This is a genomic window from Bacillus sp. S10(2024) (assembly GCF_050473865.1).
Classification (GTDB): Bacteria; Bacillota; Bacilli; order Bacillales; family Bacillaceae_G; genus Bacillus_A.
The window spans coordinates 57,672-115,342 of record NZ_JBFLUR010000002.1; the positions used below are offsets into that span (position 1 = coordinate 57,672).

Sequence of the window (57,671 nt, forward strand, 5' to 3'; positions counted from 1 at the left end):
TAAAATTAGGAGAATGTTATCTTCTTTTTTATATGCATAATGAAAGTAAGAAATTATTTCAAATAAGATGGCAGCAAGATATTTTATTTCGAGTTGGTAAATTATTGGAGTTAATTGTTCTTCAAGGGAAAACATTGCCAGCAATGTTAGAACAATATCCACCACTATACTTATTATGTGATGAAGTAGTTTGTTCATGGAATGAGAAAGGAAAAGTGTTAGGAATGCTGCTGCGAGACCGGGCACAGCGAGAGTTTGAAGTATTAGAAGGAATTAAATTTACACATGCAGAAGAAGAGTGGTCTTATGTTGTTTCAGATGTAAATCAACCAAAATTTCTCGTGTATTCTCATGCAAGAAATCCAGTCATAGCAAAGGAAAATATGGATACACTTATAGAAAAAATTAGACAATATCAAAAGGTGTAGAATTTTTGTTTTAAAAGTGGTATTATGGTATAGTCTGATTTAAGTTATTAGTGACTGGAGGGAAATAAGAATGCGTGTGAATATTACTCTAGCATGTACAGAATGCGGAGATCGTAACTATATCTCTAAGAAAAACAAACGTAACAACGCTGAGCGTCTTGAGCTTAAAAAATATTGCAAGCGTGACAAGAAGTCTACGTTACACCGCGAAACAAAGTAAGCAGTAGGGATATTTTCCTACTGTTTCTTTTGTATATAGGGGGAATTTATGGTGAAAGAAGAGAAAAAAAGATTACGAACAGAAATATTAGAGCGTATGAATGCTTTATCAGAAGAACAGTATACGACTTTATCAGAAAAAATTGCAGATTCCCTATATAAACAACAAGAATGGATTGAGGCGAAAACAATTGGGATTACTCTTTCTATGGAGCGTGAAGTAAATACATATACAATTATTAAAAAAGCATGGGAAGAAGGAAAAGTAATTGTTGTTCCAAAATGTAATCGTGAAACGAGAACAATGACATTTCGTCAAATTACAAGTTTTGAACAATTAGAAACCGTTTATATGAATTTACGAGAGCCCGCTCCGTCTATGACAGAAGAAGTATTAACAGAGGAGATCGATTTACTTGTCGTACCAGGTGTTGCCTTTACAAGAAAAGGCGAGCGTGTAGGATATGGCGGAGGATATTACGATCGTTATCTTGTGAACTATAAAGGGAAAGCGCTATCATTGGTTTTTGATTTTCAAATGGTTGCTCATATCCCAGTTGAACCATTTGATAAAACTGTACATAAAATTATTACAGAAAAAGAAACATTTTCTATTTTATAACCTATATAGATAAATTAGAAATTGACGATTCTTTTTTATGTTTATTATAATAAATTATGTGAACGTTTTCTTATTATGTTTTTATAGTAAGTAGACATTTAGAGGGTGAAAAAATGAAAACTATTTATGATATTCAGCAATTATTAAAGCAATTTGGAACGATTATTTATACAGGAGATCGTGTTGCGGATTTGCAATTAATGGAAGATGAGCTTCGTGAATTATATAAATCACAGCTTATTGAGCCGAAAGAGTATCAGATGGCTTTATTTTTATTGAAGCAAGAAATTCAAAAAGCGACATAAAAACTCTTTCTTTTTAGAGGAGGACAAGAGCGTCTGGTCATGCATCGAAGTGGTCAGGGCCTTTTCCTGCCACATGCGAGGTTTAAAACAAAGGGAGCAAGCGAGTACAGGTGATTGTGTATTCTGCATAGCAGTAATTTATATGTTGAAATTTCTATTGAAGAAATAGAGGGAAGAAGGAGAACAATATGGAAGAGAAATGGTTGGTTGGTGTTGATCTTGGTGGAACAACAACTAAATTAGCATTTATTAATATTTATGGTGAGTTTATACATAAGTGGGAAATCCCAACAAATACAAGTGAACAAGGAAAACATATTACACTTGATATTGCAAAAGCAATTGATAAAAAGTTACAAGAACTAGGTGAACTAAAAAGTAAGTTGGCTGGAATTGGAATGGGTGCTCCGGGGCCTGTTCATGGTGCTTCTGGAATGATTTATGAAGCAGTAAACTTAGGATGGAAAAACTATCCTCTTAAAGATTTATTAGAAGTAGAAACTGGTTTGCCAGTTGTTGTTGATAATGATGCGAATATTGCAGCACTTGGAGAGATGTGGAAGGGTGCTGGAGAAGGATCAAAAGATATAATTTGTATGACGCTTGGGACGGGCGTTGGTGGCGGTGTTATCATAAATGGTGAGGTCGTCCATGGTGTAAGCGGAGCAGGTGGTGAAATTGGTCATATTACAGTTGTAACAGAAAATGGCTTTGCTTGTAACTGTGGGAAATCAGGATGCTTAGAAACTGTTTCTTCTGCAACTGGTATTGTACGGGTTGCGATGCAAAAACTGCAGGAAACGGATGAGGTTAGTGTACTACGTAGGGTGCTAGAACAAGAAGGGCATGTTACATCAAAAGATGTGTTTGAGGCCCTTGCACAAGGTGATGCAATAGCGAAACAAGTAGTTGAAAAGGTTGCCTCATATTTAGGATTAGCAGTCGCAAATTTAGCTAGTACATTAAATCCAGAGAAAATTGTTATTGGCGGTGGTGTATCAAAAGCAGGTGATGCATTGTTACAACCAATTCAACGCTATTTTGAACAATATGCATTTTCACGTGCTTTTAAAAGTACAAAACTAGCAATTGCGACACTTGGTAATGATGCGGGAGTAATTGGCGGTGCATGGCTTGTGAAAAAATATATTTATGAAGCAAAGTAAAATGAAGTTTTCTATTTATAGAAGGTGAGCGGGAAAAGAAAAAGGAAGGGAGCGCCCTTCCTTTTTTTATATGCTAGAAATCATGATGTATGTAGAGATTGTAAACAATTGCTTAATGTGTTGGTGGATAGCCATTGTTCAGTACTGTCATGATTGTAAACCATCCAAAAACAAGTACAGTTGCAATGGAAAAACCTCCAGCAAGAAGGTTCTTGTCTCGCAATGTTTTAAGAGAAGAGTATACAGCTAACAGAGTGACTAACGCAAAAATAATAACAAGACCCATACATATCCCCTCTACTCTCTTGATTTGTTTGATTTTTTATAATATTTTTTCATTTTCATTGTACATGTTTTCAATAGGGTTGTCGAGGTTTCGTTTCTTATGGAAAGAAAATGTTGTATCATAAAGTGAAGCTTCTATCAGTGGAGGGCTTTGTTCAAAGCTCTCACCAATTGAGCGCATACTAGCCCCTTACTTAGATTGTATATATTTAAATTTTGAGGTGGGGTTGCAGTACAAAAGTGAGTGTAATGACTGGAGGAGATTGAGAGTGAATTGGATTCAAATGCCATTAGGGCCACTGCAAACAAATGCATATATTTTAAGTAATGATCAAAAAGAATGTATTATTTTTGACCCGGGCAGTGAGGGAGAAAAACTTGTAAGTTACATAAAACAACAACAATTAAAGCCATTAGCTATTTTATTAACACATGCACATTTCGATCATATTGGTGCAGTTGATGAAGTACGCACTGCGTTTCAAATTCCAGTGTATGTTCATCAAGAAGAAGCGGATTGGTTAGGAGATGCTACTGTTAACGGTTCGCAAATTTTTATGATGAATCGTAGTATTACGGCAAAACCTGCAGATCACATCATTGAGGGAGAAGGAACATTGACAATTGGTTCGTTTACGTTTGATATGTTTGAAACGCCGGGACATTCACCAGGAAGCGTTTCGTACTATTGCAAACAAGCAAACGTTGTAATCTCAGGTGATGTTTTATTTCAAATGAGTATTGGCCGCACTGATTTGCCGGGAGGTAGCTTTCAAGAATTAATCATGAGTATTGAAGAAAAGCTATTTGAACTACCTGATGATACAACTGTGTTATGTGGGCATGGTCCAGACACAACAATTGGCTTTGAAAAAGAAAACAATCCATTTTTACAATAAGGGGAACAGTGATGGAGCACGTTCTAAAGCAAGCGATGGAAAAGGAAGAAGACCGGTCTATTTCTTATAGTACATATATGAGCCTTGCATTATATGATGTAAACAATGGTTATTATATGAAAGAACGTGAAAAAATTGGCAGACAAGGAGACTTTTTTACAAGTAGTAATGTGTCTTCTGTTTACGCAAAAACATTTGCTCATTTTTTTATTCAGCTTGTAAAAGAAGGAGTAGTTGCACCTCATATATGTGAAATTGGTGGTGGAACGGGGAGATTTGCATATGATGTATTGCAAGAGTGGCAAACGATATCGCCTGATACGTTTGTAAACCTGCAGTATTCTCTTATAGAAGTGAGTCCATTTCATAGAAGGTTGCAAAAGCAACAACTTCTTTCTTTTTCAAATGTTTCGCAATATGCATCCTATGATGAATTAGGCGCCGCTTTTACAGGAATTGTTTTTTCAAATGAGTTGTTTGATGCGTTTCCTGTAGAAGTAATTGAGAAGCGGGAAGGTATGTTATATGAAGTACGCGTAAAGTATAACTGTGAAGGTGGACTTATAGAAGTGTTGCGTCCATTAGATAGTGAACATATTGTAAATTATCTGCACAGACATCAAATTGGGCTGTATGAAGGACAACGATTTGAAGTGCCTTTACAAATGAATGTTTATGTAGAACAACTCACAAGTTGGCTGCAAGAAGGTATACTTATAACGGTCGATTACGGCTACACAAATGAAGAATGGATGCACCCAGCTCGTCGTGAAGGAAGTTTGCGAAGTTATTATGAGCATCAACTGATTCGTAATCCTCTTCAACTTCCAGGAGAGATGGATATAACAACTCATATTCATTGGGATGCATTGAAGGCTGCTTGCGAAGAACAAGGTTTACAAACAGTATGGCATACGAAACAAAGAGAATTTTTGCTTGCTGCAGGAATTTTGGAACAACTTGTTGATCATGCAGATCGTAATCCGTTTTCTGATAGTCAAAAGAAAAACCGTGCAATTCGTTCTATGATTTTACAAGGTGGAATGAGTGACGCTTTTGAAGTTGTTATTCAGAAGAAGGGATTGCCACATTTCAATTTAGATCATTATTTGCATATCTTTTCATAAAGTGAAACTTCCGTCAGTGGGGGGGATTGCCCGTTAATGCGGGATAAAATGAGGCGCAGTGTAAAATACTGCGCCTCATTCCATAGGTAAATACGACATTTTGTTTAGGATTATGTAGTATGTATATATTTCACCTCATGATATATATTTATATTAAAAATATGAGATAAAAGATACATAGTACACCTATTGTTTAATTGAATACACCTAACCTAGTAAAACGCGAACTAGTTGAATAATTGTTTCGTTTTCTACTTTGTAGTAAATTTCCAATCCTTTTCTTTCGCTTGAAACAATTTTAGCGCTTTTTAGCTTCGCTAAATGCTGAGAAATTGTAGATTGTGGCATGTTTAAGCCCGTATACATTGTAGAAACGTTACTTGGTCCTCGCTCAATCAATCCTTTTACAATACATAAACGCACTGGATGAGCAAGTACTTTTAATAATTCTGCATTGTTTTCATATAGTTCTATTTCTTGTTGAAATGTTTCTAACATATTTTCTCCACCTCCATGTGTGCTGTTATACCAATACTATACATAACAAAATTTTAAACCAAAGAAAATAGTTTTTGCAAAAAAAATGCTCTAAAGTAAAGAAATTGTAAGAAAAGAGACCGTCATGTAACTAAATTGGATAAATCTAGATATTTTTCCATTAGGATAAAACAGTACTAGCCGACTTTAATAACGAATTTCTAAGTTCTCAACAAAAAAACATTTTCAATTATATTACAATCTTACCATATTTTATTTTTCTTTCAATAATATAAATGAAAAAATTTTTCGATAATTTAAGAGGAATTATATATATCAATCTGGAAATTATTAGGGATAGAAAGAAGGGGTAGTCATGAGAATAGAATTTTTAGGAACAGGTGGTGCGACACCAACTCCAAGACCAGGGAGTTATAGCAAAGTAAGTAAAGAGGCGAGAGAAAAAGGGTTGCCATATAGTAGAATGGGACCGAGTATTTTTATTCACGATCTCAGCCTATTAATTGACACGCCGGAGGAAATACGCTTGCAATTAGAGCGATCTCAAATTTTGAAAGTAGAGGCCGGGATTTACTCTCATTGGCATCCGGATCACACAATGGGACGGAGAATTTGGGAAACGATGGCATTTGAAACGAACAGAGCTTGGAGTACGGCGGTATACGTACCGGAGCAAGTAGCAGAGGATATGAAAACATTTTTAGGACTGTGGGATCATTTGCACTTTATGCAGCAGCAAGGATGGATTGATGTAATTGTATTGCGAGATGGGCAATCTTTTGTGAAAAATAAAATTAAAGTTACACCATTTCGTTTACATGAACAATATATGTATGCATTCTTATTAGAGAAAAAGGAAAAGCGAGTACTTATTGCAATGGATGAATTATATAAGTGGGAGCCGCCTGTTCATTTGGTTGGTAATTTAGATGTAGCTATTTTACCAATGGGCATTGCCGAGTTTAATTGGAAGACGAAAGAGCAAATAAGAGATCGGGCTTTTATTGAACATATACGCGAAGCGACGTTTGAAGATACGCTAGAAGTAGTGAAGCAATTACGAGCAAAACATACAATTATTACGCACATTGAAGAAGTAGAGAACATTGGATATGACGAATTGAAAGAAATTGAAGCTGAATTACGAGTAGAAGGTATGAATATAACGTTTGCTTACGATACGATGAAAATCGATGTGTGAGGTGCAAAGTACATGGCTACATCACAAGGGAATCTCTATGGAAACACCGCTAGATTTTATGATTTAGAAGAGAGACAGGATCATAGAGAGGTATTATTTTATCTTGAAAGAGCTTCTAAATTATCAGGTGATATTTTAGAAATTGCTTGTGGGACAGGAAGAATTACTTTGCCATTAGCTCAAGCTGGCTTTTCGGTATGGGGAATTGATTTATCCGAATATATGTTGCACTTACTTCAAGAAAAGCTACACGCTATGTCTAGTGAAATTCAGAAGAAGATTCATCTTCAGCAAGCAAATATGACGAATTTTACTATGAATAAGCGCTATGATTTCATCTTAATTCCGGGTATTTCATATCAAGCATTGCTCAAAAAAGAGGATCAAATCGAATGTTTGAAAACGGTATATAACCATCTTAAGGCTGATGGAGAATTTATCCTTAATGTATTTCGCCCTTTTAAGCAATTAGATCAAACTTGGGTTCAACCTGAAGCGGTGCAATGGGAGAAGGTAGATCCGCAAACAGGAAGTGCAATTCAAAAGTCTCATATTGCTAAAGCTATTGATGTAGAAAATCAAATTATTTATCCAGAATATATATTTCGGGTTACACATGAGGATGGGACAAAAGAAGAATTAAGAGAACAGTTGTCTCTTCAATATTACTACTACGAACAAATAACGGATATGATTCAGGCTGCTGGATTTACAATCGCTGAGCAATATGGGAATTACGAGGGTGGCTCTATTGAAGATGGGGCAGAGATGATTTTTGTTTGTAAGAAGTAAAAAGGAAAATTTGCTTAAAACCAGCTGAACTCTCATCTTCTATTTCTACTAGAGGTAGTTATGTAAAAAAAGTTCCTTCAGCCTTCTGGAGGAACTTTTTGAATCTATAATTCTTCAATAATTACAGTTTTGATTTTTCAACATGGAAGTCCCTGCTATGCAGAACAAAACAAAACATGACCGCTACTTGCTTGTTCTTTTTTTAACCTTACATGTGGCAGAAAAAGGCCCTGACCGCTTCTATACACGGCCAGATGCTCTCGCCCGCATAAAAAGAAGGAGGGTTTTTATGTTGTTTTTTAAATTTGTATTTATCCCGCTATTCGTGGGCAGTAATACTCCCACCTCAAAATTCGGCGAAAGCATTGTCCAGCTTCATTAGCTAGAATGTTCGGTGGCTTCGCTTCTTCATATGAGGTAAAGAACACCTCTACGTCAGAAGCTCCATTCCCCTCACATTCTGAGTGAGCCGTTTCCGCTTTTCTTAAGAAGTTAGGTGGGAGATAAACTGCTGGCATGCGCTCGATTGGTGAGGGCTAATAATCAGTGGGGGATGAAGAATCCCCCACTGATTAAAGTTTCACTTTATATCATTCTCTAGTTTAACTTTTTTTACGAGGTAACGACTTCTTCTACATACGTAAGCGCATGCTCAAGGTCCGCAATTAAATCGTCTGCGTTTTCTAATCCAACCGATAAGCGCAGCAGTGCATTTGAAATTCCTCGTTTTTCACGTTCTTCTTGTGGCATGGAAGCGTGTGACATTTTTGTTGGATACGAAAGAATCGATTCAACTGCTCCTAAACTAACCGCAAATACCGGAAGTTGAATGTGTGCTAGAAACTGCCTTAGCGCATGTTCAGATTCTAGTGTAAAGGAAAGGACTGCTCCTGCTGATTTTGCTTGATTGTGCTGTGTTTCATATCCGGGATGGGATGGTAACCCTGGATAATAGATATCTTTAATTTTTGGATGATGCTTCAAATAACAGGCAATTTTTTCAGCGTTTCGTGAAGAGTGCTCTAAGCGCACGTGCAATGTTTTTAAACCGCGAAGCACAAGGGAGCAATCTTGTGGTCCTAATATAGCTCCAAAAGAATTTTGTAAAAACCTCACTTTTTTTGCGAGTTCTTCATCTTTTACGACTGCTAATCCTGCGGTAACATCACTATGACCTGCGAGGAATTTTGTTGCGCTATGGAGAACGATATCAGCCCCAAGTTCTAACGGTTTTTGGTAAAGGGGTGTTAAAAATGTATTATCAACAAAAGTGAGCGCACCAATAGATTTTGCAAGTGCACAAACGGCTCTAATATTTGTTACTTTTAATAATGGATTTGATGGTGTCTCAACGTAAAAAACTTTTGTATTGGGTCTAATGCTTTGTTTTACTTCTTCTAAATTTGTCATGTCAACGAATGTGTGTGAAACCCCGTAACGAGAGAGGACTTCCGTTATAATTCGGTATGTGCCACCGTACACATCTTCAGAAATAAGGACATGGTCTCCTTGCGATAAAAGAAGAAAGGCTGTTGAAATAGCAGCCATGCCAGATGAAAAGGCAAATCCTTTGCTTCCGCCTTCTAGTAAAGTGATGAGTTCCTCGAGAGCATCGCGTGTGGGATTTCCAGAACGACTATAATCATATTTTCCAAATGAATCTACATCAAATTGATGAAAGGTAGATGTATTATAAACAGGAACATTGACAGCACCTGTTTGTTTGTCATGCTTAAAACGATTATGAAGTAAAAGTGTATCTAGGGAATAACTCATATTCTCACTCCTTCTTTTACTTGTTTTAAAGTTTGCTGTAAGTCTTGAATTAAATCATCTTGGTTTTCAATTCCTACGGAGAAGCGAAGCAGACGATTACAAACACCTCGTGCAGTGCGAATATCTTTTGGTATATCGGCATGTGTTTGTGTTGCAGGGTATGTAATAAAGCTTTCTACACCGCCAAGACTTTCTGCAAACGTAATAAGAGAAAGTGATTGTAAGAACGGATCAATCCACGCTTCTTCTCGTAGTTTAAAAGAAATCATACCGCCTTTTCCTGGATAATACACATCGGTTATGGCTTCTTCTTCTTGTAAATAGGCAACAATTGCTTTTGCATTCTCTTCATGTTGCCTCATGCGCAGCGCTAATGTTTTCATGCCTCGTATTAAAAGCCAAGAATCAAATGGGCTTAACACGGCTCCAGATGCGTTATGATAGTGCGCGAGTTCTTCACGTAACTTTTCCCCTTTTGCAACAACGAGTCCGCTTAATACATCATTATGACCGCCTAAATACTTTGTAGCGCTATGCAGGACAATATCAGCCCCTATTGTTAATGGTTGTTGTAAATAGGGTGTGTAAAATGTGTTATCAACAATAAGGAGCAAGTCGTGGCGTTTTGCAACGGCAGCAACTGCGGCAATGTCTGTTACTTGCATCAGTGGATTTGTTGGTGTTTCTATGAAAATGGCTTTTGTTTTCGAAGAAATTGCTTTTTTAATTTCTTCTATATGCTGCGTATCTATATATCTACATCGAACATCCCATTTTTGCTCGTGCTCTGTAAATAAACGATATGTTCCGCCGTATAAATCTTCAGATACAATCAGTTCGTCACCAGAGCGGAATAGTGAAAGGACAAGAAGAACAGCGGCCATTCCTGAGCTACAGGCATAGCCTTGTTCGCCATGTTCTAAGTCAGCAATCGCGCGTTCTAATAGAAGGCGCGTTGGGTTTCCGGTTCGGGAATAATCAAACCCCGTTGACGTTCCAATTCCTTCGTGGCGATAAGCGGTGGAAAAGTAAACGGGTGGGTTGACCGCTCCAGTTGTTGTTTCACTACGATTTCCAATTTGGGCAAGCTTTGTTTCGATTGTAGACATAATAGAATTCCTCCTTAGTGCAAAATAAAAAAGCCTTCTAAGAAGAAGGCTTATATACGGCAAATATAGTCTTCTTCTTATCTGTCAAATCATTTCTCAATTTGCTGGAATTAGCACCTTATTAACAAATAAAAAGCTTGTTAATGGTTGCTGAGGCGTCATTGGGCCAGTCCCTCGACCTCTCTCGATAAGAATTCAAAATATGAAGTTTTTGATTATGTTTTTTACTTTACAATAAATTCAGAAAGAATTGCAACTATATTTTGAATAATTTTATTTTTCTTTCTTTTTGTTGACTTTCATAATTTAACATGCTAAATTAGTGAAAAAATTAACAAGGATTGTTAATAAGTGAACGAATGATGTTTGCTTTTTGTAATCATAATCGAATGAAACTCTTATCAAGAGTGGTGGAGGGAAAGGCCCTGTGAAACCCAGCAACCTTCAAATAACATGTTTGAAACGGTGCTAATACCTGCGGAACAAAGTGTTCTGAATGATAAGAGGAGGATAAAACGCTGTCCCCCTCTTCATTGAGAAGAGGGGGCTTTTTATATTGAAAGAAGAGAGGGAGACATGTGAAACTACTAGATTTATTGCAAAGAGGAATTGTGATTGGGGACGGAGCGATGGGAACGTTGCTGTATTCTCATGGTTTACAAAGCTGCTTTGAAGAATTGAATATATCTGAACCAGAGCGAATTATTTCGATTCATAAACAATATGTTGTAGCAGGGGCAGATGTTATTCAAACCAATACATATGGAGCAAATGAAGGGAAACTTCGCATGTACGGTCTTGAGGATCGCGTAAGGAAAATTAATCGGGCTGCTGTAAGACATGCAAAAGCAGCTGTGACAGAAAAGAATGCAATCGTTGGGACCATCGGTGGAATGAAACATATTGGAGCAGTTACAACTACTGATATGGAGCGTGAATTTATGCTCTTAGAGCAAGCGGAGGCCCTGCTAGAAGAAAGTGTTGACGGGTTATTATTAGAAACGTTTTACGATGAATTTGAATTACTTCATGCAGTAAAAGTATTACGTAAGCAAACAAATGTCCCTCTTATTGCGCAGCTTGCCCTTCATGAAGCTGATACAACTCAAAATGGAAATAGTGTAGATGATGTCTTGAAGCGGCTCATAGAGTATGGTGCAAATGTGGTCGGATTAAATTGTCATTTAGGACCGCTTCATATGATTGAATCTTTTAAAATGATAGAAATTCCCCAATATGGTTATTTATCCGCGTATCCAAATGCTGGTCTTCCTAAATATGTAGAAGGTCGTTACGAATACGAAGGAAGCCCGGCTTATTTTGAAGAGATGGCACCGGCATTTATTAAGCAAGGCGTTAGACTGCTTGGAGGCTGTTGCGGAACAACCCCTGCCCATATCGAAGCGATGAAGCGAGCGCTTGAAAATGAGCGTCCTGTAATAGCCAAAGAAGTTGTAAAGAGAGCCGAAGTAATAACAACGCAGCGTGTAAATGCAGTAAATCGAATTACATTAGCAGAAAAAGCGAAAAAGGAAACGACGGTGATTGTTGAGCTAGATCCGCCTAAAACGTTGGATACACAGAGATTTTTTGAAGGAGCAAAGGCGTTGAAGCGGGCCGGAGCAGATGCCATTACGTTAGCAGATAATTCTTTAGCATCGCCTCGCGTATCAAATATGGCAATGGGAGCGTTATTAACAAAGTACGATATCCCTATATTAACTCATTTAACGTGCCGTGATCATAATGTGATTGGGCTGCAGTCTCATTTACTTGGATTAGCAGCGCTCGGTATGGAGGAAGTATTGGCATTAACCGGAGATCCTGCGAGGGTTGGTGATTTTCCTGGTGCAACTTCTGTATACGACCTCTCTTCTATAGAACTCATTAAAATGATTACGGAAATGAACAATGGCCGGTCTATTTTAGGAAAAACAATTGGAGCAGCAACCCGTTTTTCGGTTGGTGGGGCTTTTAATCCGCATGTCAGACATATCGAGGCAGCTGTAAAACGTATGGAGAAAAAAATTGCAGCTGGTGCGGAGTATTTTTTAACACAGCCCGTTTATGATGCAGCGCTCATTCGAAAGTTGTATGAGGCAACGAAGCATATCGAACAACCGATTTTTATTGGTATTATGCCGCTCATAAGTAAACGAAATGCAGACTTTTTACATTTTGAGGTGCCAGGCATTACGCTTCCAGAAGAAGTGAGAAGGCGTATGGATGGACATAAAACATCAGAAGAAGCAGTGATAGAAGGAATTCGTATATCTAAAGAATTAATCGATGTTGCGATGAAGTTATTTAATGGTATTTATTTAATGACACCATTTTTAAAATATGAAGTGACAGAAACGCTCGTTCGATATATTCAAGTAAAGAAAGAGCAGAAAGAAGGAATGAATGCATGAGACAAATCGAGGAAAGATTGCAGCAAGAAATTTTAATATTAGATGGTGCAATGGGAACGATGATTCAGCAAGAAGACCTTTCAGCTGCAGATTTTGGCGGAGAAGAATATGAGGGCTGTAATGAATATTTAGTAAAAACACGGCCGGACGTTATTTTACATATTCATAAAGCGTATATTGAAGCAGGAGCAGATATTATTGAAACGAATACATTTGGTGCAACGAACATTGTACTCAGTGATTATCACCTTTCTCACTTAGATGAGGAATTAAATGAAAGGGCGGCTAAGTTAGCGAAACAAGCTGTCAAAGAGAGCGGAAAAGAAGTGTATGTAGCTGGTGCTATGGGTCCAACGACAAAAGCGATTAGTGTTACGGGGGGCGTTACTTTTGAAGAGCTTATTGAGGCGTATACAAGACAAACACGCGGTTTACTGCGCGGTGGTGTGGATTTATTACTTGTGGAAACAAGTCAGGACATGCGTAATGTAAAAGCAGCCTGTTTAGGAATTGAAAAGGCATTTATTGAGGCAGAGAAAAAAGTTCCGCTTATGATTTCAGGAACAATTGAACCGATGGGAACGACGTTAGCGGGGCAAACAATTGAAGCATTCTACTTATCGATAGAGCATATGAATCCATTATCGGTTGGGCTAAACTGTGCGACAGGACCAGAGTTTATGAGAGAACATATTCGTTCACTTGCAGAGTTATCCGAGTGTTATATCTCTTGTTATCCAAATGCTGGACTTCCAGATGAAGACGGGCATTATCATGAATCTCCGCACTCCCTTGCTCATAAAGTGGAACAGTTTGCAGAAGAAGGCTGGGTGAATATTGTTGGTGGTTGCTGCGGGACAACGCCAGCGCACATTCGTGCGATGAAAGAGGCGCTGTTATCATTTGAGCCCCGTGTGAAACGAGAACGAAAAGGTCATGGGATTAGCGGGCTTGAAGCGCTACAATATGAAGATCCCATGCGCCCGTTATTCGTTGGAGAGCGCACGAATGTAATTGGTTCACGCAAATTCAAACGTCTTGTTGCAGAAGGGAATTTTGAAGAAGCAGCGGAAGTCGCAAGAGCACAAGTAAAGAAAAATGCCCATATTATTGATATTTGCATGGCAGATCCAGACCGGGATGAAATAGAAGATATGGAAAATTTCTTGCAAGCTGTGACGAAAGTATTAAAGGTACCAATTATGATTGATTCGACAGATGAGAAAGTGATGGCGCGAGCTCTTACTTATTTGCAAGGAAAAGGAGTGATTAACTCTATTAACTTAGAAAATGGAGAAGAGCGTTTTGAAAAAGTGATTCCGCTTATTAAACAGTACGGATCGGCTATTGTTGTGGGAACAATTGATGAAGTTGGTATGGCGGTAACGGCTGAGAGGAAGCTTGAAATTGCCAAAAGAAGTTATGAACTCTCAACAATAAAATATGGAGTACGTCCGTCAGATATTATTTTTGACGCACTTGTCTTTCCGGTTGGAACAGGTGATGAAGAATATATCGGTTCAGCTGCAGCGACAATTGAAGGCATTCGGCTCATAAAAGAAGCGATGCCTGAATGTTTAACAATATTAGGTGTAAGTAATATTTCATTTGGTTTACCGCCAGCAGGACGCGAAGTATTAAATTCAGTCTTTTTATATCATGCCACAAAAGCTGGTTTAGATTATGCCATTGTGAATACTGAAAAGCTAGAGCGTTATGCTTCTATTTCTGAACAAGAAAAGGCATTGGCGAATGCTCTTTTGTTTGGAACGACGAAAGAGACTTTGGAGGAATTTACAAATTTTTATCGAAATGTGAAGAAAAAAGAAGTCGTGGTGACTGAAACGTTAACGCTTGATGAGCGGTTATCTCATTATATTGTAGAAGGGACGAAACAAGGATTACATGATGACTTGCAATTTGCACTAGATGAAGGAAGAAAGCCGCTTGACATTATTAACGGACCACTTATGGCTGGCATGGATGAAGTGGGACGTTTATTTAATAATAATGAGCTTATTGTTGCAGAAGTGCTGCAAAGTGCGGAAAGTATGAAAGCAGCCGTTGCGTATTTAGAGCCGTATATGGAGACCGGTGATAGTACGAAGAAAGGGAAAGTACTACTTGCAACAGTAAAAGGTGATGTACATGACATCGGTAAAAATTTAGTGGAAATTATTTTATCCAACAATGGATATGACATTGTAAACCTCGGTATTAATGTGCGATCTGATCGTATTATTCAAGAGGTGAAAGAACAGAAGCCAGATATTATTGGTTTATCAGGATTGCTTGTTAAATCTGCGCAGCAAATGGTAACAACAGCAGAAGACTTAAAAGCGGCAAATATTGACGTTCCGATTGTTGTAGGAGGTGCCGCGCTGACGCGGAAGTTCACAGAAACGCGGATATCTTCTTCATATCAAGGTCTTGTTCTATATGCAAGCGATGCGATGACAGGATTAGATCTTATCAATCGTCTGCAAAACGAAGCGGAACGGGAAAAGATGAGTGAGGAAAAAGCGAAACGTCATTTACATGTTGTTATAGAAGAAGAGAAAAGTCGAGTAGAAGTACCGATTCAAATTGAAAAATTACCGCCAGCACCAGTAATGGCACCGCATTCTACAAAACGTGTCGTTCTGCGTGATATTTCAGTAGCACATCTTGCTCCGTTTTTAAATCGACAAATGTTACTTGGACACCACTTAGGTTTAAAAGGGAATGTGAAAAAGTTGCTGCAAGAAGGAGATAGAAGGGCCCATGAACTGAATGACTTAATCGATGAATTGCTTCGTGAGGAACAATCATGGTTACGTCCGAGCGCTGTATATCAATTCTTTCCAGCGCAAAGTGAAAACCAAGATATTTTAATTTATGATCCAGAAGACCAGGGGCGTGTATTAGAGCATTTTACATTCCCAAGACAAGGAAAAGCACCGTGTCGCACGCTTGGCGATTACTTGCGCCCAGTTGGAGATGAAATGGATTATGTTGCTTTTTTAGCTGTAACGGTTGGAAAAGGTGTCCGTGCTATAGCAGAAAAGTGGAAAGAACAAGGCGATTATTTGCGCAGCCATGCGATTCAGTCACTTGCGCTGGAACTTGCAGAAGGATTAGCTGAAAAAACGCATATGCTCATCCGTGATCGCTGGGGATTTCCAGATTCACCAAATATAACGATGGAAGAGCGGTTCCGAACAAAGTATCAAGGAATTCGCGTTTCTTTTGGTTATCCTGCGTGTCCAGAACTTGCTGATCAAGAAAAGTTATTCCGGTTGCTTCGTCCTGAAGAAATTGGAATTTCCTTAACGGAAGGGTTTATGATGGAGCCAGAGGCTTCTGTAACAGCGATGGTGTTTGCTCATCCAGAAGCGCGTTATTTCAGTGTGTTATAATAAAAAGCAAATCTTTTATTAAAAGGAGACATACTGTGAAGACGATTATATTTACTGGCGGAGGTTCTGCGGGTCACGTTACGCCGAACTTAGCGCTTATACCACATTTTCAAAAGAGTGGTTGGAAGGTGTGTTATATTGGTTCGCATAATGGAATCGAAAAGACAATTATTGAAAAAGAAGAGATTCCTTATTATGGAATAGCGAGTGGGAAGCTTCGTCGTTATTTTGATTTGAAAAATATAAAAGACCCATTTCTTGTTATGAAAGGGGTTATGGATGCGTATTTCCTTATTCGGAAGTTAAAACCGGATGTTATTTTTTCAAAAGGCGGCTTCGTGTCTGTACCGGTTGTAATTGGTGCGTGGCTAAACCGTGTTCCTGTTTTTTTACACGAGTCTGATATGACGCCTGGGCTTGCAAATAAAATTGCTCTTCGCTTTGCTTCAAAAATATTTGTTACGTTTGAAGAAGCGAAAAAACATTTGCCGAAAGAAAAAACAGTATTTACTGGTTCACCTGTGCGAGAAGAGGTATTGCAGGGAAGTAGAAACAAAGGACTGCAATTTTTACGATTCACTGCATCAAAACCAGTTATTACAGTTATGGGAGGCAGCTTAGGAGCGCGACGCATTAATGAAGCAGTACGCGGTGCATTGCCAAACCTCCTGCAAACCTATCAAATTGTTCATTTGTGCGGGAAAGGCAATATTGATGAAAAACTTGAGAATACACCAGGATACAAGCAGTTTGAATATGTTCACGGTGAACTTCCTGATATATTAGCGGCAACTGATATTGTCATTTCTCGTGCAGGATCCAATGCGATTTTTGAGTTTTTAACATTACAAAAGCCAATGTTATTAATTCCTCTTCCGAAATCTTCGAGCCGAGGAGATCAAATTTTAAACGGACAGTCTTTTGAAAAACAGGGATATGGACGTGTGTTATTTGAAGAAGATATAACAGAAGCTTTGCTAATTGAACATGTAGAAGAATTGTATAAAAATCGTTTGCAGTATAAAAGATCGATGCAGCAATATAGCGGACGAGAAGCTTTGCAAACGATTATTGATTATGTAACGAAAGCATGATTTCATAGAAATCATGCTTTTGGGGCTGTTTGGAAAGCTGTTAACACCTTTTTGCTTAATCTAGTTCGCCTATAAACCATATTTCTTTGTCATTGTAATCAGGATGAGTAAAAATTTCCGTATATCCTTTTACTTGTAATTCTTTAGGTATATGTAAACCGAATTCTTTTCCGATATCGCGTTCTTGTGGTAATGAAACCCACTGTGGCCCATCCATGTATCTACCTAGAAAGCCTTCAAAAAATCGTTCTATACCTTGTTTGCTAAATACAATTAAGATATTAGAAGTGTGTAAGTTAGGAAAAGAGACACCAAAATAAATACGATATTCTTTTTCATTCACAGTTTTTAGATGAATTAAATGTTCTACTCGATTGATTGCTTTCTGTAAATAAAATCGTTTAATTGAGTTGGAGTTACGTTTTGCATGCGTATAAGAAGGATTGAAGGGAAGATGAATAGAACAGCAACCTAACTCAGAATGGTCGTTAGCATTTGGTAAAAAGCTTGTATGCATAGTAGTATATTTCAAGAAATTTCGGAATACGCGCCTTAGACCACGAGTTTTCTTTTTTGAGCCACTGTCCCAAATCGATTGTTTCAAAGAAACACCTCATAAGCAATATTTTCTATTTTTCTAGTTAAGTTAAGAAATAGAATGGGGAATGCTAGTTGTTACTATAATAGCAGAAATTGGATAATATCAGAAAAAATTCTCTTAAAAAATGAATAAACTAATAGTATGATGTAGTTAATTGGAAATTAAACTAATTATAGGTATATTTCTATTTAACAGCATGATTAGAGGGGGGAGAAAATGAAACAAGATTTGAACAAAAAAATAGAAGCTCTAGAAACAGCAATTGATACATTGCAGGAGACGCTCTATGAGTTAAAAGCACAGCAAAGGACAATGGACGTAGAAACAGTTCAACAAGTAAAGGAACCTCTTGAGAAGAAACAAGAAGTTAGTATCCCTGTGCAAAATGTACGACAAGAAGAAAGAGTCATTAGCAAAGAAAGTGTGAAGGAGCCGGAGGAAAAACAGGTAGATATATCTGCGTTTAAGCCTGAACCATTTGATATTGTTAAATTTTGTCAAACGTGGCTACCACGTATTTTCGTTGCCATCATGCTTCTTGGGATAATTTGGCTATTTAAAGCGGGAGTAGATGCAGGATTACTTACTCCAGCAATTCGTATTGTATTTGGCGTAGTAGTATCAGTTGTTTTCTATTATGTAGGTGATATACAGATAAAAAAAGAACGTCAAGCGTTAGGTTTAGTATTAGCTGGAGGAAGTATTACAAGCGTTGTTTTAACAACATTCGCTGCGCATTATTTGTATCATTTCTTTCCGGCAAGCACTGCATTTATATTCAACATTGTTTGGATTATACTCGGTATCTATTTATCTAAGCGATATCAATCGGAGTATCTCGCTATATTTGTATCTGTAGGAGCCTTTTTTGTACCGTTCTTATTAAATAGTACAACACCTAATTCGTACATTTTCTTTGGATATGAAACAGTGTTAACGATTAGTTTATTATGGTATGCGTATAAAAATCGCTATCAATATTTATATATGGTATCTTACTCTGTTTCTGTACTTGTAACGTTTGTCTTTTTTGTAATCATGACCGTGTTACTAGGGAATTTACAGGTACAATTAACAATTGTTTATGGATTAATTCATATTTTGCTTTTTTGGCATATGTTTATTGATCGAAGCTTTATTTATCAACCTAGAATGGCTTTGTTTAGTGCTAATGCACTCTTCTTTATTATGGCAATTGTAAAAATTCCAGACTTTACAACATGGGGATTGTTAATTAATACAATTGTACATACTGTAATGTTTGTAGCTGACTATATGAAAAATAAAAAATCAGCATTTGCAGATCTTTTATTTGGTTTTGCGATGGGGTCGTTTAGTTTAGCAGTTTTATATGAATTTAGTTTAGTGAATGGAGCAATTGTATTGATGTTACAAGGTTTTGTAGGTATCGTTACTTCTGCGAAATTAAAACAAGAAATCAAGTTTTATATCGGTGCAGTTATTTATGCAATCAGTATGTTGCAAACGCTTGTTAGTCCATTTGAGACATTCATGTCAGCAGCTTTTGTAGCCCATCTCATTTTAGTTGGAACATTTTATTATGGAATGATAAAAGTGAAACCAATGTTGCAACATTTTGGGAAATATGTGTATTCGATTACGTTATATGGCTTTATGGTACTTGTATTTATTACGATTACTAGAATAGGAGAGGTTCTTTCGACAGACGGAAGTATTATCAGTGTATTTGTCTCTCTTTTATGGATGATATATGCTTTAGTTTCAGTTTGGTTTGGACGTAATAGAGAAATGAATGAAATATTATATGCCGGATTAGTTGTGTTAGTTGTGACAGTGATCAAGTTATTCTTCTTAGATTTACCAGAAGCATCAATGATGATTCGTGCAGTATTATTCTTACTTATTGGTGGGCTAGGGATTGTTATTTCTAGAATGTTTTTCTCGAAAGAAGAAGGTGAGTAGTAAAAAAAGTAATCCATTTAGGGTTGCCTTTTAAGATAGAGATAAAAGTACACTTTATCCCGCATTAACGGGCAGTAAGATCCCCACCCCAAGATTCAGAGATAAGCAAAGAAGATAGGTGGAGGATAACTGCCCGTAAAAGCCCGATTGGGCGGGCTTTCGGTCAGTGGGGGATGAAGAAATCCCCCACTGACGGAAGTTTCACTTTATGTTACAATAGCATAGATTTGACAGACGAATTCTAATTATTGACGCGTGTAAATATGGATGAGATTAGGAGTGACTACATTGGGACTAAGTCTCTGTGAAAATATTGCTCTAGTTGTTTGTTTAGTATTGTATATTGGTAGTATTATAGTTTATATGGGACGGAATTTTTCACAAGAACGAAAATTAGAAAAATCAGAAATTACAGCTGAATTAGATATGTTAAATGATAAAATTGATAAAAAAGTAAAAAAAGAGTCGTAAATGTCCTTTTTCCCTAAGATTTTCCCGCCTATTTTGTATATGAAGGAGAGAGGTAGCGTGAAATTTTACATCGCTTCAACCTTTACAAATAAACACATTGTCCACCTTGTAGCAGATAAACTGAAACAAGCAGGGTGGATTCATACATATGATTGGACAAAAAATGAAAAAGCGACAAATAGATTAGAATTACAAAGTATTGGACAAGCAGAAAAACAAGCTGTACGAGACGCAGACGTTTTTCTGCTTTTATTAGATGGAGGAAAAGGAAGTCATACCGAATTCGGAATGGCGCTTGCTTGGGAAAAGAAAATATTTGTGTATAAAGGAAATAGTCCGTTGGATACAACATTTTATCATTTACCAGAAGTGTGCATCGTTGAAGATAACCTAGATGGATTTATTGAACAAGTGCTAGAGGGGGCAGGGGCATGATTACAATTCATGATTCTATATACGGTGAACATAATATAGATGATGTGCTTGCGGAACTATTGCAATCAAAGGCGGTGCAGCGTTTACAGAAAATCCATCAAGGCGGCGCAAGCTTTCTTGTGAATCCAATGTGGAACGTAACACGCTATGAACATTCTGCCGGTGTTATGCTTCTTGTGAAAATGTTAGGTGGCAGTATAGAAGAACAAATTGCAGCAAAATATATATTTAAAAATAAAGAGTGTATAAAAGGAGCTATAAAACATGCATTTAGAACAAGGATGGAAAACAAATTTCTTAACAATTGTACAGCAAGGTGAATATAAGAAAGGTGCAACTTTAGCACAATTATTATTTGAAGACGGGGAAGAAGTAGAAGAACTTGTCGATGATTATGGATATGAAGAAATTATTAATCGTGAACATGATGAGGAATTAGAAGAGATTTTAGGTGAAGAATTATTTTATGAACTTGAGCGTAATGTCTTTTTATCATCGCAGTCAAAAGAGAAGTTCATCTCTTTTATAAATGGTTTAGGGTTTCAATTATTAGATTACATTGTGCTACTCGAATCAGAATTTCGTGTAGATAGTGCGATGTTTTCATCTGATATAATCAAAAAAATGGAGAAACGTTTTCCAAAGTTTCCTTATGTAGAAGGTAACAAAACAATTTTTGAGATGACATTAGAAGAAGCAATTGAGTTAATAGAAAATGTGTCAGGTCTTCAGATTAAAGAAAATATGAATGTATAAAAAAAGAACGTGCCCAGCACGTTCTTTTTTATAGCATAATTGTATGTTCTGCGTTTTTATCCCGTAAAAGCCCGATTGGTTCAACTAAATGTCAGTGGGGATGAAGAACCCCCGCTGATGGAAGTTTCACTTTATATTGCTTTTCAATAATCGTATTTAAATACTCAACCTTTCGGATGCAAGATTGTATATGCCTCTCGACTTCTTGCAATTCTGTAAGGTGATGCGTTTCAATAGGGTGGATTTGTAAGCTGAACTTTTCAAATTGAGCACTATATGTTATTTCTGCATAACCGCTCATAATATCTGCCCTGTTTTGAAACAAATATTGCTTTGTTTTTTCGCAATAAGCTACATTTTGAAATCTGTATGATTTTAAAGTCTTAATGATTTTTGTAATTGTTACTGTATCCATTGTTTTTCCTCTTTAAGAAGTTCGATTTTATCCCGCTATTCTTGGATAATAAGACCTCCACCTTAAGATTCAAAGAAAATGAAAAAGATAGGTAGGAGATAAACGTCTGTAAAAAACGATGTGTAAAACTAAACGGTAATGAAGCAAGTTGTTACTGTATTAGTATAACATGAGCGCACTGAAGAAAGCGCTAACAATTTGTTTTGAAGAGGAATCTTTATATGTATTTTATGAAATTAAAATAAATGAAAAATAATTGTAATAAAGCAAAAAAGTAGGGACTCTTTTGATCTTTCATCATATACATAGATAAGTAGAGCAAATGAAAGAGGTGAAGATGTTGAACTTTGATATTACAGGACAAAAAGCATATGTAAAAGATGGACCGTATCGAAATCAAATAGGGATTATAAAACGAAATAGTACAGAGAACGGTGCAAAATATGCGATTGTAATTGACGGCATGGATATTGATATTGAATTAAAAGATATTGTTTTAATTGATGTAGATGTTCGGCAATTTCATGATTGGTGTGAAGAGCAAGGGTATTTGTGAAAAATGGATATGTATTGAAAAGAATAAAAAGTCTTTTTAATAAATTGATGTAGTGTTAAATATTTAATTTCCATTTTAACTACTATCTAAAAGTTAGAAAATTTGAACCAAAATAAGAAAACACCCTAAACAATTCAGGGTGTTTTCTTATTTGGTTCAACTAACCATTCGGAGGAAAAAGTACCTCCGAATGGAAGTTTCACTTTATAATGCAATTTCTTCAGTTTTATTATCAACTTCGTTGTACACATGTGTGTCTAACTCTCCAAGCCATTTGCTAGAAATAAGTCCAGCTGTCATAGAACCGCTCACGTTTAAAGCTGTGCGTCCCATATCAATTAATGGTTCAACAGAAATTAATAACGCGACAATTTCAATTGGTAAGTTCATAGTGGAAAGTACGATGAGTGCTGCAAATGTTGCTCCGCCTCCGACACCAGCAACGCCAAATGAACTAATTGCAACAACAGCGATTAACGTTAAGATAAATTGCGGTTGCAATGGATCGATGCCAACAGTTGGCGCTACCATCATGGCAAGCATAGCAGGATAAATACCAGCACATCCATTTTGACCAATTGATACACCAAAGGAAGCAGCGAAGTTTGCAATTCCTTCCGAAACACCGAATTTTTCTTTTTGCGCTTCAATATTTAATGGCATTATACCTGCACTTGAACGTGATGTAAACGCAAATGTTAAAACAGGAAATGCCTTTTTCAAATATTGCACTGGGTTTAAACCAGAAAGGGCAATCAGTAATAAGTGAATAATAAACATAACAATAAGTGCCACATAAGATGCCAAAACAAAATTACCAAGTTTTAAAATCGCTTGCACATCACTTCCAGAAACTGTTTTTGCCATAAGAGCAAGTACACCGTATGGGGTAAGGCGTAAAATTAATGTGACCATACGCATGACCACTGCATATACAGCATCTAGTATATTTTTAAATTGTTCCGCTTGTTCTGGATATTTCTTTTTCACTCCTAAGAAGGCGATCCCAATAAATGCTGCAAAAATGACAACAGAAATGGTTGATGTTGGACGAGCACCTGTTAAATCTAGAAATGGATTTGCAGGAAGTAATTCCAATAATTTTTGCGGGATGGGTGTTTGCTCAATAGAAGTAAGTTTTTCTTGTACTAATTTCAGGCGAGTTGTTTCTGCACTCCCTTGCTGCAAGCCAGTTGCTTGTAAGTCAAAACCAGCACTTGTTGCAATTCCGACTGCAGCAGCAATTCCAGTTGTAAGAAGTAAAATGCCGATAATAAGACCGCTAATTTTGCCAAGATTACTAGTTAATTTTAATTTTGTAAACGCTGAAATAATGGAAACTAAAATAAGTGGCATAACAATCATTTGTAATAACTTAACGTAACCACTTCCGATTAAGTTAAACCAATTATTAGACTGGATAATGACTTCAGAAGTTGGTGTATAAAAAAATTGTAAAATAAGTCCAAATATAATTCCGAGTCCGAGTGCGGTAAATACACGTTTGTTAAAAGAAAGGTGTTTCCGTTGCATATAATACAATACACCGAGTAATAGGAGCATAATCATGACGTTTATGCTAACTAACAATGTACTCATACTGTTTTCCCCCTTCAAATCTGTTACAAATAAATATATTCCAATAAAACCTATAAGTCAACTATGGAATTAGGTTGATATAAAAAAAGATGGCGTGTATGCCATCTTAATGTCCAACTCCTGGTGTAAGAAGGAATGTCGTATAGTATGTAAATCCAATGAAGAAGACTGTTAAATATGCGCCAAATACATAAATGTACATGCGCTCTGTTAATTTTAAATAGCTTAAAAGTACAAAAAATCCTGTTTGTCCTAAAAATAATAGTGCTGCCCCATACATATCCCCTAAGTAAAACATCACGGAAAAAATACCAGTCCAAAAGCCGAGAACGCGAAACATGCGCTCCATCCCATTCCCCTCCCTTTGTATGAACTCAATACTCTCCTTAATTATAATGCACTTTTCTAACTATTGTAAACATTTACAAAATAATAAGAAGCCAGTATAATCTGGCTTCTTATTTTACACATGAAGATGATAATTACAAGACTTACAACCTGTTTCGAACATATTATCATTACGTGCTAATTCCATGTTCGGAAATAGCACTTCAAAGATCCCTTTCATCATATCGACGTGCATGTTACAAACTTCTTTTGGATGATGAATGGCAACTTCTTTAAATGGACAATTGTATACGTCATAGAAAATTTTTGATCCATCGGTGCTTAATTCAAATTCTGGAGATAAGCCCGCTGTTGTTAAAGCTTCTTTGGCAATTTGTACTTTTTGTTCAACCGTTAATTCATTTTCATTAATGTTTAAGCGATTTAGCTGTTGTTCCATTAATTCTTTACCAAACTTTTTACCCGTTGCATAAAGTGCTTTTTCACCAACTTCACCTAAGCTAAGTAATGTATTGCAAGCAATTTGTGCTAACAATTGATAATCGCGAAACGGAAATTGCAGTTGAATGACATCATCTGATAAGACATATAACCGGCTAGGTCTACCGCCTTTACCTGTTTTTTTTGTTTCTGATTTTAACATATTTACATCTTCTAGCTTTGAAAGATGTAAACGCGCAACATTCGGATGAATATCAAATTCGTCAGCAATTTCTTGTACGGTAACCTCCGTGTGTTTTTGAGAAATATATTTATAAATATAATAGCGTGTTGGATCAGAAAGTACGTTTGTAATTTTTAAAGCTTGTTCCATGAGGATCGCCACCTTTATCGGTTTATCTGAGATAACAATATTATAATATAGATAACGTTGTATAACATGTTTTTGGGCAATGATTCATTAATTGTTCATAATTTCACAAACTTTTTAGGTATGTAAAATTAGAAAATATCGCCATGAAAATAGAAACTTCGCTATTTTTCTTTTCATGATGGTCGTGATATATAAAGAGTAAGGAGGCGATAACAGTGAATGCTGTCGAACAATTTGCTGACACAATTATGAAAGAAGCATGTAGGTTGCGGGCATCAGATCTTCATATTGTGCCGCGTCATGAAGATGCAGTTGTACAATTGCGTATTGGAAAAGACTTAGTAACAAAGCATCATACTTCAAAAGAATTTTGTGACCGACTTGTATCACACTTTAAGTTTTTAGCAGCTATGGATATTGGTGAAAGGAGAAAGCCGCAAAATGGTTCATTGCAGATGAAAGTTGATGATGAGGAGGTATATTTACGTCTTTCTACTTTGCCAACTGTGCATCATGAAAGTCTCGTTATTCGGTTGCATTTACAAACTACGGTTCCGAACCTCTCTCATCTCTCATTATTCCCAAATTCCGCAAAAACACTTCTCTCTTTTTTACATCATTCGCATGGATTAATAATTTTTACAGGTCCGACCGGCTCTGGAAAAACGACAACGATGTATGCCCTTTTAGAAGTAGCAAAGAAGGAGCAGACTCGCCGCATTGTGACACTAGAAGATCCAGTTGAGAAGAAAAAGGATGGACTATTACAAATTCAAATTAATGAAAAAGCAGGTATTACGTATGCAACTGGATTAAAAGCGATTTTACGTCATGACCCAGATATTATATTAGTGGGAGAGATCCGAGATGAAGAAACAGCAAAGGTGGCGGTTCGAGCAAGTTTGACGGGACATTTAGTTATGACAACATTGCATACGAATGATGCGAAGAGTGCAGTGCTACGTTTAATGGATTATGGTATTACACTCTTAGAAATTGAACAATCGCTACTAGCGGTAGCGGCGCAGCGACTAGTGGAATTAAAATGTCCATTTTGTAAAGGGAAATGCTCACCGTTATGTAAAAAAATGCGTCACGTACGCCGAGCGAGCATTTATGAATTATTGTACGGTGATGAATTAAAAGAAGTCATTTATGAAGCAAATGGAAAACAAGCAACGTATCAATATACAACGCTTCAAGATGAATTAAGAAAAGGATATGCACTAGGGTTTATTGAAGAAGATGTTTATGTGTAAGAAAGAAAAGTGGCGCTTACATGAACAAGCATTGCTACTTCGAAGGCTTGGCGAACTTTTAGAGAAAGGATATTCTTTATTACATGCATTAGAGTTTTTGCATTTTCACTTAACCCCGCGTAAACAAGTGCAGCTTCAAGATGCTGCTGAAGAATTTAAAAAGGGAAGCAGTTTACATGATGTGTTTGATAAACTTGCATTTCATCCCGATATTTTAAGTTATTTATTTTATGCAGAGCGGCATGGTGATATTGCCTTTGCCTTGCAGCAAGGGAGCTCACTCCTCAGCAGAAAAGATAAACATCAAAAAAATATGATGAAAGTGCTGCGCTATCCATTCGTTCTTTCCTTGTTTTTATTAGGGATTCTCCTTGTATTTAATCTAGTTCTTCTGCCGCAGTTCTCTACTTTATACCGTTCCCTTCGTGGATCATCTACTTCATTTACAGACAGTATTTTAACCGTTATTCAAGCACTTCCGTATGTTATGGGGGGCGTTGTTGTTGTAATTTGTGCTGCAGTTCTTCTATATATGCTGTATGTAAAGAGGTTGCATCCAGTTACGAGAATGGATATTTGTATGAGAGCACCTCTTATACAAATGTTTTTTAAATTAACGAACTCACACTACTTTGCAATCCAATTAAGCGGCCTTTTACAAGGCGGGCTATCTATATTAGAAGCGCTAACCTTAATGAAGGAGCAAAAGCATCATTTGTTTTTTCAATGCGAAGCTCTCAAAATACAGGAGTTATTAACAATAGGGGAGCATCTTGATTCTATTATGATGAATCGTTCCTATTATGAACGGGAGCTTGCTTACATTATTAAACATGGACAAGCAAATGGTAATTTAGCAACTGAACTTGCCGATTATAGTGAAATGACAATAGAAAAAATCGAAGAGAAAATTAATCGTATTTTGTTTGTGATACAGCCCCTTTTATTTGCATGTATTGGAATGGTGGTTGTGCTTATGTATTTAGCGATGATTATGCCGATGTTTCAAATGATGGATTCTATTTAGGAGGCGTGTTCTGTGAAAAATGAAAAAGGATTTACGTTATTAGAAATGTTGCTTGTTATGGTTGTAATCTCTGTGTTACTACTGCTCATTATTCCAAATGTTAAATTACAATAAAGTTGGAAATAAACTAATAAAGTAGGTAAATAAAAGGTAAAGTGAGCAAATAAAAGCCAAAGTAAGTAAATTTTTTATATAAATTCATTCTAAATAATGAACTAGAAAATTTTCATGAAATTCGAGATAAGAAACTAACCTTAGTAAAGTATAAATAGAAATAAAAAAAGCTGTTGTCAGCGTTAAATTGAGCCGTACCCCGAATCATGGACACTAAAAAAGATGGCTCCGGTAGAATACCGAAACCATCTCTTAAGTGCTGTTTTTTTTATGGTCTCTTTATTAAACTGTCCATTTTATAGGGTACAGTTCAAAGAAGGGGCATTTGTTTTTACTTTAAATCTTTATACATGTAATATGTACCGTTCACTTGAATGAAATCGAGCGATAACCAAAACTGGAGTGAATCATTATCTTGGGCATCAAGAAGTATACGTTTGAAATATTGATCAGGTAAGATTGAAACGAATTCATTATAAACCTTTGTTCCGAGTCCAATTTTTGTTGGTTTAACTTCAATAAAATTTATGCGGATGACAGGATCTTCATTTTTTTTGTGATTCAATGAATAATCGTAAGTGTGTCCGATATTATAGAACCATACATCGAATTCTAGAGTGGCATTTTTGCTTTCAATTTTGAACTGCCATTTGTCATCATTACTCGTAGTTGGTTTTAAGTCCATACCTACTTGGAACATGCCTTCAAGTTTTTGCCTAAAGGCATCCATCGTTTTTGTAACGTCAACTTTTATTTCTTTCAATTACATCTGCCTCCCTTTTAATTATCATTAAATCAAATGTGCAGAAAAAAATAAATGAAAAAGGTTGCCATGAATGAAAGTAATATAAGTAAGGGGGGCGAAACTATGAATCGCATGATTCCATATGCAGATATATTACCGTGCATTTCTGAAGATTTGAATAATGAAGTGTGTGAAATACAAGCGATATTAAATGCTACAAATATAGAAGGGGAAACGTATGAGGCAGAATATATTGTCCGTATAAAAGCAGGAATACAAAGGGAGTTTTTGGTGTTAAAAACGATTGATAATTTTGGATTAGCTGGATACGGAAAAGAAATAAGAAAGTTTCCTGTTCAATTTACAGTGCAAGTTGCAGAATATTTGTATACGTGTTTACAAAAATATATTGAGATGCGAAAAAATCATTTGAAATTAGTTCTTTCTGCAAATTTACCGATAGAAGAACCACAATTCTCACATAACCTTCCTTGGGAAATGAGGTGATACCATGTATCAATTTTTATCGTTAGATGAGTTATTTTCATTTTTACCGAATGAAGGAAGTTGTGTAATAGAAGCGGGGTCCATCAAAGAATTAGCATCTGATAAGATTCCTGTTATCTGTTATTTTGTTAATGTAACAATAGCTAACGAATCAAGAATATTTACGATTCATGAAATGGGAGATATGGGAATAGGTGGGGAAATTGCGAATCAAAAGCGATTACCCCATATGCAATTTGCTATTCAAGCTGCCGAATTCTTGTACAAAAGTATTCACTTATATGCCCTTATGAATGAGAAAAATATTCAAATATCATTAAAATTCCGAATGGGAATGCCTGTGACGGGTATGGTATTTCATGAGCGTTGGGATATGTTTTTTGCTGAGGCAAATAAAGGTTACACTTTCGAAAAATAGTAAGACAACACATATTCATAAAGAGCGTTAGAGAATTCTTTTTCCATTAACAAATAACATCCTTGTATTTATATATTTTAAAGTTTGTTCGATGTATAATAAACTAAAATAATACAGCACAAGGAATGATTTGAATGTTTATTTATCAACTTTTAACAGAATATAAAAAGCGGTTTGGATTTAAAAACACTTTTCTCCAAAATATAAAGATGAACAAATGGATCATTCTATACCTTTTAGCCACTATCGCTCTTCCAATTTTCTGCTTTTATTTAGTTTATTTGAATTTTAACTTTGAGACATTGATTGTGTGTGTTGCTATATATATTCTGCTACTTTATATATGGGGAGAAGAATATAAAAAGAAAACATTCAAGTTAAATCCTTCAGAGTCACTTGGATATAATGTTCGCCCGTTTAGAAAAATGTTGCAGGAGGATTTTTCAATTACAACTGATGAACAGTTGTTAAGATTAGATGAAGTTATAAAGAGAAAGATAGCGGCTGAAGAATATAACCGAAAAATTCCTCTTGTGGAGGTTGTAAGACAATTATCTGTTGCAATTCCAGTTACAGGATTACTGTCTTATGCATTTTTTGAAATAAGGGAGGGGAAGGAGCAACATGCACAGGCATTGATAGCGGTTTATATAGTATGTATTGGTTTTGTTTGGATGTTAGGAGTGTTTTTTAAACAAGTTAGAGAATTTGGTTCTAGTTCGTATTTACATGATATTTCACTTCTTATTCAACTTGCTTTGTTAGAAGGATCCATACAGGAAAATCTTAAGAAGGAAAAGATAAGTGTAACTCATAAGAAAACAGTATTACGTTCTAGAAAACGTAAAAAACAGTAGTTTATGATAAAAAGGTGTCTTGAAAGGATAAACTTTAGGACACCTTCTTTTATTTGAAAGTAATGTATTATACAGAAACTTGAAATTGTTCAGGAAGAATTTTTTCTTTGATATCAGTAATTATCTTTTCGTCTTTAAAAAATAGGAGACCGTATCTAGAATTAGCATTTTCTAATTTTTTAATAATGTAATTTGAATAAGTACAGTTCGCGAATTCATTTTCTAGTGAAAATAGTGTTGTATATTGTTCTGGCTCCTTAATAAACCACAATTTTTCACTTATAGCAAATTGTTGTTGTCCATAAATAAGAATACACATTTTTTTACAACAATAATCAAATGTACCGTCATTTAATCTAACTAGACCAATGTCTGTATCATCATTAAAATTTTCGTTTTCTTTACTTTGTTCAAAAATGGTTGTGAAGGATTTGGGAGCTGATTTTAACGTATAATAAGCATTATTCAATTCATCTCCGTTAAAGTTTGTTACTAGGTATTTCACTAAAAAACCTGTAATGTTGTACTGAGAAATTTCAATGGTTTTGATTAGACATTGTAATAATATTAAGATAGCATTGTTTTTTAACTTATTTTGATTCTGAATTGCAATTATTCTAGCTGTTGAATTACTGCTTTCTGCTTTTTGTTGCTCATTGTCAATAATGTGTTCTTTAAAGTCATATACTACACTAGTTAGAACCTCAATATTTTTTTTAAGAATTAATTTTGACATTAAATTTTTATATATAATCAAGGTTTGTTCCTCTGGTAAGCGTCTTAGTCCATTCAAGAAATCCTTTAATTGTCTTTCATTAGAAGTGTCTAGAGAATCCAAAAATTCATTTAAACTTAAAATAAAATGTCGTCTAAGGCTTGCTTCATTACCAAGATAGAGTGAAAAATAAAGAGACGTTAGTTTTTTTCCCTTATTAAAGTGACTATTTTTATAAAGGTGGATAGTTAAAGATAGTGCGTTTCTTAGCATAGAAGTATAGATTTTTCGAAAATACTCCTTATCCCTTTCTAATAAATAACTTGCCACGTTTTGGACTTGTTGTTTTTGATTCCCTTGCTTTAGTTTAGTTATTATGAGAGACAAAGCTAAAACATTTTCTTCAAATTCTTTGTTCATGTTGTTGTCACCGATGAACTTTAGGTTTTGGAAAATACTTTCAATATTATGGTGTAATTGTTTATAACGATTTTCAAAAAGTCTTTCAAATCGTTTGTGTCTGTAAAAAATAACTAAATCATCAATATTTTTAGATGTTTCTCCTATGGAACTTTTCACCATCTTGTCCACGCTCATAGAAAAAAATAAATATTTTATGAGAGAGATAGTAAAAATAACTGTGTAAATAACAGAAATTACCCAAAGGGAAATTTTCAGAAAAAGTACCTTTGTAACATGTAAATTGTGATAGTGAAGGTTCTCTTTTTGTTGCATTAAGGCGTCAAAGTTCGCTACTAATGTATGACCTATCAACATTGCAAAAAAAACGACTCCTAAAACGATAAGAACCAGACCATTCTTTTTTGAAACATTTGACATAGAGGGCGAAACACTTTTCTGTTCTCTATGGGTGAATACATAAATAGCAGACAGAAATGATAAGATTAATCCCAATGAATTCGTTGTGGTCAAGATTATGTATCTGATTGTTTTGTCTCCAAATTCTTGAAAACCAATAATTGAAAGTATTTGTTCTATAGAAGATTTCAAAGAATCAGAAACTGCTTTTGTAATTGGCGGAGTGAAAAAATATATGGCTAAGCAAAATATATATAATAATATAAAGTACCAATATGTACTATCTGAAAAGAGTTTTCTTTTAAAGAGAGCACTTATATATATTCGAGCGGTCTTCGTGAAAGATAATATTCTTCCTATTTTATCTTTAAAATCATTTGGTATATGATTTTTAACTTTTTCTTTCAAATTAAACATATAAGCAGTTCTCCTTTGAATAAAAAAGAGACGAGAAAATTCGCCTCTTTAAAAGATGTTATACAGGTTCTTCAATTAAACGAGAAAAAAATTTTTTAATCTTTTCTTTCTTTATAATCTCATTCTTAGGAGTAGTTAGCCAAGGTTCTTCTTGATGTGTTAGTTCTTCTAGATACTTCCCATCATACTCGCCGTACGCTTCCCAAACAGCATCTAAAATTTCTAGTTGATTATCGCTAAAAATCCTTTTCCTTTTGTTATTCGTGTTACTAAAAGGTTCTGGTGAGATGGTTAAATAGCCATAATTTTTATAGTCATAATAAAGTTCTGATACTACAGGTCCGTGTTCCCAAGCTAAAAGGTTATCATCAAAGAGGGGTTTTCCATTGTTCATTGCCATATGCCAGCCTTGGGAATAATAAACCAATTTTTGAAGTTTAAGAGGTGTGATAGACCATGGAGTATTCGGCTTACTTAAGCTTAATAAATATTTGGCAACATCTTTTGCTTTTGGCATAAAATCCCTCCTCTCTTTAATTAATTTTATAATAAAAGTGGTGAAATGTCACTCATTCTTGATGTGTTTTGTATAAGAAGGGACGGATTTCTTCTTCAAAAACAGTGATTTTTGATATATATCAAGTGTAACATTATGGAATTTGAACGTTAGGTTTATAAAATCATATATTATTAATTTGTTTAATATCAAAACCTTTAATATACTTTGTGAATATTACGTTTCCGCCAATTTCTAAAAAAATAATATTTTGATCTAAAATATCTTTCCACAATCGTTTTTGTAAAACACTTAAATTTTGTTCAAAAATAATCAGTTGTATTTGTCCTCTTTTTAAATGAAATGTAACTAGAAAATCTTTTGACATTTTATTACGACCTCCTTTTATTATAAATACATCGCTATATTAATTTAGTTTGCATTGCTTGTAAAAAATATGAAACTTAAATTTTGTTACTAGAATTTCAATTTTCATTTAGTAAAATTTGAAATTTCATACTAGAAAAACAAAAAGTTATTATTTAGTAGCAGGTTCACTTTAGAAGTACAAAAGATTGAAATGAAGCACAAATTTTATAGCACGGTTTTCAGGAGGGAAATTGAAGTTTCAGATTCTTTTTCTTGTAGATCAAATGAATTTAATTAGTCCTTCTGGTATTATAAGGATATTCAGAAGTAATTTAGAGGTATATTTGAATGGAAAAATGAAGTTTCCAAGTGGAATAACAGCAATAAAGTATATATAAAAGGGTGATAAATTTGGACAGTTTGTTATATTTTCCATACATATCTATTCGTGCAACACCTTGGTTTTATAAATCATTACTGTATTGGGACACCATAGATACGATTACACCGGAGCATTATTTACGGAATCCAGATTTATTTGATGGGGCTCATATGACTGAGCTTCTAGAGGCGGAACTAGTGAGACCGATTATGCCAATGAATCATATTTATAATATTCCGGATTTCCAAGAGGATTTCTTATCATATGTGGATACTAGGTACGGAACGGAAAGAAATGAGTATAGATGGGATAAAACTCTAGGAGAAAATGAAAAATTAAAAGGTCTTACACAAATACATTTAGAAAAAATGGATAGAATAGGTTTTGAATTAGTAGATAGAGGGTTGGCAGTTCGAGAAGACGCTTGGTTTTGTATGCATCCAGAGGTAGCTAATGCCTTTATGTTCTATTTAGCAACATTAATTGCTCAAAAAATAGGGAGTCGACCTATAACAGATAACATGGCGTATATGGGAGGGGAAATATCAATAGCGGATACTCAAATGCAAAAAAACTTAATCAATAGAGAAATATTTAGGAGAACAATTATAAATAAGGCGTTCCCTACACCAGAAAAAATCGCTAATGTAAGTGAACTTTATACTTTCAAACAAAGAAACGAAAAACAACTAAAAGATTTTCGTAAGTATATAGAACGAGAATTATTATATATAGACGCAGCGCCAGATCATTTGAAGGATGAAATGTTGGGAAATTTGATAAAAGATATTGAAGATGAAAAGAGATCTCTTTCAGAAAAGATGAAAGAAAAATGGCATGTGTTTGATAGCGCCACATTTAGCCAAATGACCGTAGGTGCTCTTGCTATGGCGAATGCTGTAAAGACTGGAACGGATTTAGCTATTACAGGTGCTGGAATATCTATTATTAGTACCATAATTAACTCGATAAAAAAAGTACAAAAAAATCAACAAGATATTATAAGTACACCTTTGGCGTATGCTTTTTTAACAGAGCAAAGATGGGGAAACTAAAATAGAATAATTGAAATGCATTCCCAACCTAATCAATAAATAATTCTAAACTGAAAAGATTGAGATTAGAAATTGCTTTTTTTATAAATACGTATGATAAGAGATCTATTTTTTGTAAGAAGGTGATTGATATTGGCAAAGAAGGTGATTTCGCCAGCAGCTATCAATGCTTTAAAAGAAGCTTTAACATCTGTATATTGGTTTAAAAAAGATTTAAAAAGTTATTTGTTTCATAGTCTTAGTGAGCCAGAAATTTTAAATAAATTAAACTGGAATGACTATAAACGGAATATAGTGTCGAGGTTGATTGATTATTTAGCGAGCAATCAGGAAGAATATATGGATGTTTTACTTTTTTTTATGTCTGATATAGTGAGGATGAAAGACTTTAGTCATCTAGCTAGATTAGAAGATGGTAAAGAAAAAGCCGAAGTAGCAATTGAATCTGTCAAAGCGTTAGAAAAGTTATATAAATCTCATGAGTCACTGGTGACAGAACAAAAAAGAATTGAAGAAAGACGAAAAAAAGCTCAAGATCAAAGATTAAAAAAACAGGCTATAAATGAGAAATTAAGCGAATTAAATAATCAATATCTTCAACTTATCACATCGGTTGATTTTCATGCTAGGGGATATGAATTAGAAAAAATTATAAAAGAATTGTTTATTTTATATGATCTTGATCCTAAATCTTCGTTTAGAACTCAAGGTGAACAAATTGATGGGGCATTTACTTTCGATAACACTGATTACCTTTTTGAAGCAAAGTGGCAAAAGGGATTAACAGGGATTCAAGATTTAGATGCTTTTAGTAGTAAAATTACAAGAAAGTTAGATAATACACTAGGGCTTTTTTTATCAATAAATGGGTTTTCAGAAAATGCTGTGATTACTCATTCGGCTGGTAGGAAGACCATGATCCTTATGGATGGCAGTGATTTAATGGCTGTATTGGAAAATAGAATTGATTTGGTCCAACTGCTATCATTAAAAAGAAGACATGCTTCTCAAACAGGGAATATTTATTTGAAAATTCACGAAGTAATGATGTTATAAGATTTCTTTTATAAATATTATTGTTTTTTAGGAAAAGAAAAAGCTCCGAAATGGAGCTTTTTCTATACATTATTATTCTTTTATCATTCACCTTCGAACTGACTGTTATTGAATTGTTGGTGAAAATAAACGAAAACACATATTGATGTAATAGTTATATATAAAACGAGCTGTTTGTAATACAACTTATTTTAGTACATTAAATGATTATACCATTATTGTGAAGATTAGTTATTTGATTATTATCCAAGTGTATTTTACTGTTTCTAATATCTGAAACGATTTGGTTGTAAATATACTCCAATGCCTCCATACAATTCTTCCAATCTACGATAAACGATTCAACATCATCTGTAAGGTTATAAGCTATACCTTGAAGGTTGTAGGGATATCTTAATGCCATGGAATTATTATCCCAATCAGTTCTGTTTTCAATAAATTTTTTTATATGTCGAAGTTGTTCTTGTACGGCAGATTCATATAAAACATTCATACTTAGCATTTGTATTATTAAGCCAGATGACTCATTCCATAATGTTTTCAAATCATGTCCTTGAACTTTTTGAGCGTTTCCACCATTAACAACTTTTGCTATTTTAGCAATCATTTTAGTACGTAATTCAATATAATGCCTTGCAATATACATAGTTGGAATAATTAAATCTTTATTGATTTGATTATTCTGAATAAGGTTTCTTGTCATTTCTAGATATTGAGAAGTATACTCCTCCCAAGTGTTAGGAAAGTTCATTTCATTTACTCCTTTTTAATTTATTTACATTTATTTTGAAGGAAATAAATGTTTTTTTCAAAATAAATTTTAAAAAATATTGGAGGGATCGTCATGAAGGAAATCAAGATAACGATTGGACAAAGGGTATACTTTGTTGAAAGAGGAGATACTATATTTGAAAGAAAAGTGATTCAAGGAGAAAACATATATTCAAATTGGGCGTTTCAAGATAAATTCGGTATAAAAGAGGCAGATGAAAGTTGGGATTGGAAAAGCAATCTTTTCATAACTAGAGAAGATGCGATAAAACAAATCGAGATGAATATGCAAAAATGGAAAAAAGAATGTTTCAATTCAAAAGAAGAACTTTTGCAATTGTTATATGATTTGACAGTATATACTTCTTTGAATGAAGTAAGAAGAAATAAAATTAAGGAAGAGATTAAATTTAATTTTGATATCGATGTCCATTAAGGAAGCCTAATATAAAAATTTTGCATATGAAGAAGATATTGAGTATGTATTTTTTACGTTTTGTTAGTGAAACATTACACAATATAAAACCGAGAAACATTGTTTTTACAACGTTTCTCGGTTTTTCAATTGCATTAAATTTAGATATTCCCCTCTTCTTTATCTATAGTAGAGTTTGAAATACTATATTTAAGATTTAAAATGATTCTAGATTTTTGTCATGTTTGATGGCTATAATTATTATCTTTAAGGGACTTAATAGGAGATTGGAAAATTATATTACAAAATCTTTTTTGATTTTCTCGATATCTATATTAGTTTGTTTTGCCAAGTATTCGTATACCTTTTCAGAAATTCCATTGTTTAAAAGAAGTTTAAATTTATCAACATACCCTTCAAAGCCCTCGAAATAATCACTGTGGTAGTCGGACTTATTGCATACCTTTAAATATTCTTGATAATCCTTTATCTGTATTGTGTCGTGGATTTGTATGAGGATACTACTCCAAGTATTTATTCTTTTCGAATGAAGAGGTTTTTTTACAATTATCTCCTTGCGCTCTTCATTTTTAATCTGTTCGATGAATTTTTCGACCTCTAATTTGTATTGGAAAAGTTCGGCTCTTTTTTTTACATCTAAGGATTTTAAGATATTTGATTTATACTCATTAAATCGAGCTTTCCGATAATGAACTTTGCTCGAAGTATTTTGATTTTCTTTTCTTTTTTTATTCACACTATGGACCATTTTCGCCCCAGAACCGATAACACCTGCTACTTTAGCAATATCTTTTCCATTCTCTTTTATAAATGTCCAAACTTTTGGTCCGTGTGTTTTTACATTATTGACTATTGGTTTTATTGGTATTTTTGCCATAATTTTTTCCGTCCTTTATAAGATTAATATTCAAGAGGTTATATAGTGAATAATTTAAAAGTCTTATATATTACCTAATTTTAACATAATAAACCTTTTAATATAAGAAGTAAGTGGAAAAGTTAAAAATGAATATTTTAATTATAAAGAAAATAAGTAGTGTTTTTGCATCAATAAGTAATCTGGAAAATGTTTTTTATTAGTTTTCTATCATGAATCACATCTTAATTGTTTCCTTTAACATACTGAGGTATTTACCACCATTTTCCTAGAATATGAGGTATAATTAATACATACAACCTTTAAGAAGATGGTGATAAATATGACTAGCAACTTTTCATTTTTTTGTGGGAAATGGGATGTACTTGCTAACTTAGGGGAGACAGCAGAGAGAAACGTATATCATGATCCGCATACAACATTAATGAAGCTTCGTTTGTTTGGAGAAACACTAACGAAGTTTATTTTAGCATCTGAAAATATTCGTGAAGCCCATGGTACGACGCAAGTAGATCGTATTAATACTTTACGTAGAGAAGGGTTATTAGAACCTGAATTAATAGATATGTTTGAAACGCTTCGTCGTAGAGGAAACCATGCTGTTCACGAAGCAGGTTATGGTAAAACAGAAGAAGCAAAACTAATGGTTCGTTTAGCATTCCGTCTGTCAATTTGGTTTATGGAAGTGTATGGTGATTGGGACTTTAAAGAGCCAGAGTATATAGAACTTGAACAGAAAGAAGTAATTGATTCTACGAATTTGCAGAAAGAATATGAAGAGAAAGTAAAGAAACTGGAAGAAGAATTAGAAAGAGTTCGTAAGAAAGCTGAAGATGAAGCAACCGATGTAAAAGTTGAACGTAAAAAGATATCAAAAAACTTTATGCGTCGTCATCAATTAACAGAAGCAGAAACGCGTACGATTATTGATGAAAAGCTGCGCTCTGCAGGGTGGGAAGCGGATACGACAACACTTAACCATCATAAAAAGGGCACGCTTCCAGAAAAAAATCGTAACATGGCAATCGCTGAATGGAAGGTTGATGGCGGAAGAGTTGATTATGCACTATTTATTGGACTGAAGCTTGTTGGCTTTATTGAAGCAAAAGCAGAGAAAAAAACCATTCCTGGAGCGTTAGAAAGTCAAACGAAAACGTATGCAAAACAGGTGATTCAACATGAAGATGAAGTGATTATCCCAACAACTGGTGCATACAAGGTACCATTTTTATACGCAACAAATGGACGACCATATTTAAGGCAGTTGAAAGAAGAGTCAGGAATATGGTTTTGGGATTCACGCAAGCCTTTAGAGCATGCCCGCCCATTAGAATCTTGGCATTCTCCTGATGATTTACAACTACTTCTTAGTCAAGATGACAAAGAGGCAAACAAACGGTTAGAAGAAGAGGAAATTACAAAGTTTAGTTTGCGTCACTACCAGCAAAAAGCAGTTTTGGCGGCTGAAGCTGGATTAAAGGAAGGAAAGAGGCGAATGTTAATTGCAATGGCAACCGGCACCGGAAAGACTCGTACAGCTATTGCACTTATGTATCGTCTAATTAAATCGAAGAAGTGTCGTCGTATTCTGTTTTTAGTAGACCGTAGTTCCCTTGGAAGACAGACCGAAGATGCTTTAAAAGATACGAAAATAGAAGGATATTCATTTGCTGATATATATGATGTAAAGTCATTAGAAGATATGACGCCAGAAGTTGAAACGAAGGTACATATTGCAACTGTGCAAGGAATGGTTAGAAGGTTGTTTTACAATGAGAACGAACGACTTCCATCTGTAGGGCAATATGATTTTATTATTGTAGATGAAGCACATCGCGGATACACAAGTGACCGTGAAATGTCAGAGGAAGAGTTGTTGTTCCGTGACCAAAACGATTATATTAGCCAATATCGCCGTGTTATCGATTATTTTGATGCAGCTTGTTTAGGACTTACAGCAACACCAGCACTTCATACAACTGAAATCTTTGGAATGCCGATTTTTAAGTATTCTTACAGTGAAGCCGTTTTAGATGGATATTTAGTGGACCACGAACCACCATATTTATTTCAGACAGAGCTTGCCAAAGTAGGAATTACATTTGAAAAAGATGAAGAAGTGGAAGTATACGATGTTGATAGTAGAGAAGTTCAACTAGAGAAAATGGAAGATACCGTTCATTTTGAGGTTGAACAGTTTAATAAACGAGTAATCACAGAACCATTCAATCGAGCGGTGTTAACAAAACTTGCCGAATACATTGACCCAACTGGAAAAGAAAAAACACTTATTTTTGCGGCAACAAACCAACATGCAGATCTAGTGGTTCGCTTATTAAAAGAGGCATTCCAAGAGTTTGGGGATGAAGTAGAAGATGATGCGATTGTTAAGATTACAGGTTCTATATATAAACCTTTGGATGCAATCAAACGTTTTAAAAATGAACGATTACCAAATGTAGCTGTAACAGTAGACCTATTGACTACGGGTATTGATGTTCCGTCTATTACAAATTTAGTATTTTTAAGACGTGTGCAGTCTCGTATTTTATATGATCAAATGCTTGGACGTGCAACTCGACTTTGTCCTGAAATTGCAAAAACACATTTTAATATTTATGATGCGGTTGGTATTTATGATAAACTGCAAAGTTATACAGAAATGAAACCTGTTGTGAAAAAACAAAATTATAGTATCGGAGAACTATACGAATCGTTTACAAACGCTGAAACGGAAGAAGAAACAAATTTTTATCGTGATCAGTTAGTTGCCAAAATTCAGCGTCGTAAGCAGCGTCTAGATGAAGAGGGAAAACAAAAATTTGAAGAACTTTCAAAGGGAAAAAGTGTTGATGAATGGGCAAAAGATATGCAATCTTGTACATCGCAAGATGCAAAACAACATGCAATGTTGTTTAAATATATAGAAACATATCGAACAGAGGGGGAAAAGCGGTATATCTCTAATAAAGAAGATGCGGTGACAGAAGTCATTCGTGGATACGGAGAAGGTAATAGTCGTCCTGAAGATTATTTAGATGGATTTGTACAGTTTATCCAAGAGAACATGAATGAAATTCCAGCACTACATCTTGTGTGTACAAGACCAAGAGATTTAACCAGACAAGGTTTACGAGAGTTAATAACAATTTTAGAAACAAAAGGATTTAAGCAATCTCACTTACGAACAGCGTGGAAGCAAGCAAAAAATGAGGAGATTGCAGCGGATATTATTAGCTTCATTCGCCAAGCAGCCTTAGGTGAAGCTCTTGTTGATCATGAATCTCGAATTAAACAAGCGATGCAAAAAGTACACTCACTTCATAATTGGACACCAAGACAGAAAAAATGGTTGGAGCGTATTGAAAAACAACTGCTTCAAGTACCCGTTCTCGCACCAACACCAGAAGATGCATTTTCTGAGGAACCCTTTAGAAGTCATGGAGGATACAGTCTGTTAAAGCGTGAGTTTGGTGATATGATTGATAATATAGTTTATACAATTAATGAGAATTTGTATGTTAGTTAATGAAAGTGCCTCTTCACAGGGGTACTTTTTAGGTTACAATAGGTAAGGTTATGATAAATGAACTTAGAGAAGAAATTTTAGTATTGAAATAAAGAGTGAAAAGCATTAGGAGGTAAGGAAATGAACAACCAAGAAATCGTTCAAAAGCTATGGAATTTATGTAATGTACTGCGTGATGACGGAATTACATATCAACAATATGTAACAGAGTTAACATACTTACTGTTCTTAAAAATGATGAAAGAACAAGAAACAGAAGGTGTTATCCCAGAAGGATATCGCTGGGATGATTTATTAGAGCAAGAAGGTACAGATTTAAAAAAATTCTATCAGCGTTTACTGCTTGAATTGGGAAATAGTTCTAATGAAAGATTAAGTCAAATTTATAGCGATGCTGCGACGAGTATTGCGGAACCAAAAAATCTAGAGAAAATTATTAAATCTATTGATGCGCTTGATTGGTACAATGCCAAAGAAGAAGGTTTAGGAAATCTGTATGAGGGTTTATTAGAGAAAAACGCAAGTGAAACAAAATCAGGAGCAGGGCAATACTTTACGCCACGTGTATTAATTGATGTAATGGTTCAATTAATAGATCCAAAACCTGGTGAGCGTTGTAATGACCCTGCAGCAGGAACATTTGGTTTTATGATTGCAGCAGACCAATATTTGAAGAATAAAACAGATAGATACTTTGATTTAGACCCAGAGGTAGTTAAGTTTCAAAAAGAAGAAGCGTTTACTGGTATGGAACTTGTGAAAGATACGCATCGCCTTGCACTAATGAATGCATTACTGCATGACATGGAAGGGCGTCTAGAACAAGGAGATACTTTATCAAGCAACGGGAAATGGATGAAGAATTTTGATGTTATTTTAACGAACCCTCCATTTGGTACAAAAAAAGGCGGAGAACGAGCGACTCGTGATGATTTAACGTTTGAAACATCCAATAAACAATTAAATTTCTTGCAGTTAATTTATAACGCATTGAAGGATGATGGACAAGCTCGTGCAGCGGTTATTCTCCCTGATAATGTTTTATTTGAAAGTGGAGTTGGTGCACAAATTCGTCGTGATTTGATGAACAAATGTAACTTGCATACTATTTTACGTTTGCCAACAGGTATTTTCTACGCACAGGGTGTTAAAACAAATGTTTTATTCTTTACAAGAGAAAAAACAGACCAAGATAATACAAAAGAAGTATGGGTATATGACCTACGTACAAACATGCCTTCGTTTGGGAAACGTACACCGTTAACAGAGGCACATTTTGAAGGGTTTATCAAAGCATACCAAGCAGCAGACCGTTCCAAAGAGGAAGACGAGCGTTGGAATGCGTTCACGCGAGAAGAAATTGCAAAAAAAGATGACAGCTTAGATATAGGATTAATTGCAGATGGATCTCTATTTGCTTATGAGAATTTACCAAACCCAATTGATTCTGCGGAAGAAGCAATTGCAAAACTGCAGCAAGCAATATATTTGTTAAACGAAGTTGTGGAAGAATTACGAGCGGTAGAAGAAGGTGAGGTAGTTATACAGTGAGTAATGAAAAAAAGATCATCGAAGAGATATTAGATGCAGCATTAGTACCAAAGGAAGAGCAGCCTTATGCAGTCCCACAGAATTGGAGATGGGTAAGATTAGGGACGATTGGTGAAATTGGTTCCAGTAAAAGAGTTTTGAAATCATCATGGGAAAGTAAGGGAGTACCTTTTTATCGAGCGAGAGAAATTGTGCGTTTGAATAAAAAAGAAGAAATAGAAAATGGGATTTTTATTTCTGAAGAATTGTATTTAGAGTTAAAATCAAAATATGGTGTTCCTAAAATGAATGATTTACTAATTACAGGAGTAGGTACCATAGGGGAAACCTATATTGTTAATAGTGAAGAGAAATTTTATTTTAAAGATGGTAATGTTATTTGGTTTAAAAATAAATTTAACCTTAATATTAAGTATATAAATTATTATTTGAAGTCGGAATTTGCTAAGAGTCTGATTAAAAAAATGTCTGCAGGGACCACAGTTGACACTTATACTATTTCAAATGCTAACAAGACGTTAATCCCACTTGCTCCAATTTTTGAACAAAAACGTATTGTTGAGAAAGTGGAGCGTCTTTTAGATAAAATTGAAGAGGCAAAGCAGTTGATTGAGGAAGCGAAGGAAACGTTTGAACTTCGTCGAGCGGCTATTTTAGATATGGCGTTTCGTGGGGAATTGACAAGGAAATGGAGAGTACAGAATGGTTGCTCCAATGTAGAAGAGCTAGTCTCTCAGATACAAAAAAACCTTAAAAAAAAAGAAATACCAATCTCTTTTACAGAAGGATTTCCAAACAAATGGTGTTCCGTTAAGTTAGGAGATATTTCTAAGATAACAATGGGACAAAGTCCAAAAGGAGATACTTATAATGATGTTGGTAACGGTACTCCTTTGATAAATGGACCAGTAGAATTTGGACCTAAAGCTTTTTCGAAAACAAAAATGATAAAATGGACTACGTCTCCTACTAAGATGTGTGAGGAAGGTGATTTGTTAATTTGTGTACGTGGTTCTACTACGGGGAGAATGAATATTGCTGGTTTTAAGGCTTGTATTGGGAGAGGTGTAGCTGCAATTAGTTCTCCACTAGTACAGGAGTTTCTTAATTTTAAAATCAACAGTATTCAATCATCTATTTATAATTTGGGTACAGGATCTACATTCCCGAACGTATCTAGTGATAAATTAAATAATATTGAGATTGCATTACCTCCCAAAGAAGAAATCGAAGAAATTATTAGGTTGCTTAAAAAGATGCTAAATTGTATGGAAAAAGAGAAGAAACAGCTTGAGAATATAGATAATGAGATTGAAGCAATGAAACAAGCAATCCTCTCCAAAGCTTTCCGAGGAGAACTTGGAACAAATGACCCAAGCGAAGAGAATGCGATTGAACTGTTAAAAGAAATATTAAAATCCTAAGTAACTAGAAGGGGCTGTCCAAAAAGGGTACGCTCCTCCAAAATGTAAAAATAGAAACATTGCTATATTAATCTAAAATATAAAGGAGTGTCACATAGTCGGGAATTTGGCTTATGAGACAGCTCCTTTTATGCATAGAAATATTATTTTTGAGAATAATATTAGTAAGTTGATAACAAAATAGAATTGATGAGAATGTGCTATTAACTATAAAAATATGAAAAATGAAAAGGAGTTTGAATGTTTTCTTAACCTTGCTTTTGTATTTCTTTTATTGTGTTGAAGTAAAAACACACTTTGCTGGTATATGGGAGTGTGTTATTTAGGATTTATATCACAATTATTTTTTATTGCTATAACAAAATCATAAAATTCTTTTTCTATATTTAATGCTATTTCTTTGGGTAGGTGATTAATTTGGATACGAAATGATAATTCCGAATCCCATTCGATGGTCACACTTTTACCGCCATAATTATACAAATTACCAAACCATACAGAATAACCATTTCTAAATTTGATATTTAGTTGTTGTCGCCAATAACGATTATCTTCAGGTTTTTCAAAATACTTGTCCATCATAGTGTAGGCGAATTTTTCGATTTTTTTCTTTAATAAGTCATTATTCATACTATCCCTCCTACTGTATAGTTTTTTAAAAACGAAAAAAATCCTTTGATTATTACTTGTTTGGGATTAATGTGCATAAATTGTAAAATTTACTTTATAATGATTAGACTACAGTTAATAGAAAAAGGAGAAATAGAGAATGGTTGATTTTAATTTTAGTAAAACGGATCATTATAATTTCAAAGATATTTTTAATAATCCATATTATTATCTACCAGATATTCCGGATGATGGAGGTATCTGGGAATATAGCAGATATCGATATCATGGAATGTACGCTGTGATTGACAATGAATGGGTAAAACCTTTAGCAAAATGGATAAAAAATGCGATGAATTCAGGTGATTGGGAGTGCATAGAGGTAATGGCAGGTAGAGGTTGGTTGGCAAGAGCTTTAAATGAACAAGGAGTTGAAGTTCGAGCTTCAGATAGTGGAGAAGACTACCTACATAGAATGAACACATTAGAATATCCTTCTAGAATGATAGATGCAGTATATGATATAGAGAAGAAATCTGCGGAAGAGGTTGTCCAAAATATTAACCTGATCAAAGAAGAAGAACCGGGCAAGAGATTTATTGTAATTATTTGTTATCCTCCTGATTCAAATGAGGATGCAACTAAATTTGTTAGACAATTACCTAAGGATACGCTAATTGTCTATATTGGAGATGAAGAATTCGAAAATACAGCAAATGAAGATTTTGATAAAGCTATTATATGGTTAAGCACAAATGAACAACACCCTGAATCTTATAGGCTTGATGGATTCCCATTAGATGCTCATGTAGAAGGTGTAGGTGGAGATGAAAAAGAAGAGAATACGGTTAACGCTTCCTTATTGTTAGGGATACCTAAAAAATAGTACAAAGTCCATTTGAAAGAGAAACTTGTTAAAAGCATAATCTTAAAAATATTGTTATTTGTGTTTCAATTAATGTATTTCTACACAGTAATAGAGGAGGTCAGGAATTGGACAAATCGTATTTCTTAAAAGACACTGCACTAGAAAATAAAGGGGATGATTCTTTTCACCATCATGATTATGTGAAAAATATTAAGCAAATCATTATGGAACATAACCCTCCTTTTAATATCGCTTTGATTGGTAAATGGGGCGTAGGTAAATCATCCATCATAAATCTATTAAAGAAAGAATTGCATGGTAAAGATGAGTATAAGGTTTTTGAGATTAATGCATGGAAATATGAAAATGATTCTCTAAAAAAAGCCTTTCTGAAGAACCTTTGGAGAAAGTTGAATGAAGACAAAAATGTGAGTGTTCTCAAACAATATCGAGAGATGTTTCGGGAATTCAGAGCAGGTGCTGTCATTGGAGATAGAACACATAATATTAGGGGATTGATTAAAGAACTAAAACCTTTACTCGTGTTATTAGGTTTTCTTTTTTTAACTTCATCAGCAGCATTTGCAGGAGTTCTTTTTATTTCGGATATAATTAATGCTTTTTTCACGGAAAATACTCTTAAAGGAAACATGGTAAATTCATTTGAGTATTTTAAGAAAAATATATGGATGCCTATTATCGTTGCACCCTTGGGTGCAATGTTACAAGATTTTGTGAAATCTTCTACGCAACAGAAAACGGCGGATATACAATTAGTTAAACCAGTAGAAACTGCTGACGAATATGAAGAACTGTTTAAAGAAGAGATTGAAAAATACAAGAAGAAAAATCCAAAGTTTAGTAAGCTTATTGTTATAGTGGATGATTTAGACCGTTTGAGTTCGAAAAAGGTAGTGGCTGCTTTGGATGCTATCAAAGCTTTTGTGGATGTAGATGAGTGTATCTTTATTGTAGCTTGTGATGAAAATATATTAATTCAGGCTTTGGAGAAGGAGAAGTTGAATAAGTCTACCGAACACATCGATGGGGAACTGTTCTTGGACAAGCTGTTCCATTTTAGAATTCCTATACCACCAATTATTGAAAGTGACATGGCGCAATATGCTTTAGACTTGGTAAGGGAGGAAGCCGAGGGATTAGTCGAATTATGTGGGGACAGATTTGACGAGATTGTAACAGATATTCTTATCCATGCCGAGGTAACCACGCCAAGGCAGGTAAAGAAGCTACTCAATACGTTTGCCAATAATCTTCTCATAGCAAAGGCACGGGAGACTGACGAAAGAAAGTTGGAAGAAAAACTTTTAACGAGCGAGCGGGGATTACGATTTTTAGCTAAGGTATCGGTTATCCAATCAGATTATAATGAGATCTATATGAATATTTCGAAAGATTTTTATTTCCTAGATGACCTTCTTGCATTTTACTACAGTAAAGAGAAGGAAAGGCTGCCGGTAAAAACAACGATTAAAAGGCTCTTTGAAAAGAAAGGCTCGACGTATAAGTTAAAGTCTGGTTATGAGGGCTTGATGAACTTTTTAATTGCACAGCAACATATTACAGTCGACAATATGGCACCGTTTATCTATTTGGCACAAGATGCAGTTGGACTAATGGCTGGTGATGAGAAGCAACGTAATATTCAAAAAAGTCTCGTAAGCGGAAATGATAAAGGTGTGCTTGCTATATTAGAACAAGAAATACATGCAGAACACGTTGCAATAGTTGTTATCGATACTGTTAAAAACTGTAGAATTAAGGATTTACCATCTGTATTAAAAGCAGCATATCAGCTTGTTGAACATATGCCGATTGAACGAAGAACGGAGCTTGCAAATGCTATTGTTCAGAGATTAATGGTAATAGGCATCCCTAATATGCGATTTTGGCAAATCGAATTGCAAAATTTGTTTAATGTTTATGTATTAGCAGAGAGCAAAGATATTGCAGAAGAGCCTCTATTATATGCCATGGATCAACTTTTTAATCAGAGTAGTGATTGGAAGACAACATTAGGAAAAGACATGACTGTTGAGGATTATATTCAACAGATTACCAATTATGTAGGTTATTTTCTTAATCATGAGGCTGAGCTACCCGAAAAGTTACGGAATAAAATAAAAACATTTATTGCATCACGAGATGAAAATTATGGTTTCTATCCGTTTATTGAACTACTAAATCTTTGTCGGCAACATCCAAACGTGTTCGCTGAATATTTTAACCTTAATTTTTATCAGCAACTTCTTTCGGATATGGAAGAGGATGAGAAACCATGGGAAGAATGGGAAGAATGTGTTGAGATATTTTTAGAGACTGCTCCTTTAATAAGAAATACGCATGAGATGGAATTTGTGAAAACAATACATCGTATTAGCGGTATTGCAGACAAATCGTTCTTATTTAAGATTCTTGACTTAGTAGAACCGGTTATCTCTAAAATAGATAAGGAAACAGGAGCTAGAATTATATATGGAATAGCTGGTAAGAAATTCGAAGAACCAAAAGATGTAATACAATTGTCTCAATTTATGAGGAAGATTCCATTTGATTTAGATACTGATAAAGAGTTAGCTAGAAGGTTAGACAAATTTATTGTAAATGAACTAGGAAAAGGTAACCAGCAGATTGCAGAGGAGATGTCGCTACTTATTGAACATATTGTTTCATTGCAAGAGGATAACTCTGAGAATTTAAGTGAAACATCTAGTTTTTTGATTGATCATGTATCTGCCTCGTCTCTATACGATAGATCATTGGAAATAGCAAACCTATATTTTACTAGTGCGCAAAGGGAAACACTCTTCAGTAACTTGATGACCCCGATTAATAATAGCGGTGCTGGTATTAATCAATTTGATAGAATAAACGCTACATATGCTATATTAGGGCGAGAAGAAAAGAATCATACTTACATCAAAAGAAATATTGAACAGGGAATTGATTATTTTACTAATCAGGGATGGTACCAATACCATGGTTGGGCAAGTGGATTTTTAAAATTATTGAAGGTAAACGCACCGCTCATTGATGAGACATATTTGGAGCGGCTGGTTAGTGCACTCCTTAGTATGATACCGAATTACCCAGATGTCGCTTTAAAAGGTTTAATGTGTATAGGAACAAATTTACCTAAAGAAAGAGCAGAGGAAGTAATTAATGTAGTGATGCAAAGGGTTGATACATATGCTGATAAGATTAATGCACTTTATTTCTTAAAATCTGTAAAAAAACATTTTACTAAGGAAAACTCTAATGCATATGCTAAATTCCTTATCGATAACATTCATGTAGAGACAAATGAATTCTTAGACGAATTGTATTCTCGATTTTCTGCACTTAGTGTGAGAAGTTTTGTAAATTTAGTCCGTAATGTTGCAGACTTATCTGAAAGCATATATCAAGATAATATAGGTGTTATTCACAGAACTGTAAGGAAATTTTTCTTAGCAAATAAGGGTGAAGAAATCGATAAGGATATTGAAAAACAATATGAGGTCTTAGACGAACTGTTGCAAAGCAACTTAAGTGTAGAGGCAATAGAGGAAATTCTTCTAAAATCGATAGATAAAAATATTGTTGCTGGAATTTTAAATTATGCAATAAACCCTGTTTTAGATTATGGACAGAGAAGCCATCAAATGAAATTATTGAATTTATGTACAGGTTACTTTCAAGCACTTAATAGAACCCATCTAACAAATTTAATTGTTGATATGATGAGGGAAAGTGACGATGGTTATATACAAGATCTTTGTGATGTACTTATCACGAAACTAAAGGATTTCAAATTTGGACATGATAAACGTCATGTATCCTCGCAAATCGTTCCAATGTTCCGAAGTGTGAATATGTCTGTAAAGGAACAGGTACTAAAGGTAGCTAAGGTGTATGGAATGACGAAAGAATTTGAACAGGCAATCCAAAAAGACGTAGTTAATGAAGACGAGAAAGCTTTGATTAATGATAAGTTGTTTTCAAAGAAGAAGCGGAAGGCACTTTTTAGTTAGGAAAAAACTATATGTTTCAGCAAATAAGAAAAGGACTGTTCGATGAAAAGTAAGTAGTTTCGATACTGTGGAAAAAATTATTAAATAGCGATAGATTCAAAGAAATTGTTAAAAAGATAAGCTTTGGGTAAGCCTTAAAGCAGATCAAATGAAAAAAGGGGGGGATTCTCTCCCCCTCTTTCATGTTTTTATTATGCTTCTATACCTGCTTCCATCTCATCTAATACATTTTCCTTCAAATAAAAAAAGGCTGTTACCTCTTTTTCTGTCATACCTCAATAATCATGTATACCATTTAGTAACAACCACTCAGCGTTACCTACTATATTTCGGTAACGTTTCTGCTCTATTTCGTTCGGTATCATCATAAGCATTTCTTCAAGACTAGTAATCACAAACCTACTGTGATCCTCACCAATAAAATATACTGTTATGCAATCAGTAGCCTTATGAATTTCAAAACGATACATAACTTTTATAATTGAATTGACTTTCGAAGTTAAAAAACATCTTTGAAACAAAGATGCTCTATTTCTGTCAATATAAAAGTCTATACAAATATGGTATAATTTTCATGTTTTATTAAGTATAGAGAGGATGCAGGCGATGGGGAAATTTCAAAGTAATTTTCAAACGGCAGGACAAATCGCGACGCAAATGGGAACTGCTGCTGATACGATTCAAAGTGCCACAAGTAGATCGATAACAAAATCGTCACGTACAACGTTATCGGTTAACTCCAAAGCACAAGAAGCGAATCAACAAGCTTTGGAATTAACGAAACACTTTTATAGCGCCTTTCAACAAGCCGCTAGCAACATTCATTCTGTAGCCCAGGAATTTGAGCGTATGGATAACGAACTTCAAAGAATGTTCAAGTGAGATAGCAACCTACATAAACATGGAAAAGTAGGAGTGAAAAAATGAGTCAAGATATCCAAAAACAAATGAGTCAACTAAATTATAAAGTAAGAATTGTATCTGAAGACCAATATCAAAATCAACGCGCTATTCAAAAGCAAGAACAAGCAGAAGCAGATTTTTATGAATGGAAAGGTCAAAGCTATCGCTTGTTTGATCGTTTATTAGAAACTTGGCATAACGATAGAGAACTAGGACAATTTTTTCATAATATGCGTCAAGATGCAGGGCAAATTGAACGAAAACTTACATACGAATTGGAAGAGCAAAAAGTAGCGTTGCTAAAGGAGAAACAAAACCTAAGCAATCTAGAAAATGACCTTCATCATCAACGTCAAAAGTTAGCATTGGAGGTGAAGTCATGAGTTTAAACATGTATCTAGGTGAAGTACAAGCTCAGACACAGAGTATGAATGCTTTTTGTACTGCAACTATTCAAGGGATGGAACAAGCTATCAGTTCGATTAATGCCTTTGTAAGCGATAATATCCTGCAAGGACAAACTTATGACAGCGCAAAAGTATTCTTTATGCAAACTTTTCACCCATTGGCACAAGGAATCATTTACTTATGTGAAGAATTAATTCGCCAGAATAATGCCTTTCCGAGTGATTTCCAATCTCGAGTCGCTACAACAGATGTCATTGAAGAAGAAATAAAGGAACAGATGTTACAAATTGACCGAACGAAAGCAGGTATTGAAGGAATTAGCAATGTCCTTCCGGCTATGCAGGTTATGGTGGGTATGTTTGATGCAATGAAACAAAAGTTGCAAGAAAAATTGGAACATCTGTATGAATTCAATTATACTTCTAGTAGTAACTATGATACAGCAATTCAACTAGCTGCCAGCATTGCACGAGGTCTTGCTGAAGTTCAAAGCGGGAAAGGTTTTAGTCCTGCATCAGGGACATTTAGTACACGAGAACTAAATATGGATTGGGCAGCTCCTATTCAAGAAATTATAGCAAAACGTGAAGCAGAATGGTTTTCCAGTCAAGAGGTTGAAGATCTCGGTCAATCTGATTTCATGAAGAATGACAAGACTACATTAGATCAATTTAAAGAAGGATGGCAAATCGGTTCTGGACGAGCTGTTGGAGACGAAATCGAAGGTCTTAAAGCATTGAGTGACAAGGAAACGTGGGAAGATATGGTGTATGCTGCATCGCACCCTTTTAATACCCTTAGAACCATGTACAATGTCCTTTCAGATTCATATATTAAGAATGTAAAAAATGGTGATTTTGAAGATGCTGTAATATGGTTCAGTTATGGGGCAACACAATTCGCAATAGGTGCACTTTTTGATAAAGGTATTGGTACAATCGCAACAGTGTTAAAAGGAGCCAGATATGCAAGAGTAAAGGACATCAAAGTACCACGTATACAACAAACTGTTACAAATTGGGTTGATAATTTAAGCATAGAAAATCGACTTGCTTTTGCTGGTATGAATTCATTCACAAATGAAGGACTTTCAACTAAAGATTTCTTTGTTAGAGCAAGTAGTGGAACAAGTAACGGACTAAATAATACTCTTGGCAAAGGAGCGAATGTAAATAACAATGTAGGTAATGCCAAAAGACCAGGGGGATATCAAAAAGGAGATATAGATGAACATGGCTATTTAAGTCCAGCGGTTAATCGGGCTCCAGGAAATAAAAATATAGCTGCTGATAATCGAATACAGTCACATCACCCTATACAAAATGAGTGGGCTAAAAAGTGGGCTAAAAATGGTGACTTCGATTATAACGAAAAGAAAGCTCAAGCAATACTTTTACCATCAAGTTCTGGTTTGCCACATGCGAAAATTTCTGCTATGCAACGAAAACGAAGAAGAATTGAGGGGTATGATACTGATATACGCTATGAATTTAATGTAAGCTATAGGGAAATGATTGAGGCAGGGGTTGATCAAAAAGTTGCAAGAAAGGTATTAGTTGATGCTTATAAATATTTTGATAGTTTAGGAGGTTTTATAAAAGAATGATAGACTTATCTAAAATTCCTGATTTAATAAAAAATAACCCAGCAAGTGATATTGAAATTCAAGAATTAGAAGATCTGATGAAAATGGAATTTCCTAATGCATATAAGGATTTATTGAGATATACGAATGGTTTTTCAGTTGGTGGAGGTTTAACTATTTATGGTACTGAGGATATTCTAGAACGAAATGAGACTTGGGAAGTAACTGAATATGCAAGTGGGTATGTTTCTATCGGTGATGATGGTAGTGGTAATGTTTTTTTAATGTTGCAAAGTGCAGATGTAAAAGAAGTATTGGTTGTTGATTCTGGTGATATGGATCCCAATCATGCTACTGTAATTACCTTAGATTTTAGTGATTGGGTAAATGCAGGGTGTTTAAATGAAAAGATACAGAAGATAGCAGTGGAATTTCCTGATACGTGTAATATAGTATTAGTAGAAACTCCTAATGGAGGATTAAAAGACTTAGTAAAAATAAAAAGTGTATTAGCACTTGACATTTCAACAGGGGATTTATTAAAGGGGTCAAAAAATCTTCCTTTTATATTAGTGAAGAAATTTCCATATGGTAAGGCAAAAAAATTAATTGAAAAATTAGGACCTGTTGGTGTAGCCCTAAGTGCAGTACCTACTGATATAAATAATTAGTATTAAATATAGACACACTGGTGATATTGTAAGTCTTGAAGGTGAAGTGGATCTTCCTACACCACAAGCATAACATTTGAATAGAGTTAAAGAACAAGCCGCCCACCTAAAAATGGGCGGCTTTAAATATCTTAAATCTCAAAGGAGAGTAAAAATGAAAATTTGGGAATTGAGAAGTTCATTTGATGACTATGAATCCTTTCAACTATTGAATTTAGAAGAAGATTCTAAAAAGTATTTTGAAGGAAAAATTGATTCGGCAGTAAAAACTTCTGATTCATGGGGAGAAATACGTATTAAATGTGTAGAAGAAGGAAATCAAAGTGATTTCCCTCATTTTTGGGGAGAAGTTGGTACACCAATGGTTAGTAAGAAAGCTAAAAAATTCTTAGAGTCTATGCTTGGTAATAATGTAGAATTCCTTCCCCTAATTCATGATGTGACGGGAGAAGTGTATTATATAATTAACGTTTTAAATGCAATAGATGCTATTGACTATGAAAAAGCTATACTAAAGAAACTACGTTCTGGCTTAATAATAGATTTCAAAAAATACGCATTCTTACCTAATATGCTTAAGAACCAAACAATATTTAAAGTTTACTTAAATGAAATATTACACACTCCTTCTGTTTTTGTCTCAGATGAATTAAGAAATGCAATTTTAGAAAGTGATTTAAAAGGTTTTGAATTTATTGAGGTATGGGATTCAGAATCAAGTATGTAATCAAAGTTCTAGTTTCATCATGTTATAAACTAAAGAAAATCCGACTCAATCTAATATGAGTCGGATTTGTTATTACTTCACACTAGCCGTAATGTAATACGTCACACCTTTCGAATTATGCACGCGGTATTGCGGATACCCATCGACATTTACCTTCGCATCGATAGTACAGCCGAATCCTGCGTCGACTGTACCGGCTACATACGACTTGTCCCACGTAGCTTTCGTATAGAAGTTAAGATCGTTTACTTTCGATACGACGCGCTTGTTGATTGCGTTATTATTACCGCCAGACGCTTCGCTTTGAGTATAACGAATATAAGACAGATCATACTTCACCCATTGGTCGCCACCTAGGTTTAACCACTTTCCGTCAGTGCCGTCTTTTTCAGCGAACACTTTATACGCTTCTCCTCGTTGTAGTTTTCGAAGTACGCCGTAATTAGTACCTGGACCTTTGCGTAAGTTAACGTTAGTACCTTCGATATATGCAATACCGTTTGCTTGTTTTACTACATTAGACGCTTCCGAAGGTGCATTATTTACGATAGTATCACCATAGTTGTTATAACGTCTGCTCTAAATTATGTCATAGACACGCCATGAGACAATAGGCGCAGGACTAATTGGTGATAAAGGAATAAGTGAAATTGCAACAGTGTTAAAAGGAGCCAGATATGCAAAAGTAAAGGATGTCAAAGTACCACGTATACAACAAACTGTTACAAATTAGGTTGATAATTTAAGCATAGAACATCGATTGGCGTCTGCGGATACAAATGGACTTAATCTAAGGTCTAGTTTTAATTCTACTGCTTTTGAAGCTGAAGAAAAATTATCAACTTATCAGTTCGCTAGAGGAGAAAGTAACTCTACTAAGCTAGATACAAGCAAAGAAGTCGAATCTACACTTATTCACTCGGTTGAAGAACAACCTTTAAATTACGCATCTAAAGGAGACTTTACATTTGATCCTAAGACAAATACAATTAATAAATTTAAAAGTGGTGGACATGGACAAGAAAATATAGATTTCTTGAAACAACATGGTATTCAATATAACATTGAACATACATATGGGAACGGCATCAGAATTGGAAATGTTCCTGATCATAAATCTAAACCCAAACGAACAGGTACAGGTCAAGCATGGTTTCCCGAATCCTGGACTAGAAACGATATAAAAGAAGCTGGTGAATATGTTGCTAACCTTCAAGAAAATATAAATGTAAAAGACGGAAATATGATATTTGGTGAATATAAAGGTGTTAGAGTTGGAGTAATAAAAACAAACGGTAAGATTGTAACTGTATTCCCAGATGGAACAAAACAACTTTAAAAATGCAAATAAAGGAGAATTAATTATGTTTGAAGAACAAGTAAGAAAAATTATAGAGGAACGAAAGGCAGTTCATCCTGAAAATATTTTTAAAATTGAAAAAAATGGGGAGAACTTGCAGAATTATTAAGCGAAGATATTGAGCAAACTATTAAATTTTTAGATACCGCTTCAGAAGAAGAGGTAGAATGGATTAGTGAAGTATTTGAGGATGTAGATTTTGACGAAAAAACTAAAGAATACGTGGAGTGTTTAAAACGTTTAGTACAAAAATTTCCGAACTCTACAATAAGACCATCTGTTGAAGTTGTAGAAAAAATGATATTTTAAATACAATCGAATTTAGATGAATAGATTCAATCTCACATTGCGATATATATAGATATCGCATTTAAAAAAAGCAGCTATATCATGCACTTAGAAGCGTATACAGCTGCTTTTTATTAAGCAGAACATAGATTATTGGTTTAATTAATTATTATAAGCCCTAATTTACTTTAATTGAAATATAAGCGCCATGAACTCAATAGTTATCATAAAAAAATCAAATAAAATCAGAAAAACTATATAAAAATGGACGAAAATCCTGATTATTATATCTAATAAAATAATAAATAAAAATTCGAATTTCAAAGTTGGTGGACGTTTTTGCTCCCCTAAAATTATTGAATGGTGAATTAAAATCAAATAAACCGAAGAAGGAGTAATCTTATTTATACTAGAAGAATAGCAAAGGAGGGTGAAAATGAAAATTTGGGAATTGAGAAGTTTGTTTGATGACTATGCATCCTTTCAACTATTGAATTATAAAGAAGACAAAAAATATTTTGAAGGGAAGTTCAACTCTACAGCAGTTTTATTAGATTCATGGGGAGAAATATTCATTGAATGTATAGAAGAAGGCAGTCAAAGCGACTGTCCGCATTTTTGGGGAGAAACTGGTTCAATAATGATTAGTGAACAAGCAAAAAATTTATTAGAGCCTTTAATAGGTGCTAATGTTGAATTTCTTCCACTTGTTCATAATAAAATAAATGAAGTATATTATCTAGTCCATGTTTTAAATGTACTAGATGCAATTGACAGTAATAAAGCAATCTTTAAAAAATTAATCACAGGTCTAGTAATAGGATGTGAAAAATTCGCATTTATTCCTAATACTGTTCACAATGAAATGATTTTTAAAGTATATATAAATCAAAGAATTCATCCTACTTCGGTTTTCGTATCAGATGAATTTAGAAATACAATTTTAAAAAGTGATTTAAAAGGCTTTAAATTTATTGAGGTATGGGATTCCGAATCGAATATGTAATCAAAGTTCTAGTTTCATCATGTTATAAACTAAAGAAAATCCGACTCATATTAGATTGAGTCGGATTTTCTATTACTTCACATTAGGTGTGTTGATTATTCAAAAATAGGAAGAACCCTCCCTTGAAATGGTTTTGTTCATATTCAATCTTGCAGTCGCTGTTGGTAACATAAACAAATATATACATACAATATTTTAAGTTTCTGTACCCAAATCTCTGTGAATCATTAAGGCTTTAAAAATAAAATTCTCGATGATTATAAAGAATAACAATAAGAGTTGTTATAAAATAGATAAAGGATACATATGTAAACGCCAGAATAAGTTTTACACTTTTAGCCACGTTTGTCTCTCAATTGGATAAGAAGGTAAGATAGTCTTATAGTAACAGTCTTGAAGCTTTGGTTCTTTTAATACCAAGGCTTCAAGGCTGTTTATCATTCCTGTAGAGGCTCCATGTCAAGTGGGCTATGCGCAATCTTAAGTGTAAAAGAGGACTTGGAGGAAAATGTAAAATTTGTCTTGGTGGTTACAAAATATTGAGATTCGAGAAAGTTCTCTCGTATCACGTTTTGTGAAAAAAGTTTCTCCAATCTCAACCTTAGTGAATTTTGGTCTCAGATTTTATGAAATCAGGTGTTGATGTATTAAGGCTTTCGGCAGTGGGTTGTCTCAAACTTTATGAAGGACACCATACTCAAACAATTATTGCAGATAAAAAAGATGGTATGATGTATACAACGCTATGTGCTAAGGTTGTAAAAGAGTTTCCAAATATAAAAGACATACAAATTGAGTGGATTTCATAATGCTTTTTAAAAGAAAGGCTCTGTTAATATTAATTGTTGACTTTCGGACAAAAGAAACCCCCCTCTTATAGAGAGCAGTTTTACTTATATTCATTCTTATGCAAATTCTGAAGCATATTCTTTGTATATCTTTAATGTATTAAGCAATCGAGCTGATTCAATCATGATTTCGTTTGATGAATCAGTTACACAAATGACAATAAATCGATTACCATTTCTGTCTCCAAACAATCCTTCTGATTCAAGTTCCATTAACACATTTAACAATTCATTCAACAGTGTATTTACTCGCATGTTAAAGTCATCTTCG

The 57,671-nt window shown here is 34.7% G+C and carries 56 protein-coding genes, 3 pseudogenes and 2 riboswitches (2 of these 61 cut by a window edge); of the genes and pseudogenes, 41 read left to right on the forward strand and 18 right to left on the reverse strand.

Features of this window, described 5'->3' with window-relative positions; translation table 11 throughout:
• The 5 genes from AB1280_RS00340 to AB1280_RS00360 form a co-directional block, all read left to right on the forward strand.
• On the forward strand, positions 1 to 428 hold the 3' end of the coding sequence (locus AB1280_RS00340; protein ID WP_429754528.1) for a sugar phosphate nucleotidyltransferase. 1,930 nt of this gene lie to the left of the window's left edge; the window shows 428 of its 2,358 coding nt (coding positions 1,931-2,358); its start codon lies off the left edge, out of view; it ends in the stop codon at positions 426 to 428.
• Between the two features lie 70 nt (positions 429 to 498).
• Positions 499 to 648, forward strand: coding sequence for a 50S ribosomal protein L33 (gene rpmG / locus AB1280_RS00345; RefSeq protein WP_012095458.1), 150 nt, complete (start codon positions 499 to 501; stop codon positions 646 to 648).
• Positions 649 to 699: 51 nt separating this feature from the next.
• Positions 700 to 1,269 carry a 5-formyltetrahydrofolate cyclo-ligase gene (locus AB1280_RS00350; RefSeq protein WP_429754529.1) on the forward strand — a complete coding sequence of 190 codons (570 nt, stop codon included), beginning with the start codon at positions 700 to 702 and terminating at the stop codon, positions 1,267 to 1,269.
• Positions 1,270 to 1,382: 113 nt separating this feature from the next.
• A complete protein-coding gene (locus tag AB1280_RS00355; RefSeq protein ID WP_272186828.1) occupies positions 1,383 to 1,574 on the forward strand; it encodes a YqgQ family protein in 192 nt (63 codons plus the stop codon).
• 188 nt (positions 1,575 to 1,762) lie between these two features.
• The gene (locus tag AB1280_RS00360) at positions 1,763 to 2,740 is read left to right on the forward strand and encodes an ROK family glucokinase (protein ID WP_272186829.1); all 978 of its coding nucleotides are present in this window, start codon (positions 1,763 to 1,765) and stop codon (positions 2,738 to 2,740) included.
• 112 nt (positions 2,741 to 2,852) lie between these two features.
• Here AB1280_RS00360 and AB1280_RS00365 read toward each other — a convergent pair whose 3' ends face one another.
• Entirely contained in the window at positions 2,853 to 3,026 is a 174-nt protein-coding gene (locus AB1280_RS00365; RefSeq protein WP_272186830.1) for a DUF2759 domain-containing protein, read from the reverse strand.
• A 268-nt stretch (positions 3,027 to 3,294) separates the two neighbouring features.
• On the opposite strand from AB1280_RS00365, the gene AB1280_RS00370 reads away from it, so the two are divergent.
• Positions 3,295 to 3,924, forward strand: coding sequence for an MBL fold metallo-hydrolase (locus AB1280_RS00370; RefSeq protein WP_429754530.1), 630 nt, complete (start codon positions 3,295 to 3,297; stop codon positions 3,922 to 3,924).
• A gap of 11 nt (positions 3,925 to 3,935) precedes the next feature.
• Positions 3,936 to 5,051, forward strand: a complete 1,116-nt coding sequence (locus tag AB1280_RS00375) for a class I SAM-dependent methyltransferase (RefSeq protein ID WP_272186832.1) — start codon at positions 3,936 to 3,938, stop codon at positions 5,049 to 5,051.
• 207 nt (positions 5,052 to 5,258) lie between these two features.
• On the opposite strand, the gene AB1280_RS00380 is transcribed toward AB1280_RS00375, so the two are convergent.
• On the reverse strand, positions 5,259 to 5,549 hold the full coding sequence (locus AB1280_RS00380) for an ArsR/SmtB family transcription factor (RefSeq protein WP_272186833.1): 291 nt from the start codon (positions 5,547 to 5,549) through the stop codon (positions 5,259 to 5,261).
• Between the two features lie 355 nt (positions 5,550 to 5,904).
• On the opposite strand from AB1280_RS00380, the gene AB1280_RS00385 reads away from it, so the two are divergent.
• The 3 genes from AB1280_RS00385 (at position 5,905) to AB1280_RS00395 (ending at position 7,924) form a co-directional block, all read left to right on the forward strand.
• Complete coding sequence (locus AB1280_RS00385) at positions 5,905 to 6,750, forward strand: MBL fold metallo-hydrolase (protein WP_429754531.1); 846 nt, start codon at positions 5,905 to 5,907, stop codon at positions 6,748 to 6,750.
• 12 nt (positions 6,751 to 6,762) lie between these two features.
• A complete protein-coding gene (locus AB1280_RS00390; RefSeq protein WP_429754532.1) occupies positions 6,763 to 7,542 on the forward strand; it encodes a class I SAM-dependent methyltransferase in 780 nt (259 codons plus the stop codon).
• A gap of 157 nt (positions 7,543 to 7,699) precedes the next feature.
• Positions 7,700 to 7,924, forward strand: a complete 225-nt coding sequence (locus AB1280_RS00395) for a hypothetical protein (RefSeq protein WP_429754533.1) — start codon at positions 7,700 to 7,702, stop codon at positions 7,922 to 7,924.
• Positions 7,925 to 8,154: 230 nt separating this feature from the next.
• Here AB1280_RS00395 and metC read toward each other — a convergent pair whose 3' ends face one another.
• Both metC and AB1280_RS00405 read right to left on the reverse strand, forming a co-directional pair.
• Complete coding sequence (metC, locus tag AB1280_RS00400; protein ID WP_429754534.1) at positions 8,155 to 9,318, reverse strand: cystathionine beta-lyase; 1,164 nt, start codon at positions 9,316 to 9,318, stop codon at positions 8,155 to 8,157.
• Positions 9,315 to 10,427 (reverse strand): methionine biosynthesis PLP-dependent protein, encoded by a 1,113-nt coding sequence (locus tag AB1280_RS00405; protein WP_429754535.1) that lies wholly within the window; start codon positions 10,425 to 10,427, stop codon positions 9,315 to 9,317. The genes metC and AB1280_RS00405 overlap by 4 nt, the downstream gene beginning before the upstream one ends.
• Before the next feature lie 74 nt (positions 10,428 to 10,501).
• Positions 10,502 to 10,621, reverse strand: a riboswitch (SAM riboswitch).
• 201 nt (positions 10,622 to 10,822) lie between these two features.
• A riboswitch (SAM riboswitch) is annotated at positions 10,823 to 10,933 on the forward strand.
• Between the two features lie 72 nt (positions 10,934 to 11,005).
• On the opposite strand from AB1280_RS00405, the gene AB1280_RS00410 reads away from it, so the two are divergent.
• The 3 genes from AB1280_RS00410 to AB1280_RS00420 are packed head-to-tail and all read left to right on the forward strand — an operon-like array spanning position 11,006 to position 17,333.
• Positions 11,006 to 12,841 (forward strand): bifunctional homocysteine S-methyltransferase/methylenetetrahydrofolate reductase, encoded by a 1,836-nt coding sequence (locus AB1280_RS00410; protein ID WP_429754536.1) that lies wholly within the window; start codon positions 11,006 to 11,008, stop codon positions 12,839 to 12,841.
• Complete coding sequence (gene metH / locus AB1280_RS00415; RefSeq protein WP_429754537.1) at positions 12,838 to 16,239, forward strand: methionine synthase; 3,402 nt, start codon at positions 12,838 to 12,840, stop codon at positions 16,237 to 16,239. The genes AB1280_RS00410 and metH overlap by 4 nt, the downstream gene beginning before the upstream one ends.
• A 35-nt stretch (positions 16,240 to 16,274) precedes the next feature.
• Positions 16,275 to 17,333: an undecaprenyldiphospho-muramoylpentapeptide beta-N-acetylglucosaminyltransferase gene (locus AB1280_RS00420; protein ID WP_429754538.1), complete on the forward strand. Its 1,059-nt coding sequence runs from the start codon at positions 16,275 to 16,277 to the stop codon at positions 17,331 to 17,333.
• A gap of 55 nt (positions 17,334 to 17,388) precedes the next feature.
• On the opposite strand, the gene AB1280_RS00425 is transcribed toward AB1280_RS00420, so the two are convergent.
• Positions 17,389 to 17,937, reverse strand: a complete 549-nt coding sequence (locus AB1280_RS00425) for a DUF3916 domain-containing protein (protein ID WP_429754539.1) — start codon at positions 17,935 to 17,937, stop codon at positions 17,389 to 17,391.
• Positions 17,938 to 18,150: 213 nt separating this feature from the next.
• Between AB1280_RS00425 and AB1280_RS00430 the strand changes: the two genes are divergently transcribed.
• From AB1280_RS00430 to AB1280_RS00450, 5 genes and pseudogenes are all read left to right on the forward strand, one after another.
• On the forward strand, positions 18,151 to 19,878 hold the full coding sequence (locus AB1280_RS00430) for a DUF2339 domain-containing protein (RefSeq protein WP_429754540.1): 1,728 nt from the start codon (positions 18,151 to 18,153) through the stop codon (positions 19,876 to 19,878).
• A gap of 267 nt (positions 19,879 to 20,145) precedes the next feature.
• The gene (locus AB1280_RS00435) at positions 20,146 to 20,349 is read left to right on the forward strand and encodes a DUF3966 domain-containing protein (RefSeq protein WP_272186843.1); all 204 of its coding nucleotides are present in this window, start codon (positions 20,146 to 20,148) and stop codon (positions 20,347 to 20,349) included.
• A 57-nt stretch (positions 20,350 to 20,406) separates the two neighbouring features.
• Positions 20,407 to 20,784: a nucleoside 2-deoxyribosyltransferase gene (locus AB1280_RS00440; protein ID WP_272186844.1), complete on the forward strand. Its 378-nt coding sequence runs from the start codon at positions 20,407 to 20,409 to the stop codon at positions 20,782 to 20,784.
• Positions 20,784 to 20,999 (forward strand): annotated as a pseudogene (locus AB1280_RS00445) (HD domain-containing protein); the annotation flags it as partial. The gene AB1280_RS00440 and the pseudogene AB1280_RS00445, both read left to right, overlap by 1 nt.
• Before the next feature lie 49 nt (positions 21,000 to 21,048).
• Positions 21,049 to 21,540: a hypothetical protein gene (locus tag AB1280_RS00450; protein ID WP_429754541.1), complete on the forward strand. Its 492-nt coding sequence runs from the start codon at positions 21,049 to 21,051 to the stop codon at positions 21,538 to 21,540.
• Positions 21,541 to 21,631: 91 nt separating this feature from the next.
• Here the strand turns inward: AB1280_RS00450 and AB1280_RS00455 are convergent, their stop codons facing one another.
• Complete coding sequence (locus AB1280_RS00455) at positions 21,632 to 21,955, reverse strand: hypothetical protein (RefSeq protein ID WP_429754542.1); 324 nt, start codon at positions 21,953 to 21,955, stop codon at positions 21,632 to 21,634.
• Between the two features lie 340 nt (positions 21,956 to 22,295).
• Between AB1280_RS00455 and AB1280_RS00460 the strand changes: the two genes are divergently transcribed.
• Positions 22,296 to 22,511: a DUF3912 family protein gene (locus AB1280_RS00460; protein WP_272187000.1), complete on the forward strand. Its 216-nt coding sequence runs from the start codon at positions 22,296 to 22,298 to the stop codon at positions 22,509 to 22,511.
• 204 nt (positions 22,512 to 22,715) lie between these two features.
• Here AB1280_RS00460 and AB1280_RS00465 read toward each other — a convergent pair whose 3' ends face one another.
• From AB1280_RS00465 to AB1280_RS00475, 3 genes are all read right to left on the reverse strand, one after another.
• Entirely contained in the window at positions 22,716 to 24,110 is a 1,395-nt protein-coding gene (locus AB1280_RS00465; protein ID WP_429754543.1) for an L-cystine transporter, read from the reverse strand.
• Positions 24,111 to 24,216: 106 nt separating this feature from the next.
• The gene (locus AB1280_RS00470; RefSeq protein ID WP_035429676.1) at positions 24,217 to 24,459 is read right to left on the reverse strand and encodes a DUF2626 domain-containing protein; all 243 of its coding nucleotides are present in this window, start codon (positions 24,457 to 24,459) and stop codon (positions 24,217 to 24,219) included.
• A gap of 114 nt (positions 24,460 to 24,573) precedes the next feature.
• Positions 24,574 to 25,272 (reverse strand): helix-turn-helix transcriptional regulator, encoded by a 699-nt coding sequence (locus AB1280_RS00475; protein ID WP_272186849.1) that lies wholly within the window; start codon positions 25,270 to 25,272, stop codon positions 24,574 to 24,576.
• 215 nt (positions 25,273 to 25,487) lie between these two features.
• On the opposite strand from AB1280_RS00475, the gene comGA reads away from it, so the two are divergent.
• From comGA to AB1280_RS00490, 3 genes and pseudogenes are all read left to right on the forward strand, one after another.
• Positions 25,488 to 26,531, forward strand: coding sequence for a competence type IV pilus ATPase ComGA (comGA, locus tag AB1280_RS00480; protein ID WP_429754544.1), 1,044 nt, complete (start codon positions 25,488 to 25,490; stop codon positions 26,529 to 26,531).
• Positions 26,518 to 27,558: a competence type IV pilus assembly protein ComGB gene (gene comGB, locus AB1280_RS00485; RefSeq protein WP_429757248.1), complete on the forward strand. Its 1,041-nt coding sequence runs from the start codon at positions 26,518 to 26,520 to the stop codon at positions 27,556 to 27,558. The genes comGA and comGB overlap by 14 nt, the downstream gene beginning before the upstream one ends.
• Positions 27,559 to 27,570: 12 nt before the next feature.
• Positions 27,571 to 27,669 (forward strand): annotated as a pseudogene (locus AB1280_RS00490) (prepilin-type N-terminal cleavage/methylation domain-containing protein); the annotation flags it as partial.
• A gap of 334 nt (positions 27,670 to 28,003) precedes the next feature.
• On the opposite strand, the gene AB1280_RS00495 reads toward AB1280_RS00490, so the two are convergent.
• A complete protein-coding gene (locus AB1280_RS00495; protein WP_429754545.1) occupies positions 28,004 to 28,435 on the reverse strand; it encodes a hypothetical protein in 432 nt (143 codons plus the stop codon).
• Positions 28,436 to 28,540: 105 nt separating this feature from the next.
• On the opposite strand from AB1280_RS00495, the gene AB1280_RS00500 reads away from it, so the two are divergent.
• The 3 genes from AB1280_RS00500 (at position 28,541) to AB1280_RS00510 (ending at position 30,199) form a co-directional block, all read left to right on the forward strand.
• The gene (locus AB1280_RS00500) at positions 28,541 to 28,924 is read left to right on the forward strand and encodes a hypothetical protein (protein WP_429754546.1); all 384 of its coding nucleotides are present in this window, start codon (positions 28,541 to 28,543) and stop codon (positions 28,922 to 28,924) included.
• A 4-nt stretch (positions 28,925 to 28,928) separates the two neighbouring features.
• Entirely contained in the window at positions 28,929 to 29,342 is a 414-nt protein-coding gene (locus tag AB1280_RS00505) for a hypothetical protein (RefSeq protein WP_429754547.1), read from the forward strand.
• Positions 29,343 to 29,476: 134 nt separating this feature from the next.
• Complete coding sequence (locus AB1280_RS00510) at positions 29,477 to 30,199, forward strand: hypothetical protein (RefSeq protein WP_429754548.1); 723 nt, start codon at positions 29,477 to 29,479, stop codon at positions 30,197 to 30,199.
• Between the two features lie 67 nt (positions 30,200 to 30,266).
• Here AB1280_RS00510 and AB1280_RS00515 read toward each other — a convergent pair whose 3' ends face one another.
• The 3 genes from AB1280_RS00515 to AB1280_RS00525 form a co-directional block, all read right to left on the reverse strand.
• On the reverse strand, positions 30,267 to 32,150 hold the full coding sequence (locus AB1280_RS00515; protein ID WP_429754549.1) for a hypothetical protein: 1,884 nt from the start codon (positions 32,148 to 32,150) through the stop codon (positions 30,267 to 30,269).
• 58 nt (positions 32,151 to 32,208) lie between these two features.
• Positions 32,209 to 32,667: a Panacea domain-containing protein gene (locus AB1280_RS00520; protein WP_429754550.1), complete on the reverse strand. Its 459-nt coding sequence runs from the start codon at positions 32,665 to 32,667 to the stop codon at positions 32,209 to 32,211.
• Between the two features lie 163 nt (positions 32,668 to 32,830).
• A complete protein-coding gene (locus tag AB1280_RS00525; RefSeq protein ID WP_429754551.1) occupies positions 32,831 to 33,034 on the reverse strand; it encodes a hypothetical protein in 204 nt (67 codons plus the stop codon).
• A 392-nt stretch (positions 33,035 to 33,426) separates the two neighbouring features.
• Here AB1280_RS00525 and AB1280_RS00530 point away from each other — a divergent pair, with 392 nt between their 5' ends.
• Both AB1280_RS00530 and AB1280_RS00535 read left to right on the forward strand, forming a co-directional pair.
• The gene (locus AB1280_RS00530) at positions 33,427 to 34,452 is read left to right on the forward strand and encodes a hypothetical protein (RefSeq protein ID WP_429754552.1); all 1,026 of its coding nucleotides are present in this window, start codon (positions 33,427 to 33,429) and stop codon (positions 34,450 to 34,452) included.
• Between the two features lie 132 nt (positions 34,453 to 34,584).
• Positions 34,585 to 35,508, forward strand: coding sequence for a hypothetical protein (locus tag AB1280_RS00535; RefSeq protein WP_429754553.1), 924 nt, complete (start codon positions 34,585 to 34,587; stop codon positions 35,506 to 35,508).
• 199 nt (positions 35,509 to 35,707) lie between these two features.
• Here the strand turns inward: AB1280_RS00535 and AB1280_RS00540 are convergent, their stop codons facing one another.
• Positions 35,708 to 36,259, reverse strand: a complete 552-nt coding sequence (locus AB1280_RS00540; RefSeq protein ID WP_429754554.1) for a hypothetical protein — start codon at positions 36,257 to 36,259, stop codon at positions 35,708 to 35,710.
• Positions 36,260 to 36,352: 93 nt separating this feature from the next.
• Between AB1280_RS00540 and AB1280_RS00545 the strand changes: the two genes are divergently transcribed.
• Positions 36,353 to 36,715, forward strand: a complete 363-nt coding sequence (locus AB1280_RS00545; protein ID WP_429754555.1) for a hypothetical protein — start codon at positions 36,353 to 36,355, stop codon at positions 36,713 to 36,715.
• 274 nt (positions 36,716 to 36,989) lie between these two features.
• Here AB1280_RS00545 and AB1280_RS00550 read toward each other — a convergent pair whose 3' ends face one another.
• A complete protein-coding gene (locus AB1280_RS00550) occupies positions 36,990 to 37,592 on the reverse strand; it encodes a hypothetical protein (RefSeq protein ID WP_429754556.1) in 603 nt (200 codons plus the stop codon).
• 322 nt (positions 37,593 to 37,914) lie between these two features.
• On the opposite strand from AB1280_RS00550, the gene hsdR reads away from it, so the two are divergent.
• The 3 genes from hsdR (at position 37,915) to AB1280_RS00565 (ending at position 44,096) form a co-directional block, all read left to right on the forward strand.
• Positions 37,915 to 41,121: a type I restriction-modification system endonuclease gene (gene hsdR / locus AB1280_RS00555; protein ID WP_429754557.1), complete on the forward strand. Its 3,207-nt coding sequence runs from the start codon at positions 37,915 to 37,917 to the stop codon at positions 41,119 to 41,121.
• Positions 41,122 to 41,241: 120 nt separating this feature from the next.
• Positions 41,242 to 42,672: an N-6 DNA methylase gene (locus tag AB1280_RS00560; RefSeq protein WP_429754558.1), complete on the forward strand. Its 1,431-nt coding sequence runs from the start codon at positions 41,242 to 41,244 to the stop codon at positions 42,670 to 42,672.
• The gene (locus AB1280_RS00565) at positions 42,669 to 44,096 is read left to right on the forward strand and encodes a restriction endonuclease subunit S (protein WP_429754559.1); all 1,428 of its coding nucleotides are present in this window, start codon (positions 42,669 to 42,671) and stop codon (positions 44,094 to 44,096) included. The genes AB1280_RS00560 and AB1280_RS00565 overlap by 4 nt, the downstream gene beginning before the upstream one ends.
• A gap of 318 nt (positions 44,097 to 44,414) precedes the next feature.
• Here the strand turns inward: AB1280_RS00565 and AB1280_RS00570 are convergent, their stop codons facing one another.
• Positions 44,415 to 44,726 carry a hypothetical protein gene (locus AB1280_RS00570; protein WP_429754560.1) on the reverse strand — a complete coding sequence of 104 codons (312 nt, stop codon included), beginning with the start codon at positions 44,724 to 44,726 and terminating at the stop codon, positions 44,415 to 44,417.
• Between the two features lie 139 nt (positions 44,727 to 44,865).
• On the opposite strand from AB1280_RS00570, the gene AB1280_RS00575 reads away from it, so the two are divergent.
• From AB1280_RS00575 to AB1280_RS00605, 7 genes are all read left to right on the forward strand, one after another.
• Positions 44,866 to 45,591 (forward strand): hypothetical protein, encoded by a 726-nt coding sequence (locus AB1280_RS00575; protein ID WP_429754561.1) that lies wholly within the window; start codon positions 44,866 to 44,868, stop codon positions 45,589 to 45,591.
• Between the two features lie 107 nt (positions 45,592 to 45,698).
• On the forward strand, positions 45,699 to 49,604 hold the full coding sequence (locus tag AB1280_RS00580; RefSeq protein WP_429754562.1) for a KAP family P-loop NTPase fold protein: 3,906 nt from the start codon (positions 45,699 to 45,701) through the stop codon (positions 49,602 to 49,604).
• A 606-nt stretch (positions 49,605 to 50,210) separates the two neighbouring features.
• Positions 50,211 to 50,486, forward strand: coding sequence for a TIGR04197 family type VII secretion effector (locus AB1280_RS00585; RefSeq protein ID WP_429754563.1), 276 nt, complete (start codon positions 50,211 to 50,213; stop codon positions 50,484 to 50,486).
• A 41-nt stretch (positions 50,487 to 50,527) separates the two neighbouring features.
• Positions 50,528 to 50,890: a DUF3958 family protein gene (locus AB1280_RS00590; RefSeq protein ID WP_429754564.1), complete on the forward strand. Its 363-nt coding sequence runs from the start codon at positions 50,528 to 50,530 to the stop codon at positions 50,888 to 50,890.
• A complete protein-coding gene (locus AB1280_RS00595; RefSeq protein ID WP_429754565.1) occupies positions 50,887 to 52,521 on the forward strand; it encodes a T7SS effector LXG polymorphic toxin in 1,635 nt (544 codons plus the stop codon). The genes AB1280_RS00590 and AB1280_RS00595 overlap by 4 nt, the downstream gene beginning before the upstream one ends.
• A complete protein-coding gene (locus AB1280_RS00600) occupies positions 52,518 to 53,171 on the forward strand; it encodes an SMI1/KNR4 family protein (protein ID WP_429754566.1) in 654 nt (217 codons plus the stop codon). Before AB1280_RS00595 ends, AB1280_RS00600 begins: the two co-directional genes overlap by 4 nt.
• A gap of 154 nt (positions 53,172 to 53,325) precedes the next feature.
• Positions 53,326 to 53,898, forward strand: coding sequence for an imm11 family protein (locus AB1280_RS00605; protein ID WP_429754567.1), 573 nt, complete (start codon positions 53,326 to 53,328; stop codon positions 53,896 to 53,898).
• Between the two features lie 72 nt (positions 53,899 to 53,970).
• Here the strand turns inward: AB1280_RS00605 and AB1280_RS00610 are convergent.
• Positions 53,971 to 54,456 (reverse strand): annotated as a pseudogene (locus AB1280_RS00610) (SH3 domain-containing protein); the annotation flags it as partial.
• Positions 54,457 to 54,658: 202 nt separating this feature from the next.
• On the opposite strand from AB1280_RS00610, the gene AB1280_RS00615 reads away from it, so the two are divergent.
• The 3 genes from AB1280_RS00615 (at position 54,659) to AB1280_RS00625 (ending at position 57,361) form a co-directional block, all read left to right on the forward strand.
• Positions 54,659 to 55,237, forward strand: a complete 579-nt coding sequence (locus tag AB1280_RS00615; RefSeq protein ID WP_429754568.1) for an EndoU domain-containing protein — start codon at positions 54,659 to 54,661, stop codon at positions 55,235 to 55,237.
• Positions 55,238 to 55,982: 745 nt separating this feature from the next.
• Positions 55,983 to 56,552, forward strand: a complete 570-nt coding sequence (locus tag AB1280_RS00620; protein WP_429754569.1) for an imm11 family protein — start codon at positions 55,983 to 55,985, stop codon at positions 56,550 to 56,552.
• A gap of 626 nt (positions 56,553 to 57,178) precedes the next feature.
• Positions 57,179 to 57,361: a hypothetical protein gene (locus tag AB1280_RS00625; protein ID WP_429754570.1), complete on the forward strand. Its 183-nt coding sequence runs from the start codon at positions 57,179 to 57,181 to the stop codon at positions 57,359 to 57,361.
• Positions 57,362 to 57,457: 96 nt separating this feature from the next.
• Here the strand turns inward: AB1280_RS00625 and AB1280_RS00630 are convergent, their stop codons facing one another.
• Positions 57,458 to 57,671, reverse strand: the final stretch of a protein-coding gene (locus AB1280_RS00630) for a DUF4303 domain-containing protein (RefSeq protein WP_429754571.1). It continues 296 nt past the right edge of the window; 214 of the gene's 510 nt are visible here — the last part of the coding sequence; its start codon lies beyond the right edge, outside the window; the stop codon is at positions 57,458 to 57,460.

Excerpts from the sequence above, each read along its gene's own strand:
- rpmG (WP_012095458.1), top strand. The coding sequence starts at position 499 with ATGCGTGTGAATATTACTCTAGCATGTACAGAATGCGGAGATCGTAAC.
- AB1280_RS00355 (WP_272186828.1), top strand. The coding sequence starts at position 1,383 with ATGAAAACTATTTATGATATTCAGCAATTATTAAAGCAATTTGGAACG.
- AB1280_RS00360 (WP_272186829.1), top strand. The coding sequence starts at position 1,763 with ATGGAAGAGAAATGGTTGGTTGGTGTTGATCTTGGTGGAACAACAACT.
- AB1280_RS00365 (WP_272186830.1), bottom strand. The coding sequence starts at position 3,026 with ATGGGTCTTGTTATTATTTTTGCGTTAGTCACTCTGTTAGCTGTATAC.
- AB1280_RS00375 (WP_272186832.1), top strand. The coding sequence starts at position 3,936 with ATGGAGCACGTTCTAAAGCAAGCGATGGAAAAGGAAGAAGACCGGTCT.
- AB1280_RS00380 (WP_272186833.1), bottom strand. The coding sequence starts at position 5,549 with ATGTTAGAAACATTTCAACAAGAAATAGAACTATATGAAAACAATGCA.
- AB1280_RS00385 (WP_429754531.1), top strand. The coding sequence starts at position 5,905 with ATGAGAATAGAATTTTTAGGAACAGGTGGTGCGACACCAACTCCAAGA.
- AB1280_RS00390 (WP_429754532.1), top strand. The coding sequence starts at position 6,763 with ATGGCTACATCACAAGGGAATCTCTATGGAAACACCGCTAGATTTTAT.
- AB1280_RS00395 (WP_429754533.1), top strand. The coding sequence starts at position 7,700 with ATGCAGAACAAAACAAAACATGACCGCTACTTGCTTGTTCTTTTTTTA.
- metC (WP_429754534.1), bottom strand. The coding sequence starts at position 9,318 with ATGAGTTATTCCCTAGATACACTTTTACTTCATAATCGTTTTAAGCAT.
- AB1280_RS00405 (WP_429754535.1), bottom strand. The coding sequence starts at position 10,427 with ATGTCTACAATCGAAACAAAGCTTGCCCAAATTGGAAATCGTAGTGAA.
- metH (WP_429754537.1), top strand. The coding sequence starts at position 12,838 with ATGAGACAAATCGAGGAAAGATTGCAGCAAGAAATTTTAATATTAGAT.
- AB1280_RS00430 (WP_429754540.1), top strand. The coding sequence starts at position 18,151 with ATGAAACAAGATTTGAACAAAAAAATAGAAGCTCTAGAAACAGCAATT.
- AB1280_RS00435 (WP_272186843.1), top strand. The coding sequence starts at position 20,146 with ATGAGATTAGGAGTGACTACATTGGGACTAAGTCTCTGTGAAAATATT.
- AB1280_RS00450 (WP_429754541.1), top strand. The coding sequence starts at position 21,049 with ATGCATTTAGAACAAGGATGGAAAACAAATTTCTTAACAATTGTACAG.
- AB1280_RS00455 (WP_429754542.1), bottom strand. The coding sequence starts at position 21,955 with ATGGATACAGTAACAATTACAAAAATCATTAAGACTTTAAAATCATAC.
- AB1280_RS00465 (WP_429754543.1), bottom strand. The coding sequence starts at position 24,110 with ATGAGTACATTGTTAGTTAGCATAAACGTCATGATTATGCTCCTATTA.
- AB1280_RS00470 (WP_035429676.1), bottom strand. The coding sequence starts at position 24,459 with ATGGAGCGCATGTTTCGCGTTCTCGGCTTTTGGACTGGTATTTTTTCC.
- AB1280_RS00475 (WP_272186849.1), bottom strand. The coding sequence starts at position 25,272 with ATGGAACAAGCTTTAAAAATTACAAACGTACTTTCTGATCCAACACGC.
- comGB (WP_429757248.1), top strand. The coding sequence starts at position 26,518 with ATGTTTATGTGTAAGAAAGAAAAGTGGCGCTTACATGAACAAGCATTG.
- AB1280_RS00500 (WP_429754546.1), top strand. The coding sequence starts at position 28,541 with ATGAATCGCATGATTCCATATGCAGATATATTACCGTGCATTTCTGAA.
- AB1280_RS00505 (WP_429754547.1), top strand. The coding sequence starts at position 28,929 with ATGTATCAATTTTTATCGTTAGATGAGTTATTTTCATTTTTACCGAAT.
- AB1280_RS00510 (WP_429754548.1), top strand. The coding sequence starts at position 29,477 with ATGTTTATTTATCAACTTTTAACAGAATATAAAAAGCGGTTTGGATTT.
- AB1280_RS00515 (WP_429754549.1), bottom strand. The coding sequence starts at position 32,150 with ATGTTTAATTTGAAAGAAAAAGTTAAAAATCATATACCAAATGATTTT.
- AB1280_RS00520 (WP_429754550.1), bottom strand. The coding sequence starts at position 32,667 with ATGCCAAAAGCAAAAGATGTTGCCAAATATTTATTAAGCTTAAGTAAG.
- AB1280_RS00525 (WP_429754551.1), bottom strand. The coding sequence starts at position 33,034 with ATGTCAAAAGATTTTCTAGTTACATTTCATTTAAAAAGAGGACAAATA.
- AB1280_RS00540 (WP_429754554.1), bottom strand. The coding sequence starts at position 36,259 with ATGAACTTTCCTAACACTTGGGAGGAGTATACTTCTCAATATCTAGAA.
- AB1280_RS00545 (WP_429754555.1), top strand. The coding sequence starts at position 36,353 with ATGAAGGAAATCAAGATAACGATTGGACAAAGGGTATACTTTGTTGAA.
- AB1280_RS00550 (WP_429754556.1), bottom strand. The coding sequence starts at position 37,592 with ATGGCAAAAATACCAATAAAACCAATAGTCAATAATGTAAAAACACAC.
- hsdR (WP_429754557.1), top strand. The coding sequence starts at position 37,915 with ATGACTAGCAACTTTTCATTTTTTTGTGGGAAATGGGATGTACTTGCT.
- AB1280_RS00560 (WP_429754558.1), top strand. The coding sequence starts at position 41,242 with ATGAACAACCAAGAAATCGTTCAAAAGCTATGGAATTTATGTAATGTA.
- AB1280_RS00570 (WP_429754560.1), bottom strand. The coding sequence starts at position 44,726 with ATGAATAATGACTTATTAAAGAAAAAAATCGAAAAATTCGCCTACACT.
- AB1280_RS00575 (WP_429754561.1), top strand. The coding sequence starts at position 44,866 with ATGGTTGATTTTAATTTTAGTAAAACGGATCATTATAATTTCAAAGAT.
- AB1280_RS00585 (WP_429754563.1), top strand. The coding sequence starts at position 50,211 with ATGGGGAAATTTCAAAGTAATTTTCAAACGGCAGGACAAATCGCGACG.
- AB1280_RS00590 (WP_429754564.1), top strand. The coding sequence starts at position 50,528 with ATGAGTCAAGATATCCAAAAACAAATGAGTCAACTAAATTATAAAGTA.
- AB1280_RS00595 (WP_429754565.1), top strand. The coding sequence starts at position 50,887 with ATGAGTTTAAACATGTATCTAGGTGAAGTACAAGCTCAGACACAGAGT.
- AB1280_RS00600 (WP_429754566.1), top strand. The coding sequence starts at position 52,518 with ATGATAGACTTATCTAAAATTCCTGATTTAATAAAAAATAACCCAGCA.
- AB1280_RS00605 (WP_429754567.1), top strand. The coding sequence starts at position 53,326 with ATGAAAATTTGGGAATTGAGAAGTTCATTTGATGACTATGAATCCTTT.
- AB1280_RS00620 (WP_429754569.1), top strand. The coding sequence starts at position 55,983 with ATGAAAATTTGGGAATTGAGAAGTTTGTTTGATGACTATGCATCCTTT.
- AB1280_RS00625 (WP_429754570.1), top strand. The coding sequence starts at position 57,179 with ATGAAATCAGGTGTTGATGTATTAAGGCTTTCGGCAGTGGGTTGTCTC.